Below are 56,718 nucleotides of genomic sequence, written 5' to 3'. Positions count from 1 at the left end.
GCCGGTGTCGCGGCGATCGCGGCGCGGCGCGACGTCGACGCCGAGCGGATCGCGTTCGTCGGCTTCAGCAGAGGCGCGGCCGTCGGCGCGCTCGCGGCCGCGCGGATCGACGGGCTCGCCGCCGAGGTCTACGTCTCCGGCGCCGCCGGTCGCGCCACCTGGCCGCACGCCTTCGACCGGCTCGGCAGCGCCGACCGCGACCGCGCGCAGCAGCTGATCGCGCGCTTCGATCCGGCGCGCGCGCTGGCCTCGACGCCGGCGCGCCCGCGGCTCGTGCAGTACGGCACCGCCGACGAGGTTGTCCCGCGGCAGGCGCTGAGGGCCTTCGCCGCCGCGCTGCCGCAGCCGAAGCGGGTGACGGTGGTCAGCGCCGGCAGGCACGCGCTCGGCGTCGCCGAGCTGTACGCCCGGCTGCAGTGGCTCGATCGCGAGCTGCGCGTCGCCGGCCCGCCGGTGCAGGGAGCGCCGGTGCTGCGACGGCGGTAGCGCCCGCTCCCCCTCTCGCGGCTAAGAGGTGACACCGTCGAGCCACGCCTCGACCGTCGCCGCGTCGCCGTCGTCGTCGCGCAGGCCGATGTAGCGATCGGGGCGCACCGCCAGCACGGTGACGCCGGTGACGCCGAGCTGCGCGGCGACCGCGTGGTCCAGTGTGCCGGCTCCGCCGCCCGCGCGCACGCTGAAGCCGACGACCGCGTCGACGGCTGGCCGCGGTCGCGCGGCCAGCCGTGTGACCAGCTCCCCGACACGGCCGGGATCGGCATCCGGACCGCCGAGGACGATCAGCGTCAGACCCCGCTGGTGGGTCAGTTCATGCAGCGGCAACGGTTCGCCGTCGAGCGGCTTGACCGGCACCGTGTCCGGAAGCCGTCTGCCCGGCGCCAGCGCCGCTCCTTCCCCCGCGACGATCCGCGAACGCGGATACTGCCGGTCGATCTCGGCGGCCGAGGCCGCCTCGTGATGCGCGCTGTCGGGATCGCCGAACGTCTCGCGGATCGACGCGTCGCGCTCGGCACGGTCGGCCGCGGCGGTCAGCGCGTGCGCGACCTCGACGTCAGCGCCGGAGGCGACGATGCGCTCGGCGACCGGCCGCCGCTCGGACTCGTAGGTGTCGAGCAGGCCGGCGCCGGCCTCGCCGCGGCAGACGAGCGCGAGTTTCCAGCCGAGGTTGAAGGCGTCCTGGAGGCCGGTGTTCATCCCGTGGCCCTCCGCCGGGGTGCAGGCGTGCGCGGCGTCGCCGGCGAGCAGCAGGCGCCCGGAGCGATAGCGGGCGGCGACGCGCGAGTGGCAGCGGAACCGCACCGGGTGCTCGATCGCGGTGAACGTGACGCCTGGCTTGTAGCGCCGCACCAGCTCCTGCGCCTCCGCGACGAGGTCGCTCGCGTCGGAGGTCGGCCGCATGTAGACCCGCCAGCGCCGCCCGGGCAGCGGCGTGAGGATCACCGGCGGCGTGTCGAGGAGCGGGAAGACGACGTCGTGGTCGTCATCCCACCCCTCGGCGGTCGCGTCGAAGACCGCCCATTGCACGTCGATGTCGGCGCCCGGGAACGGGATCCCGGCCGCCTCGCGGACGACGCTGTGGATCCCGTCGCAGCCGACGACCCAGCGCGCGAGCACCTCGCGGCGCTCGTCGCCGGACTCCAGCGTCGCCGTCACCGCGTCGTCCGCCGCCGAAAGCCCGACCAGCCGCGTCGCGCGCGTGACAGCACCGCCCCGAGCGTGGAGGAAATCGGTCAGGACCGCCTCGGTGACCTCCTCGGAGATCCCGATGTCGAAGCCGTAACGGCTTCCGCTCGCGCCGAAGTCCAGCTCGCCGAGCACGTCGCCGTCGGAGTGGAAGCGCGCCGCGCGGGTTCGCACGCCCTCGGCGAGCAGCCGCCGCTCGATCCCGAGCGCCTCGAGGATCTCCATCGAGCGCGCGTGAACGACCGTCGCGCGATCCCAGCCGCGCGGCGCGTCGAGCGCGTCGACGAGCAGGCACGGCACGTCCCGCCGCTGCAGCTCCGCCGCCAGCAGCAGCCCCGTCGGTCCTGCCCCGACGACCAGCACGTCGACGTTCTCCACGCTCATCGGCGAGAGGCTACGCGACGGCGGACGCCTCAGCGCGTCACCAGCTCGCCGCCCCGTGCCGGTCGACGAACGTGCCGGTCGGGCCGTCGGGGCCGACCTGGGCCATCTGCACGATCGCGTCGGTGCCCTGCTCGACGGTCTGGGGGCCGCTGTGGCCGTTGAGGTCGGTCGCCGTGTAGCCGGGGTCGACGGCGTTGACGCGGAAGCCCGGGAGCGCCTTCGCGTACTGCGTCGTGATCATGTTGACCGCCGACTTCGACGCGGTGTAGCCGAGCGTCACGACCCTCGACTCGATCCGCTCCGGGTCGCTGGTGGCGTCGAACGAGCCGAGGCCGCTGGAGACGTTGACGATCACGGGCGCGGCCGAGCGCTCCAGCAGCGGCAGGAAGGCGCGCGTGACGCGCACGATCCCGATCACGTTGGTCGCGAGCACGACCTCCACGTCGTCGCCGCTCTCCTCGCGCGGTCCGCGCCCGGGGCCGGCGATCCCGGCGTTGTTGACGAGCACGTCGAGGCCGCCGTGCGCGGCGACCTCCTCCGCCGCGGCGGCGACGCTCGCCTCGTCGGTGACGTCGAGCGCGACGAAGCGCGCGCCGAGCTGGTCGGCCGCCTCGCGGCCGCGGCCGGGGTCGCGGGCGCCGATCCAGACGTCGTGGCCGGCGGCGATCAGCCGGCGGGCGGCTTCGCGGCCGAGGCCCTTGTTGGCTCCGGTGATGAGTGTGGTTGGCATGCGATCCAGCTTGCGACGGCGACGCCGCTTTCATAAGTGGTCTCCGCTGCCTAGGACTCGCAGGGCGACGATCGCCGATGCGCGAGCGGGCATGATCATGGTCATGACGACGCGCACCGACGACGAGCTGGCCGGCTGCCTGCGCTCGTGGCGCGACCGGCTGCGGCCGGCCGACGCCGGTCTGCCCGCCGGTGGCCGGCGGCGCGCGAGCGGCCTGCGCCGCGAGGAGGTCGCGGCGCTCGCCGGGCTGTCGGTCGACTACCTCGCGCGACTGGAGCAGGGCCGCGCCAGCAGCCCGTCGCCGTCGGTGCTGGCGCCGCTGGCGCGCGCGCTGCGGCTCAGTGACGCCGAGCGCGACCACCTCTACCGCGCCGCCGGTCACGTGCCGCCGGGATCGGGCCGCGTCGACCGGCACATCACGCCGGGCGTCCAGCGCGTGCTCGACCGCCTCGCGGACGTGCCGGTGCTGGTGATCGACGCGGCCTGGCAGGTCGTCGCGATCAACGCGATGGGCGCCGCGCTGCTCGGCGACTTCAGCGGCGAGGCGGCGGGCGGCGCGCGCGAGAACAACATCGCGTGGCGGCAGTTCGCCGGCCTGCCGTCGCGGGTCGCCCACGACGCGGCCGGCAGCGCCGCCTTCGAGCGCGAGATCGTCGGCGACCTGCGCGACGCGCGCGGCCGCTTCCCCGACGACGAGCGCCTGCGCGAGCTGATCGAGCAGCTGCGCGCCTCCGTCCCCCGCTTCGCCGAGCTGTGGGAGCGGCGCGAGGTGCGCGAGCGCAGCGGGGCGACGAAGCGGATCGTCCACCCCGTCGCCGGCCCGCTGACGCTCGACTGCGACATCCTCACGACGCGCGACAGCGACCTGCGGCTCGTCGTCTACAGCGCCGCGCCGGGCACGCCGGACGCGCAGGCGCTGGCGCTGCTCGGCGCCGTCGGGCTGCAGTCGTTCGACGGCTGACGCTGGCGGCGCGGTCGGCCCGCCGCGTGCGCCGGCCGCTACCCCCGCCCCGCCGTGCTCTCGCGCACGACCAGCTCGAACGGCGCCTCCAGCTCGCGCGCCGGCTGGTCGCCGTCGCCGTCGATGCGGGCCGTCAGCGAGTCGAGCGCGAGGCGGGCGATGCGCTCCTTGTCGGGCGCGATCGTCGTCAGCGTCGGCGTGCTGTAGCGGCCGTCCTCGACGTCGTCGAAGCCGACGATCGCGACGTCCTCGGGAACGCGCAGACCGCGCGAGAGCGCGACCCGCAGCGCGCCGAGCGCGACGAGGTCGTTGAAGGCGAAGACGGCGTCCGGCGGCTGCTCCAGGTCCAGCAGCTGCTCCATCGCGCGCGCCCCGTGCTCGCGGTGAAAGCGCGGGACGGGCACGATCAGCCGCTGGTCGGGCGCGATCCCGGCCTCCTGCAGCGCGGTCACGAAGCCGCGCGTGCGCAGTTGCGCGGTCTCGCCGTGCTCATAGGGCTGATCGCCGATTGCGGCGATGCGGCGGCGACCGAGCGCGAGCAGGTGCTCGGTCGCGGCGCGCGCGGCGGCGACGTTGTCGATCCAGACGTGGTCGACCGGGCCGCCTGAGATGTGCTCGCCGAGCAGCACGAGCGGCGTGCGGTCGCGGCGCTCGGCCAGCTCCTCGCGCGAGAGGCCGAGCGGGCTGAGGATCAGCCCGTCGAGCAGCAGCGCGCGGTCGCCGTCGAGCGCGAACCGCTCGCGCTCGGGGTCACCGTCGGTCTGGTCGATGATCACCGTCAGCGAGCGCTCGGCCGCGGCGCCGATCACGTGGCGGGCCAGCTCGGCGAAGTACGGCACGTCCAGCTCGGGCACGACGAGCGCGATGATCCCCGACGCCCCGCGGCGCAGATGACGCGCCGACAGGTTCGGCCGGTAGCCCAGCTCCTCCAGCGCCGCCTCGACCCGCGTGCGCGTCTCCGGCGTGATGTGGGCGTAGCCGTTGACGACGTTGGAGACGGTCTTGATCGAGACGCCGGCGCGCGCGGCGACGTCCTTCAAGGTCACCTTGCCGTTGCCGCGCCGGCCGGCTGCGCCTGCCCCGTCCGCCTGCTCCGCGGCAGCGCCGCTCGCTCTCTCTTCCCTCTTCACGGCGCCCACTCTACAACGATGTACAAATCTCTGCCGCAGATCTTTACAACGATGTAGAAGCTGTGTTACAACCTTGCCCGTCACCCGACCGCGGCGGCCGCCGGACGTTCCCCCAGGCCGACCCGCGTCGAACATCGAGGAGGAGACCGGATGCTCGACCACGAGAGGGTTCGCGACGACGCGAGCCCCGCTGACCCCTGCGCGCCACGCGACCTCCCCGTCGCTCCCCGCACGCGCCGCACCTTCCTGCGCGAAGCCGCCGGCTTCGGCACGCTCGCGCTCTCGAGCAGCTTCCTGACGGCCTGCGGCCTCGGCGGCGACAGCGGCGGCGAGGCGCTGACCTCGACGGTCGCCAGAGCGCAGGCGAGAGGCGAGGTCGTCATCTGGGATCGCACCGGCGACCTCTACAGAGTCTTCGACGCGCTGATCCCGTCGTTCAACGCGAAGTACCCGGACGTGAAGGTGAGACACGTCGCCGTCGACATCGCGACGAGACTGCCGCCGACGCTCGCCTCCGGCGCGGGCCTCCCCGACGGCGCCTTCCTCGACGACGTGCAGGTCCCGGGCCAGGCGCTCCACCTGACCGACGTCGGCAAGCTGCTCTCCCCCTACACCGACAGAATCGTCAGATACAAGGTCGACGTGAACACCGTCGAGGGCCGCATCGTCGGCATCCCGTGGGACCTCGACCCCGGCCTCCTCTACTACCGCGAGGACCTGCTCGACAGAGCGGGCGTCGATCCCGCCGGGATCGCCAGCTACGACGACCTGACCGAGGCGGCGCACACGCTCAGAGCGAGACTCGGCAACGACGTCAGACCGCTGCACCTCGAGCGCGACCCGTTCCTCGGCCAGCTGTGGGTCGAGATGCTCGCCAACCAGCAGGGCACGAGCATGGCCGACGCCGACGGCAGGCTGCAGCTCGAGTCCGAGCCGTACCAGCGGATCATGCAGTGGATCAAGACGATCGTCGACGAGGGCCTCGGCACGCACGCCAACTACCTCCAGCCGACCGACGTGCAGACGCTCGACAACGGCCGCCAGATCCTCGTCCCGTGGGCGATGTGGTGGATCTTCGCGCCGCAGTCGCTGCTGAGAAGAACGAGCGGCAGGTGGCGCGCGCAGGAGCTGCCGGCGTGGACGTCGGGCGGCGCCCGCAGCGGCGTGATGGGCGGCGGCTCGTTCATCATCCCGGCGAAGGCGAGATCGCCTGAGCTGGCGTGGCTCTGGTACGAGCACCTGCTGTTCGACGCGCAGGGCTACAGAACCGTCTACGGCCCCAGCCCGACCTACCCGAGAGGGCTCAACACCTCGGTCCCCTCCTACCTGCCGGCGCTCGACGGGCCGCCGCTGTTCGAGCCGGTCGCCGCGCTCGGCGACCAGGACATCTGGAAGACCGACGTCGCCGCCGCCAAGCAGGTCCCCGGCAACTACTCGATCCCGAGCTGGTGGGCCGAGGCGGTCAGATACTTCGGCGCGAACATCCAGCAGCTGATGGACGGCCGCATGGAGCCCGACGAGGTGCTCGCGGTCTCGACCGAGCAGATCCAGAAGAACCTCGTGGATCGCCGCCGCTGACGCATGTCGACCTCCGCCTCACCCGTTCGGCGCGACGCGCGCTGGGCGTACCTCTTCATCGCGCCGTTCTTCCTCGTCTTCGCGGCCTTCGGGCTCTACCCGCTCGGCTACGCGCTGCTGCTCAGCTTCACCGACTGGCACGGCGCGGGCGTCGCGAACTGGATCGGCTTCGACAACTACACCTATCTGCTCGGCAGCGGCGAGTTCTGGGCGTCGCTGGGACGCTCCGGCGTGATCTGGCTGCTCGTCGTGCCGGCGCAGGCGGTGCTGTCGCTCGTGCTGGCCGTGCTGCTGTCGCGGCCGGACCTGCGCGGTCGCGGCCTCTTCCGCACGGCCTTCATCGTGCCGTTCGTCACGCCGCTGATCGCGATGGCCGAGATCTGGATCGTCATGTACGACGAGGACTTCGGCCTCGTCAACGCGGTGCTCGGCTTCTTCGGCCTGCCGGACGTCGGCTGGCTGACGACGACGGCGTGGGCGAAGCCGACGCTCGCGCTGCTGGTGCTGTGGAAGACGACGGGCTTCGCGATCATCCTGATGCTCGCCGGCCTGCAGGCGATCGGCCGCGAGGTCTACGAGGCGGCGGAGATCGACGGCGCCGGCGCGTGGACGAAGTTCTGGCGCATCACGGTCCCGCTGATGCGGCGGACGATCGCCTTCTACGTCGTGACGATGACGCTGATCGTCTTCCAGATGTTCGCCGAGCCGTACGTCGTCACCAGAGGCGGCCCGTACAACTCGACGACGACCGCCGGCCTCTATCTCTACGACAACATCAGAAGCTCGGACTTCGGCACCGGGGCGGCGAACTCGTTCCTGCTCGTGCTGCTCGTCTTCGGCCTGTCGCTGCTGGCCGTCCGGCTCCTGCGCTCCAAGGAGGGCACCCGATGACCGCGCTGCTGGCAACCCGCGCCCGGCGCGGCGGCGTGTACGTCGCGCTCACGATCGCGGCGGCGGTGTTCGTCTTCCCGCTCGTGTGGATGCTGATGTCGTCGCTGAAGCCGGCCGACGAGATCATCACGGCGCCGTTCGCGTTCGACCCGGGCGCGATCACGTTCGACAACTTCCGCACCGCCTTCGACGAGGTTCCGCTCGTCGACGGCTTCCGCACGACCGCGATCGTGCTGCTGATCAGAGGCGGGTTGACGATGCTGTTCTGCCCGCTCGCCGGCTTCGCCTTCGCGAAGCTCGACTTCCGCGGCAGAAACGTCCTCTTCGGCTTCATCCTGCTGACGCTGATGCTGCCGACGCTGGTGCTGATCGTCCCGCTGCTGCTGGAGATGAGCGAGCTGGGCTGGGTCAACAGCTACCAGGCGCTGATCCTGCCGGGCGCGATCGACGCCTTCGCGATCTTCTGGATGCGCCAGACGATCTCGGCGATCCCCGACGAGCTGCTCGACGCCGGCCGGATCGACGGCTGCAACCCGTTCCAGCTCTTCTCACGGATCGTGCTGCCGGTGATCAAGCCGGCGCTCGCGGCGCTCGCCGTGCTGACGTTCCTCAACATCTACAACGACTTCGTCTGGCCGGTCGTCGCCGTCGGCGGCGGCGACAAGCAGACGCTGCAGGTCGTGCTCTCCGCGCTCGCGACACAGGTCAACGCGAGCCAGCTCGGCACCAACTACTGGGGCCAGCTCGTCGCGACCAGCACGCTCGCGACGCTGCCCGTGCTGCTCCTCTTCGTCGTCCTGCAGCGCCAGTTCATGCAGGGCCTCCTCGCCGGCAGCGTCAAGGGCTGACCTGCCTCCCATCCATCCGCAAGCGAAGTGACTGACTCCACCATGACGACTTCCTCCACGGCCGCGCAGCCGCGGCTCGACTACCCCCGTCCCGACTTCGACCGCTCGCAGCGCTGGGCCTCGCTCGACGGCAGCTGGCGCTTCGCCGCCGACCCCGACGACCACGGCCGCGCCGCCGGCTGGGCGAACGGCGCGGCGGCGTGGGACGGCGCCGAGACGGGCGAGATCGTCGTCCCCTCCTGCTGGGAGAGCGCCGCCTCCGGCGTCGGGCGCGAATGGCTGCCCGTCGGCTGGTACGCGCGCACGCTGCAGCGGCCGGCGTCGTGGCCGGCGCACGAGCGCACGATCGTCCGCTTCGGGGCGGTCCATCACGCCGCGTCGGTGTGGTGCGGCGGCGTCCTGGCGGGCGAGCACGTCGGCGGCTCGGTGCCGTTCGAGCTGGACGTGAGCGAGCTGCTCGGCGCGGACGGCGCGGCCGAGCTGGTCGTGCGCGTCGAGGCGCCGCTCGACAAGGGCGCGATCGCGCACGGCAAGCAGCGCAGCCGTCCGGCGGACCCGTACGACTCGTGCGCCTTCACGGCGTCGAGTGGGATCTGGCAGTCGGTCTGGCTGGAGTCACGCCCAGCGACCCACGTCGCGCACGTCGCCCTGCGGCCGGACGCGCAGCTCGGCGGCTTCGACGTGACGGTCGAGCTGGCCGGGCCGGCGCTCGCTGAGGCGACGCTGACGCTCGCGTTGTCCGGCGCCGACGACCAGGCCGCAGTGACGCTGCCGGCCGCGGGCGCGGCGCGCGTCGAGGCGCACCTGCCGATCGCGGACCCGCGCCTGTGGTCGCCGGACGATCCGCACCTCTACCGCGTCGAGGCGCGCCTCTCCAGCGTGGACGGCGAGGATCGCGTCACCGTCCACGGCGGCCTGCGGCGGATCGAGGTCGACGGCGAGCGGCTGCTGCTCAACGGCGGGCAGCTGTACGTGCGCGGCGTGCTCGACCAGGGCTACTGGCCCGACAGCGGGCTGACGCCGCCGAACGCCGAGGCGCTGCGCCGCGACCTCGAGCTGGCGCGCGCCGCCGGCTTCAACCTCGTCCGCAAGCACATCAAGCTCGAGGATCCGCGCTGGCTGCACATGGCCGACCAGATGGGAATGCTCGTGTGGGCGGAGCCGCCCTGCACGAGCCGCTGGTCGGAGGATGGCGCGGCCGCCTTCGAGGCCCAGATCGAGCCGATGGTGCGGCGTGACGGCAACCACCCTTCGATCGTGATCTGGGGCCTCTACAACGAGGAGTGGGGACTCGACTGGGACGTCGCCGGCGACCCGGCCAAGCAGGAGGCGGTCCGCCGCGCGCGGCGGCAGCTGCTTGCGTTCGACGACACGCGGCCGGTCGTCGACGACTCCGGCTGGGCGCATGTCGAGACCGACCTCGTCGACTGGCACCGTTACGAGGAGTCGGTCGCCGGCTGGCGCGCCCACGTCGCCGGCATCGCCGACGGCAGCGCGACGAGCTTCCCTGTCAACCTCGGCCCCGACCACGTGCAGGAGATGCACCTCGGCGTGCCCGGCGCCAGACTCGACGGCCTGCCGCTGCTCAACAGCGAGTTCGGCGGCGGCGAGTTCGACCCCGCCGGGCGCGGCTGGCACCTGCGCTGGCAGACGCAGGAGCTGCGCCGCCACGACCGCCTCGCGGGCTACGTCTACACGGAGCTGTGCGACGTCGAGCACGAGCTGGCCGGCGTCTACGACGAGCGGCGGCGGCTGAAGCCGGCGCTCGATTGCGACCTGCCGCAGGTGCTCGGGGCGACGACGTTGGTGATCGACCTCGACCCCCTCCGCCCCGGGCTCGACGTCGAGACCGCCGACGGCGCCGTCCGCTTCCCCGTCGCGCTCTCCCATCACGGGACGGCGGAGCTGGCGGGCGAGCTGCGCTGGGGTTGGGAAGGCGTGGACGCGGGCGCGGGCGCCGTGCCGATCGCCGCGCAGCCGTTCCGCCTCGGCGCGCCGGTCGAGGTCGCGGCGCGGCTGCCCGACGGTGTCGAGCGCGGCCGGCTGCTGCTGCGCGTGATCGACGGCGACGGGCACGAGCGCACCGGCGCCTTCGTCGACGTCGGCCGCGATGCCTGAGCCGGGTAAGGTGGCCGCCGTGAGCGGCGGCGCGAGATGACGGAGGCGAAGCGCGCGGCGCTGCGTGCGCTGCTGGAGCGACACGGCCTCGACGCGCTCGTGCTGAGCGACGCGGCGAACGTGGGCTGGTGGCTCGACGGTGTCCGCACGCACGTCGCGCAGCTCGCCGACGGCGGCGAGGCGATCGTCGTCGTGCGCCGCGACGGCGAGGAGCTGCGCACGAGCGAGAGCGAGGCCCCGCGCCTGCGCGAGGAGGCGTTCGCGCACGCACCCCACATAACGGTCCTCGGCTGGTGGGAATCGCTCATGCCGTCGTTCGATGCCGAGGAGCGCGTCGGCAGTGACCGGCCGGACGCGGTCGCCGCTGCGCAGCCCGCGCACGGAGCCGTCGCCGACCTCTCCGCCGACCTCGCCACCCTGCGCGCGCCGCTCTCGGACGCCGAGCAGGACCGTCTGCGCGCGCTCGGCGGCGACGCTGCGACCGCGCTGACGGCGGCGCTGGAGCGGGCGCGCGACGACGAAACGGAGCACGCGCTGGCCGGTCGCACCACCGGCCTGCTGCTGGAGCGCGCGATCGAGCCGCTCTGCCTGCTCGTCGCCAGCGGCGAGCGGCTGCCGCGCTTCCGCCATCCGATCCCGACGGCCGCGCCGCTCGGCGAGCGTGCGCTGGTCGTCGTCTGCGGCCGCCGCGACGGGCTGGTCGTCTCGCTGTCGCGGATCCGCGCCTTCGCGCGACCGGCGCCGCGGCAGCAGGACGCCTACCGCGCGCTGCTGGAAGTCGAAGCGGCGCTGCTGGCCGGCACGCGTGCCGGCGCCCGCCTCGGCGACGTCGCGCAGGCCGGGCGCGACGCGTACGGCGCCAACGGCCTGCCGGCCGACGAGTGGCGCCGCCATCACCAGGGCGGCCCGTGCGGCTACACGCTGCGCGACAAGCTCGCGACACCGGCCGACGACGACGTGATCGCCGCCGGCCAGGCCTTCGCCTGGAACCCGACCGGCGGCGGCTGGAAGGTCGAGGACACGGTCGTTGCGCGCACCGCTGCCTCGCCAGAGGTGATGACCGCCGACCCGGCGTGGCCGACGGTCGAGGTCGGCGGTCTCGAGCGTCCGGACGTGCTGGTCGTCTAACGCCGCGTCGCGCGCGTCGCGTCGGCCGCGCTCACACCACCACCCGCTGGATGAACGTCTGCGCCTTGGCGCCCGCGACGGTGACCGTGATCCGCACCGTCAGCGTCGCTCTTCTGCGCAGCTTCGCGAATCTGCCGCCGAGCTTGCGCGCCGGTCTGACGATGACCGACGCGTTGCCGGCGGCCTTCAGTCTGCGCGTCCCGCGCGCGAGCACGCGCGCGCCTCTCAGCTTCAGCGCGCGGCCGGTCGCTCTGTCGGCGACGACCGTCACCGAGACCGTGCACGCGGCCGAGCAGGCGTAGCTGGTCCGCACGCCGCGCTTGGCGAGTTGCGCGCGCGTCCCGGGCGCGGCCACCGTCGGTCTGACCGTTCTGACGGGCAGCGGCTCGACTCTTCTCTCGACCGGCACGGGCGGGTCGACTCTTCTCTCGATCGGGACCGGCGGGACCTCGCGCGGGCCGGGGTTGACCGGCGCCGGGCCCCAGTCGGGCTCGGTCGCGCCGGCGATCAGCAGGCGCGGCTGGCCGACGCACGTGCCGGCCTGGTCCATCGTCCAGAGGCCGTCGGGCTCGGTCCAGACGAGCGCCATGCCGTCGGGCGCCCAGCTCGGGCCGGACAGCGCCGGGACGCCCTCGAAGATGCATCTCGCGGTCGCGGTCGCGGCCGGTCTGCCGGTCAGCACGTCGCCGACGGTGTCGTAGGCGACGATCGACGGTCTGTTGCTGACCGTTCGCACGAGCGCGATGCGCGTCCCCTGGCGGTTGACCTCCGGATCGCTGAGGTCGCCCTGGTTGTCGTTGAGCCAGTTGTCCTCCAGCCCCTGCCCCTGGTCGTGCAGGTTGACGTGATGGCCATAGCCGCCGGAGGTCAGCAGCCGCGTGTTGGTGACCCACGATGGATAGCCGTTGTACAGGTTGCCGACGAGTCTGTTGCCGGCGGCGTCGACGAAGCCGGTCGTCGTGCGGGTCTGGTCCGATCCGCCGCCTTCGAAGGAGATGAACATGTAAGCGATGCGGCCGCCGTCCGGCGAGATCGCGACCTGGTCGGGCGAGCCGTCGACGAGATGCGAGTAGGTGTTCGTCAGACCCGGCGGGTCGATCTCGCGGATCACGCTGCCGTTCTGCCGCAGCAGGAAGATCGAGTTGGCGCGGCTGACCGCGATCGTGCCGTCGTCGGCCTGCGATGGCGAGCGGTAGGGCAGCCCCGCGTAGCCGTCGGTCGTGACCTGGTACTGGCCCGAGCCGTCGGGGTTCGTGAGCCAGACGTTGTGATCCTTGAGATAGGCGATCGAGTCGGCTGAGGCCGGCGCCGCGCAGGCGAGCGCGGCGACGATCGAAGCGGCTCCCGCCACCAGTGTTGAGCGCATCGCCACAACGTGCCAGCCGACGTTGGACGCGTCGTCTGTCGTCCGGTCCCACTTCCCCTCACGAACGTGAGAGCGTGGGAAGCCGTTTGCGCGAGGCACGCGAGCCCTTGTACGGTGGCGGGATGGTCGCGCGGATCCTCTGCACGGCGGTCGTGCTGCTGGCGCTCGGTGCCGCGCAGGCGGCCGCGCACGGCACGACCTTCTCGCCCGCCTCGCGCACCTACGTCTGCCGCTACGTCGACAGAACGCCGGCGCCGTGCGCGAACGCATGGCGCAGCAACCCGCAGGCGCTCTATGACTGGATGGCGCTGCTGATCTCCAACGCGAACGGCCGCCATCGCGAGCTGATCCCCGACGGGCAGCTGTGCTCGGCCGGCAGCGCGAAGTACGCGGCGTTCGACCGGCCGTCGGCGCAGTGGCCGGCGACCGGGCTGAGAGCGGGCGAGCAGACGTTCAAGTACGTGCTCAACGCCCCGCACGCGACGCTCTACTACCGCTTCTACCTCACCAAGGACGGCTTCGACCCAGCGCGCGCGCTGCGCTGGGACGACCTCGAGCTGATCCACGACTCCGGCCGTCGCCCGGCCGCGACGATGGAGAGCTTCCGCGTCAACGTGCCCGAGCGCCGCGGCCGCCACATCCTCTACGTCGTCTGGCAGCGCAGCGACAGCCCGGAGGCGTTCTACGCCTGCAGTGACGTCGTCTTCGGCGCCGCCGGGGTGCTCCCCGCGACGCCGCCGATGCCCGACGAGAGCGCCCCGCCCGCCGCGGGCGGCGGTGGTGGCGGGCACACCGGCCACGGCGGCCATGGCGGCGGCAGAGGCGGCGCGCCGCAGCCGGCGAAGCTGACCGCAAAGGGCATCTCGCTGCGGCGCACGATCGACGACGACTGGGGCTCCGGCTACTGCGCGACGGTGACCGTCACCAACCGCTCGAAGCGGGCGCGCGCGTGGAAGGGGACGCTGGCGATGCCGCATCGCGTCGACTCGATATGGGACGCCGTCTCTCACCTCCGCGGCAAGCGGCTGCACGTGCGCGGCAAGAGCTACAACCGCACGCTGCGCCCCGGCGGCGCGACGACGTTCGGCTTCTGCGCGCGCCGCTGAACCAAACGCGCGCACGGACAGTGGCGCCGCTGCCGGCGCCACCGCTCATCTGACGATCCGCAGCGCGACCTTCCGCACGACCGGCACGGTGGAGCCGTCGTTGCCGCTCTCGCATCTCATGCGCGCGACGACCCGCCATCTGCCCGGTCCGGCGTTCGCTCTGCTCGGCCGCCAGCGCCGTCTGAAGCCGCCTCTGACGCCGACGCCGACGGTGCCGATCGGGACGGCGTTCTGGGCCGATTCGAGCGTCAGTCGCACGCGCCGCTCGCAGAACTCGATCACCGGCCAGCCGCGGCCGCTGATCGTGACCACGGCGGATGCTCTGACCGTGTTCGGGCTGGCGGTCACGCTGGGGCCTCTGGCAGCGGCGGCTCCGGCGGGCGCGAGCGCCAGCACGGCGGCGGCCGCTGCGGCGGCGGTGAGCGCGGACGGCGGTGTCGGCTTCATCGGCCGATTCTCCCGCTTGCGGTGCGTCGTCGTCAAACGCGGCGGAGCGGCCGGCCGGCGCGCGGCTCCGCGGCGCGGCTCCGCGGCGCGGCCCCACGTCGCGGCGTTTCCTTCACACGCGCGCACGGGTGGCGCGGTAGCGTTCCTCCCGACCGGCACGGAGCCGGGATCGGCGACGCGCGACCGGCGAGGGATGGCGACTGTGACGAGCATCGGACGTGGACGGATCGGCGGGATCGCGGCGGCGCTGGCACTGTTGGCGGGCGGCGGCAGTGCGGCCAGCGCGCAGGCGGCCGCGCCGACGGGGCTGGTCGCCTTCTCCTCCTGCGAGGAGCTGCTCGGCTACGCGCAGGCGAACGCACCGAGAATCCCGCGCTACGACCCGTCGATGCCGGTCGCCCCGTCACTGCCGATGCCGACCACGGCACCCCCGCCGGCGAGCCCCGACATGGCGGCCGGCGGCGAGGCCCTCTCCGAGGAACCTGACTTCTCCGGCACCAACGTGCAGGAAGAGGGCGTCGACGAGCCCGACACGGTCAAGACCGACGGCCGTCGCATCTTCGCGATCGCGGAGGGTCGCTTCGTCGAGCTGGACGGCCGCTCCGACAGCCCGCGCGTGCTCGGCGGCCTGTCGCTCGAAGGCGAAGACCATCAGCTGCTGCTGCGCAGAGGCCGCGCGATCGTGATCGCGCAGGTCCACGCGTCCGGCCCGCTCGAACCGGTCCCGGCGACGATGGGACCGGCGGCGAGAGCGTCGCTCTCCCCCGCGCCGCGCATGCCCAGCCAGACGCTGCTGACCGAGCTGGACCTCGGCCTGACCGGCAGACCGCGAATCGTCCGCAATCTGCGCGTCGAGGGGATGCTGCGCGCCGCGCGGATGGTCGAGGGCGTCGTGCGGCTGGTCGTCAGCTCGACGCCGCGCGGCCTCGCCGACGAGAGCGCGCGGTCTGAGGTCGGCGACTGGGTGCCGTCCTACCGTGTGCGCAATCGCCGCACCGGGCGCAACGCGCTGCGGCCGGTCGCCGCCTGCTCGCAGATCAGCCATCCGCAGACGTACGACGGCCTCGGCCTGCTGACGGTGATGACGATCGACCTCGACCGAGGGCTGACGCCGGCCGACTCCGACAGCATCCTCGCCGACGTCGACACCGTCTACGGCACGAGCGACGCGCTCTATGTCACCAGCACCCTCCCCAGCTCGACGGAGTCGGCGACGCTCGTGCACAAGTTCGTCACCGGGGCCGACGGGCAGACGACCCACCGCGCCAGCGGCACGATCCCCGGCTCGCTGCTGAGCCAGTGGGCGCTGTCGGAGCAGGAGGGCGTGCTGCGCGCTGCCAGCACCGTCTCGGCGTGGAGCGCGGGCGCCGGCAACACGAGCGAGAGCTTCGTCACGACCTACGCGGAGCGCGACGGCAGACTGGTCGAGCTGGCGCGCGTCGGCGGGCTCGGCCGCGGCGAGCGGATCTACGCCGTCCGCTTCATCGGCGACGTCGGCTACGTCGTGACGTTCCGCCAGGTCGACCCGCTCTACACGCTCGACCTCGCCGACCCGCGCAGACCGCGCCTGCTCGGTGAGCTGAAGATCCCCGGCTACTCGGCCTACCTGCACCCGGTCGGCGAGGACCTGCTGCTCGGCGTCGGCCAGGACGCGACCGAGCAGGGGATGCGCACGGGCGCGCAGGTGTCGCTGTTCGACGTCTCGAACCTGAGCGCGCCGCGCCGGGTCGCGACGGCGCCGCTGTCGGGCTGGGCGTCTGCGGTCGAGCAGGACCATCGCGCCTTCCTCTACTGGCCGCGGACGCGCTTCGCCTTCGTCCCGACCGACGGCAGCTCGCGCGACGGCACGGCCGCCGGCGACGGCGGCGTCGGCTTCCGCATCACGCGCGCCGACGGCCTCAAGCGCGTCGGTGCCGTGCGCCACCCCGACGGGCGCCAGTACGGCGGCGGCGTCGACCGCTCGGTCGTGATGGGCAGACGGCTGCTGACGCTGTTCGACGACGGCATGCTGTCGAGCGACCTCGCGACGCTCGGCGACCCCCGCTGGGTGGCGTTCGGGTAGCTCGCTTGCGCAGTTATGCGCACTTGCGCTAGGGTGCGCGAGCTTGCGCATCTCTGCGCAGGTGCGCATCCAACTCGACGCAAGGGAGCAGCGTGACGCAGATGGTCCTGATCGCCGGCCCGTACCGCTCCGGCACCGGCGACGACCCGGCGCTGATCGCGCGGAACGAGCGCGCGATGCACGAGGTCGCGCTGGAGGTCTTCCGCCGCGGCCATCTCGCCGTCACCGGCGAAGCGCTCGCGCTGCCGCTGATCCGGCTCGAAGATCCCGAGGCGACGCCCGGAACGCCCCGCTTCGACGAGATCTTCCACCCGCTCGCGCGACGCCTCGTCGCGCGCTGTGACGCCGTGCTGCGGATCGGCGGCCCCTCGGCCGGCGCCGACGAGATGGTCGCGCTCGCGCGCGATCACGGCGCCGCCGTCCTGACTGGCCTCGACGAGCTGCCGGAGGTGCGCGGATGAGCACTGCGCAAACGAGCAGAGATGCGCATGTGCGCATTCTGGAGAGCACACTGCTGTGCGACGACTGGTCGGAGCTGCGCCGCACCCACCTGGAGCTGCGCGGCCCAGACGGCTCCTGGACCCCGCAGGTGCGCGAGACCTACGATCGCGGCAACGGCGCGACGATCCTGCTGTACGAGCCGACGGCGCTGACGGTCGTGCTGGTGCGGCAGTTCCGCTACCCCGCCTACGTCAACGGCCACCCTGACGGGATGCTGCTGGAGACACCGGCGGGGCTGCTCGACGGCGACGCCCCGGAGGTCGCGATCCGGCGCGAGGCGGAAGAGGAGACCGGCCTGCGGGTCGGCGCGGTGCGGAGGCTGTTCGAGGTCTTCATGAGCCCCGGGTCGGTGACCGAGCGGGTGGCGTTCTTCGCCGCCCCCTACTCCCCCGCCGACCGCGTCGGCGCGGGCGGCGGCGTCGCCGCTGAGGGTGAGCAGATCGAGGTCGTCGAGCTGCCGCTGGCCGAGGCGCTGCGCGCCGTCGAGCGCGGCGAGATCGTCGACGGCAAGACGATCATGCTGCTGCAGTGGGCCGATCGGGCGCTCGCCGCGCCCGCGCCCACGGCGCCCGTGCTCACCCCGGAGCCGCCACAATGCTGAAGGAGGAGCGCCACCGCCGCATCCTCGAGCTGCTGCGCAACGAGGGCCGCGTGGTCGCCTCCGAGCTGCCGCGGCGGATCGACGTCTCCGGCCACACCGTGCGGCGCGACCTCGCCGAGCTGGCCGCGGAGGGCCATCTCCAGCGTGTCCACGGCGGCGCGGTCGCGCGCTCGCCGGTCGCCGGCACCTACGCCAGCCGCGAGCGTCAGCAGGTCGCGGGCAAGGCGGCCGTCGCGCGCGCGGCGGTGACGCTGCTGCAGCCCGACGCGATCGCGATCGTCGACGGCGGCACGACGGCGCTCGCGCTCGTCGAGGCGATCCCGCTCGACCACCGCGGCACCGTCATCACGCACAGCCCACTGGTCGCCGCCGCGCTCGCGGCGCGGCCAGGCGTCGAGGTCGTGATCGCCGGCGGCACGCTCGACGCGCGTGCGATGGTCGCTGTCGGCGCCCAGACGATCCGCGCCTACGCGGCCGTCACCGCCGACGTCTGCTTCCTCGGCGTCTGGAGCGTCAGCGCCGCGACCGGCATCTCCAGCCGCTACCACGAGGAGGCGGAGGTGCGGCGCGTGATGGTCGAGCGCGCGGACACGGTCGTCGCGCTCGCCTCGGCCGACAAGCTCAACACGGTCGCGCCGTTCCAGAGCGCGCCGGCCACCGCCATCACCCATCTCGCGACCGAGTCGGCCGCGACCGTCCCGGACGAGCCGCTGCGCCCGCTGCGCGAGCTGGGGATCGAGATCGTCCGGCCGCCGCGCTGAGGCGCGCCGGCGCGCCTCAGTCGTTCAGCTCGGCCGCGAGCGCGGTCGCGACGATCGCGTCGAGCGGCAGGCCGATCCCGCTTGCCAGCTTGACCTGCGTCAGCAGCGTCGGGTTGACCTCGCCGCGCTCGATGTTGCCGATGTAGACGGCGCTCAGACCGGAGCGCGCGGCGACCTCTTCGCGCGAGAGGTCGCGCTGTTCGCGCAGGCTCCGTACCGCCCGCCCGAACCGCTCGAGGAGCGGATTGCGATGGGGGCTGTCGAGGCGGCGACGATCGAGCGTGCGCGTGCCCATATGCCGGACCGTATACCCACCTGCGCCGGCTGTCGCCGCATCAACCGCAGTTATGGAGCTTCGGGCGTCTTCGCTGATACCTGATTCCGGCGCGTCGTGATGCTCGTCGCGATCCCGCGGCCTGGGCGCGCGTGCCGCTCGCCGCGCTCCTGGCCGCTTGCGCGCGCTTGCCGCTCTTCGCGCTCTTGACGGTGATCGAACGTGTCGCCGTGGCACCGCCGCCGGCCGCTCTCAGCGTCAGCGCGATCCGCACGCCGCCGGCGCGTCTGATCGCCGCCCGCGCCGCCTTGGAGCCGAACCGCAGCGTGATCCGCTGCGTGCCGCCCTTCGCTCCGGCCCGCACCGTGACGGCCGTTCTCCCGACCGTTCTGCGCCCGGCGGTCGCGGTCGCGCTGCCGCTGCAGCCGCCCGGGCATCTGACGGTGAACGTGACGCTGCGGGCGCCGGGCGCCAGTCTCGCGTCGCCGCGATTGACGACCGGAGCGAACGGTCTCGCCGGCTGCGGAGCGACCACGACCGGCGCTCTCGGCGGCTCCGCCGGGGCCGGCGTCACCGGCGGCGTGACGGGCGCTCTCGGACCGCCGTCGATGCGCGTGAAGCGCAGCTCCTGCGTCCACTGGAAGTCGCAGATCGTCGCCGGGTTCCAGCTGATGCAGAGGCGCGTCTGCGCCGACGGGCGCGATCTCGTCGGCACGATCACCAGCTCGTGGTCGAGCGCGACCTGCGGCAGCGAGAAGGCGCTGTCGAAGTCCATGTCGCCGAGCGGCAGCCCCTCGGCGTCGTTGAGCAGCGTGTTGGCCTCGAACTCGTTGTCCGCGCTGTCGACGCATCTGGTCGTCACGTCGATGCCCCGCAGCGGCCGGAACAGCAGCATCTCCGCGGCCCCGTCGATCGGCACGGCATGCCGGTCCATGTCCCACGACGGGCTGCCCGGGTCGAGGAAGGAGTCGCCGGCGCATCTGCTCCAGGAGACTCTGCCGTCGCTGCCTCTGTCCTCGCTCGCGTAGGTCGCGCTGGCGACGAGCGCCGTCGAGCCGCCGCCGATGTAGGTCAGTCTGCCGTCGGTGAAGGTCAGCTGCGGGACGGAGATGGTCCACGAGAATCTGGCCGTCTCGTCGCGGGTGCTGATCGGTCCGGTCAGATGGGCGCTGTAGCTGCCGCTGCCGGTCGCGTCGAGCCGGAAGGTGGCGGTCTCGCCGGCGGCGCCGGCGGCCGGCGCCAGCAGCGCGAGCGTGGCGACGGCGGCCGCGAGCGCGCCGCGACGGCGCGCGCTGGGAAGGTCGGTGGAGGGCATGGGCACAGCCTCCCGCTGGCGCTCCGCCGCTCCCATCGGGTGGATCCCCGAGCGATCCCGCGACGGCCCCGGCGACCGCGCTACGACGCCCGCACAGCAGCGACGGGCGATCCCGGCGACAATGGGGGGCGATGACGATCCCCGCCTCCCCCGACGAGACCACCACCTTCGCAGATCTTTCGCTGCGCCCCGAGCTGCTCGACGCGCTCGCGAGACTCGGCTACGAGGAGCCGACGCCGATCCAGCGCGAGGCGATTCCGCCGCTGCTGACGGGTCACGACCTGCTCGGCCAGGCGGCGACGGGGACGGGCAAGACGGCGGCGTTCGCGCTGCCGATCCTCGAGCTGCTCTCGCCCGGCCGCCAGGACATCGCCCCGGCGGCGCTGGTGCTGGTGCCGACGCGCGAGCTGGCGCACCAGGTCTCGGAGGCGCTGCACCGCTACGGCAGGGCGCTGGGGGCGCGGGTGCTGCCGATCTACGGCGGGCAGCCGATCGGCCGGCAGCTCGGCGCACTCAAGCGCGGCGTCGACGTCGTCGTCGGCACGCCGGGGCGCGTGCAGGACCACATCTCGCGCAACACGCTCAATCTCGCGCAGCTCGGCATGGTCGTGCTCGACGAGGCCGACGAGATGCTCGACATGGGCTTCGCGGAGGACATCGAGGCGATCCTCGAGGTGACTCCCGACAGAGCCCAGACGGTCCTCTTCTCCGCGACGATGCCGCCGCGGATCGACCGCATCGCGCGCCAGCACCTGACCGATCCGGTGCGGATCGAGATCGCGCGCGAGACGCCGGCCGGCGGCGCGCCGCTGGTGCGCCAGCGGGCGTACGTCGTCGCGCGGGCGCACAAGCCGGCGGCGCTCGGGCGCGTGCTCGACGTCGAGTCGCCGACGGCCGCGATCGTCTTCTGCCGCACGCGCGACGAGGTCGACCAGCTGACCGAGTCGCTCAACGGCCGCGGCTACCGTGCCGAGGCGCTGCACGGCGGCATGACGCAGGAGCAGCGCGACCGCGTCATGAACCGGCTGCGGACCGGCGCCGCCGACCTGCTCGTCGCGACCGACGTCGCCGCCCGCGGCCTCGACGTCGAGCAGCTCACGCACGTCTTCAACTACGACGTGCCCTCCTCGCCGGAGTCGTACGTCCACCGCATCGGCCGTGTCGGGCGCGCCGGGCGCGAGGGCGCGGCGATCACGCTCGCCGAGCCGCGCGAGCACCGCTACCTGAAGACGATCGAGCGCGTCACGAAGCAGCGCATCCCGATCGAGAAGATCCCGACCGTCGCCGACCTGCACGCGCGGCGGATGGAGATGACGCGCGCCGCGCTCGGCGAGGCGCTGCTCGACAACGCCGAGGGCGGCACGAGCCTCGACCGCTTCCGCGTCGTCGTCGAGACGCTGACCGATGAGTTCGACGTGATGGAGGTCGCGCTCGCCGCGGTCAAGCTCGCGCACGAGGCGCTCGGCGGCGGCGAGGACGACGAGCAGGAGATCCCCGACATCCAGCCGCGCCCGTTCAAGGAGCGCGGCGCGCCCGGCGGTCCGGGACGCGGGCCGGGCGGTCCCGGGCGCGGCGGTCCGGGCGGGCCGGGCGGCAAGGGCCCGGGCGGGCGTGGACCGAGCGGCCCGACGACGCGCATCTACGTCGGTCTCGGCCGCAGGGTCGGGATGCGGCCGCAGGACCTCGTCGGCGCGATCACGGGCGAGTCGCAGCTGACCGGCCGCGAGATCGGCGCGATCGAGATCCAGGACCGCTTCTCGCTCGTCGAGGTGCCGCTGGCGGCGGCCGACAACGTGATCGCCGCGCTGCGATCGAGCACGGTCAAGGGCAAGAGAGCGACGGTCCGGCGCGAGCGCTACGAGCGCGGCACCGCGCCCGCCGAGCAGTCCGACTGAGGCTCGCCCGCCCGCGCGGCGGCAGCTCCGCCGCACGCACCCGCGCGGCGGCCTACCCCCTGTCCGCACACTGACAGCGGACAGATGTTCGGAAGTGGTCAAGTTTGCCCACTTCCGTCCGACCTCCGAGGAGAACAGGAACGCTGACGCGCCATCGGGGGCCGTCGGCGAGCGGCAGGGAGCGCCGCCACACCAGGCCCAAGGAGGACCCCTTGAAGTTGAGCGTCCGCACGAAGCTGCTTGGCGGCTTTCTCGTGCTCGCCGTGTTGATCGCCGCGGTCGGCGCGATCGGCATCTCGAAGATGAACAGCACCCGCGACGGCACCGATCGGTTCAGCGACACGACGGTGCCGGCGCTGCAGTCGATCGGCTACGCGAACGCGATGCTGCACATGTACCGCGAGAACCAGCTGCATTACGTGGCCGCGCTCTCACAGGGCAGATCCGGCGCCCACTGGGCCAGACAGGCGACGGCCAGCCTCGAGTGGATGGAGGGGATGCTCGACGGCGCGCGCAGAGCCGCGACGACCGACGAGGAGCGCACCGCGCTCACGACCTTCAGAGAGCAGTGGCAGAGATACGTCGACGACAGCGCGACGTTCAGATCGCTGGCCGACGCGGGCGACTACGGCGCCGCCTACGCCGCGATCAACGGGCCGGCGATCGACAGAACGTTCGAGATCGCCCACATGACGATCGGCGACACCAGCAGAATCATCGTCAGATTCTCCAACGAGCGTGCCGACGCCGCCAATGACTCGGTCAGCTCCGGCACGACGCTGATCTTCGTGCTGGTCGCGCTCGCGGTCGTCGCGGCGCTGCTGCTGGCGTGGCTGTTCTCGCGCTGGATCGGCGGCGCGCTGAAGCAGATGCTCACGGCCGCGCGCGGGATCGCGCAGGGCGACGTCGAGCAGAAGCTGACGATCAGATCGAGCGACGAGATCGGCCAGACGGTCGACGCCTTCCGCGAGATGGTCGCCTATCTGGAGGAGGCGTCCGGCGCCGCGCAGCGGATCGCAGCCGGCGACCTGTCGCGGGAGATCGTGCCGCGCTCCGAGCGCGACGCGCTCGGCGTCGCCTTCGCGGAGATGAACGGGACGCTGCGCGAGGCGCTCGGCGAGCAGTCGTCGCTGGAGCTGCTGATCGAGCGGATGGACGAGCTGGAGCGCGGCGACCTGACCGCGCTGGAGCAGGGCCTGGCCGCCGTCGCGCAGGGCGACCTGACGCGCGACGCGAGCGCCACCGCGGAGCCGATCGCCGTCCCCGCCGGGCAGGATGCCGGACGGCTGGCGACGATCTTCAACCGCATGCTCGCGCGGGCGCACAGCTCGGTCGACGGCTACAACGCGATGCGCGACAAGGTCGCCGGGATGGTGCGCGAGATCAACCAGGAGGCGGCGACCGTCTCCGACGCCTCGCGCCAGATGGTCACGGCCTCGACCGAGACCGGCGGCACGATCGACGAGATCGCCGGCGCCGTCGGCGAGATCTCCTCCGGCGCGCAGCGGCAGGTCGACACGCTCGGCCGCGCACGCGAGCTGACGGGCCAGGTCGTCGCGGTCACGCGCGAGTCGGCCGGCAACGCGGAGCGCACGACGGCTGCGGCCGAGCAGGCGCGCACGGTCGCCGAGGAGGGCGCGAGCGCGATCGCCGAGGCGACCGAGGCGATGCAGGCGGTGCAGCAGTCCTCCGCGGCGGTGACCGACACGATCCGCGAGCTGGGCGCGAAGTCCGACCAGATCGGCGGGATCGTCGACACGATCACGGGGATCGCGGAGCAGACGAACCTGCTCGCGTTGAACGCCGCGATCGAGGCGGCGCGCGCGGGCGAGCAGGGTCGCGGCTTCGCGGTCGTCGCCGAGGAGGTGCGCAAGCTGGCGGAGGAGTCGCAGCAGGCGGCGTCGTCGATCTCCGGCCTGATCTCGCAGATCCAGACGGAGACGGGGCGCGCGGTCGAGGTCGTCGAGAACGGCGCGGCGCGCACCCACGAGGGTGTGGCGACGGTGTCGCAGGCGCGCGAGTCGTTCCTGCGGATCGGCACGAGCGTCGACGACATGACCAACCGCGTCGGCCAGATCGCGCTGGCGGTCGAGCAGATCTCCTCGACCGCGGTCGCGATGGAGGAGAACATGGCCCAGGTGGTCGCGGTCGCCGAGCAGTCGTCGGCGTCGACCGAGCAGGTCTCGGCGTCGGTGCAGCAGACGTCGGCCGCGAGCCAGGAGCTGGCCGCCTCGGCGCACGGCCTGGCCAGCTCGGCCCAGCAGCTGGAGCGCGTCGTCGGGCAGTTCGTGCTGGCCTGAGGCCTCAGCGTCCCGCCGTCACCCCTCCGCGCTCGGCTCCCACCGGGCGCGGGTGCGCCGTCACCCCTCCCCGGAGGCGGTGGCGGCGGGGGGCGCGTGCGCGTCGCTGACGGAGCCCATCGCGGTGAGGATCTCGTCGGCAAGGCGCGCGCCTTCGTCGGAGTACTCGGGCGTGGCGCGGATCCGCATCACGACCTCCTCGCCGGCGAGCTCCTCGAGGCCGATGTCGGGGCGGTTGCGCAGCTGGACGGTGATCGCGTCCTGGAGGATCGCCTGCACCTCGGTGGGCTTGACGCTGCGGCCGAGGCGGACGCGCAGGTCGACCGAGGCCGGTTCGCGCAGCGGCACGACAGCGGCGCTGAGGACGACCGAGTTGGGGACCATGATGCGGTCCTCGCCGCGCGCGAAGGTCGTGTAGAGGAGGCCGAGCGAGCTGACGACGCCCTCGACCTCGCCGGCGAGGCCGCCAGCCTGGAGCCGCACCCTCTCGCCGACGCGGAACGGTCGCGCGCTCAGCAGCACCGTGCCGGCGATCAGGTTGCCGAGCGTCTGCTGGGCGGCGAGACCGATGACGACGGCGGTGAAGGCGCCCCCGACGGCGAGTGCCTCCGGGCGGATGCCGGCGATCCGCAGCGCGGCGACGGTGAAGATCGCGACGGTCGTGAGGCGCAGCAGGAAGCCGACGGTGCCGGCGGTGCCGGGGTCCATGCGGCGGAAGAGGTCGGGCGCGATCGCGCGGCCGACGTCGCGCGCGAACGCCCAGCCGAGGATCACGAGCGCGATCACGGTGAAGATCCGCACGGGCGTGTCCCAGCCCTTGCCGAACAGGTCGCCGCGGTAGTTGTAGAGCGCCAGCACGGCGATCAGCAGCGGCAGCAGCACGAGCGCCTGCCGCCGCGCGCGCTTCGCCGCTCTCTGCCCCAGCTGCCGCGCGAGGCCGACCTCCTCCCACGCGTGCGAGCGCGTCTGCAGCATCCGCTCCAGCGCCCGCTCGCGGCTGCCCTTGAAGCGCTTGGTCTTCGAGCCCATCAGCGGGGACGTACCCGCGCCTGCCAGCCGCGACGCGTGAGAACCGTCACGCGCGCCCCGCCCCCGCCCCGGCCTCAAGCCCCGCCCGCCTCAAGCCCCGCCGGACGCGCCGCCCCGCGGCCCCGCGCTCGCGCCCGCCCGCGTCGCGCTCAGCGGCGGCGGGCGCTCTAGAACAGCGCCTGCTGCACGGCGGCCGGCGGCGGGGCTGGCGTAACGCCGCCCGCCCCGCCTCCCCCGCCGCCGTCTTGTCCGCGCGCCGCCCAGCTGCGGCCGCCCGTCGAGGCCGACCCCTCGCCCCGCAGCGTGGTCGCCCCGTCGAACAGCGAGGACGCCCTCTCGCCGCGCAGCTCCGCCGCCCCCGGAAGCGCGCCCTGCGGCCGCTCGCGCGTGCGCAGCCGCCACGTCGGCGCGCGCCGGCCGCGCCCGCGCAGCAGCGCCGCCAGCCGAGCACGCTCCTCCCTCGGCGCGTAGGCGCCGCGCGCGTAGAGCCGCTGGTAACGCGGAACGAGGTCAGGCCGCGTCGCGCGCAGCCAGTCCATGAAGACGCCGCGCACGTCCCCGCGCAGGTGCAGGCCGATCCCGCCGATCGAGACCGCGCCGGCCTCCTCGCAGGCGTCGAGCAGCGGCTCGATCTGCCGCGGCGCGTCGTTGATCCCCGGCATCAGCGGCGCGATCAGCACGCCGGTCGGGATCCCCTGGCGGTTCAGCTCCGCGACGGCCTCGATCCGCGCCCGCGGATGGGGCGTGTGCGGCTCGGTCGCCCGCCACGCCTTCTCGTCGAGCGTCGGGATCGAGAGGCTGGCGGTGAAGTCGGTGACGGCCGCGATCTCCTTCATCAGCGGCAGGTCGCGCAGCAGCAGCGGGGACTTCGTCAGCACCGAGCAGGGGTTGCGGAAGTCTCGCATCGCCTCCCAGATCCCGGGCATCAGCTTGTAGCGCCCCTCGACCCACTGGTACGGGTCGGTGTTCGTCCCCAGCGCGACGTGCTCCCCTCTCCACCGCGGCCGCGCCAGCTCAACCCGCAGCACCTCCGGCGCGTTCACCTTCACGACGATCTCGCGCTCGAAATCGCGCCCCGGCCCGAAGTCGAGGTATCTGTGCGTCGGCCGAGCGAAGCAGTTGTGGCTCACGACACCGTTGGCGATGAAGTCGCCCGTCCCGGTCGTGATGTCGTAGAGCCGCATCGCGAGCCCGAGCGGCTCGACCGATGCCACTCGCCGCGATCCTCTCGTCTTCAGCGCCGCTCCCGCCATCGCGCGCTTGCGCATGATCGCGGGATCGGTCAGGTGGAAGAACCGCAGCCGACCTGCGAGACCGCCCCCGAGCCGGACGTTCCGCCCCCCGTTCGGGCCTCGCGGCTCGGTCACGAACTGAAAGCCGAAGCGGTTGAGCGAGCGTTCGATCCAGGCGATCAGCTCGGCATCGCTGTTGCAGATCCGCAGCACACCCTGACTGCACGAGCCCTCTGCGTCGAAGATCCCGGCGAGGAACCCTTTGCTCCACGATTCGCTCGGCTCGACCGGCCAGGCGATCAACGCCTCGATGCCCTCCACGCCCGCCCGTCGCTGTGTCCGCACCGCCAAGATGCGCGCTCGTGCGCCGACCGCCTCCGCGAAGACGAACTCGTCGGTCGCTATCCCGGCGTCGAACAGATAGCTCTGGGTGCGTTCCAGCGCCTCGCGGTCCTTCAGCGCCAAGCGGAAGCGATGAACGCGTCCAAGGGACCGTCCAGCACGCGCGTACTCGTAGGTTCCGAGGTGACCGTCGCCCCGCACCATTCCACAGACGTAGCCGTGGCGATAGTCGGCGTCCTCCATCGGACCCGCGGCGAATCCGCCGGTCCCCGCCAGCACGTCGTTCGTCGTCAGATGTGGCCGCTGGCCGGGGCCCGGCTCGTCGAGCACGTGCTTCCAGCCGCGGCCGGTGAGGAAGCGGTGGTCGGCGCTGGCAACCAGTTCAGTTCCGTCCTCGAGCGTCACGCGATAGGCCGGCTTGATGCTCGACCAGTGCGCGCGTACCTCCGTCTCGACGTAGCGGCGGTAGCGGCCGACTCTCTCGGTGCCGTAGATCCGATCGCCCACTCTCAGCGCCGCGAGCCGTCGGGTGCTGCCGTCCGCCATCAGGATCGGCGTCTCGCCGTCGAGGCAGTACACGCATGCATGGCTGCAGCCTCGATATGGGTTGATGGTCCATCTGAATGGCATCCGCGATTGCGCGGGGACGCGGTTGAGCGCCGATCTCGAATGGACCTCGTAGAAGCGCATGTCGAGCGCCTCGGGTGCGTCGAAGCGGCGCACGACGGCGTCGTCTCTGTACCCCGGCAAGCGGGTCGCCTCGTCGGCGGTGATCGTGAGGTTGTCCCAGCGCACGAACGTATGTTCGCACATGCGGCGGATGGCAACCTGCTCAGCTACGAAGCCGGATGCTCGTCCCTAGAGTGGCTCAGAGCCGGTCTTGCAGACGTGCCCAGCTGTCGCCGAAATCGGCGTAGTGCTGGCGGGACTCGTCGTACCACTCGAAGATCGCCTCGCCCAGCTCCGGCGTGGCGGCGGCACCGGGATCGTTCATCGCGTCCCGCTCGATCTCCTCGAGGTAGGCCGTGACCGCAGCGCTGTCGCACCCGTCTGCGAGCAGCTCGGCGAGTGGACGGGCGTACATGTCGTACTCGTCCTCGGTCGCCGGGAAGAAGTCGGCGACGCCGACCGGATCCCATCGCCAAAGCAACAGCTGGCGCAGCTCGCGGAAGCCGACCGCGCGCCACCACCGTTCGAACGGCTCGTCCTTGCGAATCAGTCTGCGCTCGGGACCGAAGCGGTCCCAGATCCGCTGGTCGCGCGGGCTGCGCCGCTCGCGCCTTCTAGACCGCGACACGCCCCGGCACCTCGCGCATGTCACGCACGATCTGGGCGCCGGCGGCGGAGAGCATCATCGCCTCGTCCTCGGGGCGGTTGCGGGCGGCGTAGCCGAGCACGCGCATGCCGGCGGCGCGGGCGCCGCGGACGCCGGTGACCGAGTCCTCGACGACGATGCAGGCATCCGGCTCCCAGCCGCACTCGCGCGCGGCGTGGACGAACAGGTCGGGCGCCGGCTTCGGCCGTCGCACCATCGTCGCGGAGAAGACGCGCTCGGGCGGGAAGAGATCGGCCAGGTCGGTCAGCACGAGCGTCTGCTCCATCTTCACCACGCGCGCCTGCGAGGCGATGCAGGTCTCCCACCCCAGCCGCTGGACGGCCTCGACCGTCTCGCGCGCGCCGGCGACCGGCCTCAGCTCGCGCGCGAACGCCTCCGCGCGGGCGCTGTAGAAGTCGTCGATCCAGCCGCTCGGCAGCGGACCGCCGCGACGCAGCGAGACATCGCGCTGGATCGCCTCCAGCGTGCCGCCGGCGTAGACGGTGCTGACCTCGCGCTCACTCATCTCGACGTCGACGGCGTTGATCGCGCGCGTCAGCTCGCGCATCGAGATCGGCTCGCTGTCGACGAGCACGCCGTCGCAGTCGAAGATGACGAGACCGGGAGCGGACATCGGAGAGATCGAGGCGGCGCCGGCCGGCTCAGCGCGCGGTGGCGGCGCCGAGGGCGCGCGCGACGAGTGACTCCTCGCCCGTCAGCGTCTGACTGGTCGCGCGCTCGATGTCGACGTGGACGTAGTCGCCCGGCTGCGCGAGCCCGGTGAAGTTGACGACCTTGTTGTGGCGCGAGCGGCCGCGCAGGCGCGTCGGATCCTTGCGCGAGGGACCCTCGACCAGCACCTCCATCGTGCGGCCGACGAAGCGCTGCGCGCGCTCGTGCGCGCGCCGCTGGATCACCTCGACGAGGCGGTCCATCCGCTCGACCTTGACCTCGTGCGGGACCTGGTCGGGCAGGTCGGCGGCCTCGGTGTGGCGGCGCGGCGAGTAGACGAAGGTGAAGGCGCCGTCGTAGGCGACCTCCTCGCACAGCTCCAGCGTCTGCGCGAAGTCCTCCTCGGTCTCGCCGGGGAAGCCGACGATCACGTCGGTCGTCAGCGCGACGTCCGGGACGTGCTCGCGCAGCAGCGCGACGCGGTCGAGGTAACGCTCGCGCGAGTAGGTGCGGCGCATCGCTCTCAGGATCCGCGAGGAGCCCGACTGCAGCGGCAGGTGGACGTGCTCGCACAGCGCCGGCAGCTCGGCGTGCGCGCGGATCACGTCCTCCTTCATGTCCTGCGGGTGCGGGCTGGTGTAGCGGATCCGCTCGATTCCGTCGATCGCGTCGATCGCGGTGAGCAACTCGGCGAAGCTCGCGCGCGGGAAGCCGCGTCTGGCGAGGTCGCGCCCGTAGGCGTTGACGTTCTGGCCCAGCAGCGTGACCTCGCTGACACCCTCCGACGCCATCCGCTCGACGTCGCGCACGAGCGTCTCCAACGGGCGGCCGACGTCGCGGCCGCGCGTCGACGGGACGATGCAGTAGGAGCAGGCCATGTTGCAGCCGACGGAGATCTGCACCCAGCCCTGGAACTCGCGGGCGCGCTTCTCCGGCAGGTCGCCGGCGAAGCCCTCGAACTCGAAGTAGCCCTGCGCGGACAGCGACTCGCTCGTGAGGAACTCCGCGAGCTTGTGCACCTGGCCGGGACCGAAGGCGACGTCGACGAAGGGGAACTGGCGGAAGACCTCGTCCTTGACCGACTGCGCCCAGCAGCCTCCGACGCCGATCACGACGTCCGGGCGCTCGCGCTTGCGCCGCTTCGCGTGGCCGAGGTGGGCCATGAACTTGCTGTCGGCCGCCTCGCGGATCGAGCAGGTGTTGAAGAGGATCAGGTCGGCGACGTCGGCATCGGGAGCTTCGGCGTAGCCGATCGACTCGAGCATGCCCTTCATCCGCTCCGAGTCGTGCTCGTTCATCTGACAGCCGAACGTCGTGACGTGATACCGCTTCATCGTCGCCCTAGCGTACCCCGGCACCTCATCTGGCGTATTCCACCGCGCGCGACTCGCGGATCACGGTCACCTTGATCTGGCCCGGATACTCGAGCTCTCTCTCGATCTCGCGGGCGATCGCGAACGACAGCAGCGTCGCGCCGTCGTCGTCGATCGCGCCGGGCGCGACGATCACGCGGATCTCGCGGCCCGCCTGCATCGCGTAGACCTTGTCGACGCCCTCGTGCCGGGTCGCGATCTGCTCCAGCTCGCGCAGCCGTCTGACGTACTGCTCCAGCGATTCGCCGCGGGCGCCGGGGCGGGCGCCGGAGAGCGCGTCGGCGGCCTGCACGATCACGGCCTCGACCGTCTGCGGCTCGACCTCGTTGTGGTGGGCCTCCATCGCGTGCACGACGGCGTCGGGCTCGCCGTACTTGCGCGCCAGGTCACCGCCGACGAGCGCGTGCGGCCCCTCGATCTCGTGCGAGACGGCCTTGCCGATGTCGTGCAGGAGCGCGGCGCGGCGAGCGGTCTTGGGTGAGGCGCCGAGCTCGTGCGCCATCATCGCGGCGAGGTTGGCGCACTCGACCGAGTGGGCGAGCACGTTCTGGCCGTAGCTGGTGCGGAACCGCAGGCGGCCGAGCAGCTTGATCAGCTCGGGGTCGAGCCCTTGGACCTTCGCCTCGAAGACGGCGGCCTCCCCCAGCTCCTGGACGTGCTCCTCCAGCTCCGACTTCGCCTGGTAGTACATCTCTTCGATCCGCGCCGGATGGATGCGCCCGTCCTGGAGCAGCTTCTCGAGCGTCATGCGGGCGGTCTCGCGGCGGACGCCGTCGAAGCCCGACAGCACGACCGCGTTGGGCGTGTCGTCGATGATGAAGTCGACGCCGGTGAGGTTCTCCAGCGCGCGGATGTTGCGGCCCTCGCGGCCGATGATGCGGCCCTTCATGTCGTCGGAGGCGAGCTGGACGACGGAGACGGTCGTCTCGGTCGCGTGACCGGCGGCGATCCGCTGCATCACGACGGAGAGGATGTTGCGGACGCGGCGGTCGGCGTCGCGCTTGGTCTCCTCCTCGATCTGGCGCACGAGCTTGGCTGACTCGTGGCGCACGTCGTCCTCGAGGTCCTTCAGCAGCATCTGCTTCGCCTGCGAGGCGGAGACGCCGGCGAGCCGCTCCAGCGCCTGCTCGTACTCGGCACGGCGCTCGGCCGCGGTGTCGAGGTCACGCGCGAGCACCTCGGCGCGGTCGTCGAGCGCGCGCTCGCGGCGCGCGAGGTCGGCGCGCTGGGCGTCGAGCGACTCCTCCTTGCCGAGGATCCGCTCCTCGATCCGCACGATCTCGGCGCGCCGCTCGCGCAGAGCCTCGTCCATGTCGGCGGCGACGCGAGCGTTCGCCTCCGCGGCATGGCCGCCTCTCCGCTTCGCGTTGAGCGCGGCAGCGACCATCAGGCCCACTGCCAGCACTGCTGCCGCGATCACGATTTCCATTGCCGTTCCTCTCCTCACAGCCCGGCTGGTCGGCCGGGCTGCAGCTCACTGTCCGTTTGGGTAGCGGCGGACGGGCCGTGCGAGGAGCACGGAACTGAACACCAGGTGCGGCGCCGCGGCGCCGCCCTTCAGATGCCGGTCAGGCCGGCGTTCGTGGTGCGTGTTGCATGGGCAACATGCCTGCAGACGTGCGGTGTCGGGCAGTCACGGATGAAGGGTCTGGTTCCAGGATTCAGGGGTGTTTGCGGCAGTTTCATGCCCACGTGGGGCCAGTCGTTCGCTGCCCGGGATCGTAGTACTGCGCAACAGTTGACGCAATCGCGGGCGCTGAGCTGCACGCCGTGGCGCGGCGACGCCGGCTCCGCGGGCGGCGAGCGGCGCGGCGACGCCGACTCCCACGCGCGCGGCGGCCGCGCCGCCGCGCCTCAGTCGAAGACGTCGCCGCCGCGCGCGTGGGCGCGGACGACGTCCCACGCCAGCTCGGAGTCGTAGCCCTTGCGCGCGAGCACGCCGATCGCGCGCTTCAGCTCGCGGGGGTCGTTCTCCAGCGCCGGGAAACGTCGCCGCACCAGCGCCATCGCCGCCTCCCGCTCGTCGTCGCGGCCGCGCGCGCCGACTGCCTCGCGGACGATCCCGATCGGCACGCCGAGCGCCAGCAGCCGCCGTTCGATGCGGTCAGCGCCCCACTCCTCCAGCAGCCGCTTGTCCTCGGAGAACTCGCGCGCGAAGCGGACGTCGTTCAGATAGTCCTGCTCGCGCAGGCTCGTCAGCGCCTGCTCGATCGTCTCGGGCTCGACCCGCTTGCCTTCCAGGTACCGGCGCATCTCGACCTCGGTCCGCGCCCGCGGACCGAGGTAGCGAAAGGCCATGTCGAGCGCGTTCTGGAGTCGTAGCGCCGGGTCGAGCGCGCGCTCCTTCGTGCGCGTGTCGCGCTCGACCGGCGCGCCCAGGTCGGCCGCCTCGACCTGCTCGGCCGCCTCTGAGCCAGTTCGCTGCACGAGGTCAGGCCGCGGCGGGCTCGGCCTCCGGCGTCTTCTCGTCGTGCTCGATCGGAGCGACGAGGTCGCGATCGAAGCCGAGCGCCGCGTAGATCTTGTCCTCGATCTGCTGCGCGATCTCGGGGTGCTCCTTCAGGTACCCCTTCGCGTTGTTGCGACCCTGGCCGAGCCGCTCACCCTCGTAGGAGAAGAACGAGCCCGACTTCGTGACGATGTTGTGCTCGATGCCGTAGTCGATCAGGCAGCCCTCGGTCGAGATGCCGTGGCCGAACTCGATGTCGAACTCGGCCTGCTTGAACGGCGGCGCGACCTTGTTCTTGACGACCTTGACGCGGACGCGGTTGCCGACCGCCTCGGTGCCGTCCTTGAGCGTCTCGATGCGGCGGATGTCGAGCCGCTGGGACGAGTAGAACTTCAGCGCGCGACCGCCCGGCTGCGTCTCGGGCGAGCCGAACATGACGCCGACCTTCTCGCGGATCTGGTTCGTGAAGAGGCACATCGTCTGCGTGCGGTTCAGGTTCGCCGTCAGCTTGCGCATCGCCTGCGACATCATGCGCGCCTGCACGCCGACGGTCTGGTCGCCCATCTGGCCCTCGAGCTCGGCGCGCGGCGTCAGCGCGGCGACGGAGTCGACGGCCACCATGTCGACGGCGCCGGAGCGCACGAGCATGTCGGCGACTTCGAGCGCCTGCTCGCCGTAGTCGGGCTGCGAGACGAGCAGCTCGTCGATGTTGACGCCGATTCTCTGCGCGTAGAGCGGGTCCATCGCGTGCTCGGCGTCGATGAAGGCGCAGACGCCGCCGAGTCTCTGCGCCTCGGCGATGATGTGGTAGACGAGCGTCGTCTTACCGGATGACTCCGGGCCGAAGACCTCGACGATGCGTCCGCGCGGGACGCCGCCGATGCCGAGCGCCAGGTCGAGCGAGAGCGCGCCGGTGGGGATCGCGTTGACTCTCACGCGAGCGCCCGGGTCACCCATCCGCATGACGGTGCCCTTGCCGAACTGGCGCTCGATCTGTGTCAGCGCCCCTTGCAGGGCGGCGTCGCGGGCCTTCGCGGCCTTGTCCTGCTCGCTCATTACTGGAAGCTCCTTGGTCACGTCGTGAGTCAATGAAAGTACGCCCTGCGTCGGACGGAATACGAACACATGATCGTGTCGCCCGTTCAGGCTAGGCGCTGCGGCAGCGGAAGCGCTACGCGAGTCTGCGCAGAGACTGCGCCGATTCAGCGCAGGTCGGCGCGCGCGAGCGGCTCGTAGCGCGCCCCGCCGCCGCCGAGGTGCGAGCGGTAGAGCGTCACGGCGGCGCCGTCGAAGGCCAGCGACGGCACGCCCGGCAGCGGCGCCGCGGCCAGCTCGCGCGCCGCGCGCTCGTTGCCGCGGGCGCGCACGCGGGCGACCGTCACGTGCGGCAGGAAGGGCCGCGCCTCGGGCTCGAACCAGCCGCCGGCGGTCAGCGCGCCCGCGACGCGCGCCTGCAGCCGCGCCAGCGCGCCGCCGGCATCCACCAGCTCGACCGCGAGCACGCGCGCAGCGCGACGTGGAAGCCAGAGCGCGTCAGCGAGCGCGAGGCCGGGCACTGGCCCCGGCTCGCCGGCGAGCCCGCCCGGCGCGTCGCCGCCGGCGGACGCCACCACGGCTGCACCGATCGCCCCGGCTTCTGCCGCGTCGACCTGGCCGAGGAAGCAGAGCGTGACGTGCAGCGCATCGGACGCGACCGGGCGCAGGAGACGCGGTTCGGCAGCGAGCAACGGCGCACGCCAGCGGACCAGCGCACCGCGCACCTCCTCGGGCAGATCGAGCGCGGCGAACAGCCGGATGCGCTCGCCGGCCACGGCCTCAGGCGGCGTCGGAACCTGCGCCGGGCGCCGCCTCGCCGGGCGGTGGCGCGTCTGCCTCGATCAGCAGGCGCCGCAGCATGTGCAGCGCGACCGTCGTGGTGCGGTCGCGGATGTCGGCGCGGTTGCCGGGCAGCGACAGCCTGCGCGTCAGGCGCGGCCCGTCGCGCAGCGCGACGCTCACCCACACCAGTCCGACCGGCTTCTCCGGCGTCCCGCCGCCCGGGCCCGCGACCCCGGTGATGCCGACCCCCACGTCGCTCCCCAAGCGCGCGATCGCTCCGTCGGCGAGCGCCTCCGCCACCTCGGATGAGACCGCCCCCACCCGCTCCAGCAGCTCAGAGGAGACGCCCGCGAGCGCGACCTTCGCCGCGTTGGAGTAGACGACGAGCCCGCCGAGCACGTACGCCGAGGAGCCGGCGCGGTCGGTCAGGCGGCCGGCCAGCAGCCCGCCGGTGCACGACTCGGCCGTCGCGACGGTGCGGGCCGGACGCGCGCCGGCTGCGTCCCCCACCCCGCCGGCGCCGGCCTCGCCGAGCAGCAGCGACGCGACCTGCGCGTCGATCGTCGCGCCGTCGGTCGAGAACAGCAGCGGGCCGTGGCGGCGCGCCACGTACGCCTCGAACGCCGCATAGGCAGCGGCGTCCGTCGGCGCGTAGCGCGTCGCGATCTCGATCTCGCCGCGCCGCAGGCAGGTCGTGATCTCCAGCGGGTCGAGCGCCAGGCCATCGCGCTCGGCGACCAGCAGCGTCTCGGCGATCTCCGACTCCGGGATCCCGAACAGGCGCATGATCCGCCACTCGAACGTGCCGGCGCCGACGACGGCGGCCTGGAAGGCGCCGGTCTCCAACGCGGCTCGCCACATCGGCTGCAGCTCGCGCGGCGGCCCGGGGAGCACGAGCACCGTCGGACCGGCGCCGTCCCCAGCCGCAGGCGGCACGACCAGCCCCGGCGCGGTCCCGACCGGTTCCAGCACGGTCGCGCCCGCGGGCACGAGCGCCTGCTTGCGGTTGGAGCGCAGGACGGCCTCGCGGTCGAGGTCGGGCCAGCGCGACAGCAGCGGTCTCAAGATCTCGGCGATCCGCCCGAACAGCGCCTCGTCGAGCTCCAGCGGCCGCTCCTGGAAGCGTGCGACGACCTCGCCGGTGAGGTCGTCGGCGGTCGGGCCGAGGCCGCCGCTCGTGACGATCAGCGCCACGCTCTCTGCCGCGAGGAAGCGCAGCGCGGCGAGCAGGTCCTCGGGCCGGTCGCCGACGACGACGATGTGCGAGGCGTCGACGCCGATCTCGCGCAGCCGCTCCGACAGCCACGGGCCGTTGCTGTCTCTGATGATCCCGTTGAGGACCTCGGTCCCCGTCACGACGATGCCGGCGCGAACGCTCACCGCAGCACGTCCGCGCTCACGTGCACGTCGGCAGCTGGTCGCCGGAGATCGGCGCCGCGCCTCTCGTGGTGACCTCGAAGCCGATCGCCTCCGACGACGCCGGAACCTCGACCGCTCTGCCGTTCGCTCTCATCGTCACCTGGCTGTTGCCGAGCGTGATCCGCAGCGATCTCGCTCTCAGCAGCGGCACCGCCTGGCCGGCGGTGAACGTGGCGCCGGCGATCAGCACTCTGTCGTCCTGGTCGACGGCGCAGACGTAGACGTCGCCGGTCGGGGTCAGGCGCACGCCGGCGAGCGTCGGCGCGGCCGGCGTGACTCTTCTCTGCGCCGTTCTTCTGCGCTGGCCGCCTCTTCTCGTCGTCGAGGTCGTCTGCGCCTGCGTCGAGGTCGTGTCGGTGCCGCCGTCGTCGTCGCCGCCGCGCGTGCCGAGCACGTAGAGTGCGCCGACCAGCACGACGAGCAGGCCGAGCGTTATCGCCCAACGCGGCACGCCGCCACCGCCGCCGCCCCCGCGCACGCCGCCGCGTCCGCTCGAACCGCGACCGCCGCGGCGGTCACGCGCCGCGAGCCCGGGGCTGCTGACGGCCCTCAGCTCGCTCTCGCTCGGGCGCTCGTAGCGGAGCTTGTACTCCTCCACCAGCGAGCGCGCGTCGACGCCGATGAACTCGGCGTACGTGCGGATGAAGCTCTTCGCGAACGTGGAGCCGGGCAGCAGCTGCCACTCCTCGTTCTCGATCGCACGCAGGTACTTGGCGCGGATCTTGGTCGCCTGCTCGACCTCGGTGATGTCGATCCTGGCACGCATGCGCGCCTCGCGAAGAGTGGGGCCGATCTCAGGCATTCGCTGCGAAGGCTATCGACCGAGCGGTCAAAGGCGTGGCGAAATTCCTGCAAGCGCCGGGGCCGGCGGACCGGCGCTCACGAGAGCGTGGGATCGTCGTCCGGTGCGCCGCTTCCCGGTGTGGGCAGCGGGATCTGGTCGCCGGCCCGTTCGCCGGGCGGCGGACCGGCTCTCTCGGCCAGCGCGACGAGGATCCGCGGCACGTCGGACTCGGTGATCAGCACCTGGCGCGGCTTTGATCCCTCGTAGCCCGAGATGATCCCGCGCCGCTCCAGCATGTCGATCAGGCGGCCGGCGCGCGTGTAGCCGAGCCGCAGGCGGCGCTGCAGCATCGAGGTCGACGCGGTCCCCATCTGCGCGACGAGGCTGATCGCCTCCTCCAGCAGCGGGTCCTCGTCCGGGTCGAAGCCGTCGTCGGCGGCCGACTCCTCGGGCGCGTCCTCGTCCTCGACCTCTTCGAGCAGATCGTCGCGCAGCTCGGGCTCGCCCTGCCTGCGCCACGCCTCCGTCAGCTCGGCGATCTGGTCCTCGTCGATGTAGGCGCCCTGGATCCGCTGCAGCTTGGAGGAGCCGACCGGCGAGAACAGCATGTCGCCCTGGCCCAGCAGCGACTCGGCGCCGTTCTGGTCGAGGATCACGCGCGAGTCGGTCTGGGACGACACGGCGAAGGCGATCCGCGACGGGACGTTGGCCTTGATCATGCCCGTGATCACGTCGACGCGCGGCGACTGCGTCGCCAGCACGAGGTGGATGCCGACGGCGCGGGCCTTCTGCGCCAGGCGGATGATCGAGTCCTCGACGTCGGCCGGGGCGACCATCATCAGGTCGGCCAGCTCGTCGATCACGCAGAGGATGTACGGCAGCCGCGACTCGCCGCGCTCCTCGCGCCGTCTGTTCAGCTCCGGCAGCGAGCGGGTGCGGGCGAGCGACATGATCCCGTAGCGCTCCTCCATCTCCTTGACGAGGTTCTGGAGCGCGTTGGCGGCCTTGCGCGGGCTCGTGATGACCGGCGTCAGCAGGTGCGGGATCGACTCGTAGTGGTTCAGCTCGACCTGCTTGGGGTCGACGAGCACGAGCTTGACCTCGTGCGGGTCGGCGTGCAGCAGGATGCTCGACAGCATCGCGTTGACGCAGCCGGACTTGCCGGCCCCGGTCGTGCCGGCGACGAGCAGGTGAGGCATCTTCGCGAGGTCGACGCCGATCGCACGGCCGGCGACGTCCTTGCCGAGCCAGACGGTCAGCGGCGACCAGTCGGCCGGCGGCTCCTGGAAGACGTCGCCGAGGTGGACGATCCGGCGCTTGGCGTTGGGGACCTCGACGCCGACCGCCTGCTTGCCGGGGATCGGCGCGAGGATGCGCACGTCGGTCGCGGCGAGCGCGTACGCGAGGTCGTCCTTGAGGTTGGCGACTCTGCCGACTCTCGTGCCCGGCGCCAGCCGCAGCTCGTAGCGCGTGATGTGCGGGCCGGAGGTCATGCCGACGACCTTCGAGTCGATTCTGAAGTGCTCGAGCGCCTCGACCAGCTGCGCGGCGATCACCTCCTGACCGGCGGTGTCGGGCCGCGTCTGCTCGGCCGTCGACCTCGTCAGGGAGCGGCTGTCGGGCAGGTGCCAGACGAAGTCGGCCGAGTCGGTGATCGAGGCGCGATAGCGGCCCTGCGGCGTCAGGTCGGCCGGATCGACCGAAGGGAGATCGTCCCCGCCCGCCCCCGTGGTCACACCCGGTTCGTCCGGCTCCTCCAGCTCCAGCTCCGGTATCTCGTCCTCGTCAGCCTCCGCCGCGACGGCGGGGAAGTCGTCGGTGACGGGCGCGTCGGCGTCGTCGTCCTCGTCGTCGAAGGCGAGCGGCGCGACGGGCGGCTCCTGCGCGTCCTCATCGTCGCTGGGCAGCGCGTAGGCGGCCGGCGCGAGCGAGTCGTCGTCGCCGAACAGGTCGGGGTAGCGCTCGGCGCCGTCGAGCGATGGCGCCTCGACGTGCGTCGCGCGCACGACCAGTCTCGCCGGCTCCAGCTCCGGCGGCACGAGCAGCTGAGGGATCCCCTCGTCATCGGTCGCGACGACGGCGTCGTCGTCGGCCGGCACGATCGTTCTGCGTCTGCGCGCTCTTGGCGCGCGCGTCGGAGCCGGCGGCTCCTCCTCCTCGTAACGGGCGCGGGTCGGCGCCAGCGTCGCGGCACGACGGCTGGTCTCGGCCGCCTGTCTCAGCACGCTGGCGATCGTGACGCCGCTCAGCAGCACGAGGGCGGCGAGGAAGAGGAAGATCGCGATGATGTGGGCGCCGACGTTCGAGAAGAGCGTCGAGGCGACCCAGTAGAGCGACTCGCCGATCGCGCCGCCGCGCTCCTTCAGCACGTCGCCGTCCCACAGGTCGCCGCCGGGACGGCCGCCGCCGCCGAGCCCGAACGTGCCGGCCGCGAGCGACAGCTCGACGGCGCCGAAGAGGCACCAGACTCCAGCCCTCAGCGGTCTCACGCTCGGAATCAACGTGCGCGCGATCACAAGCAGCCCGCCGGCCACCAGCGCCGCCGGCGCGGCGTAGGCGACGCGGCCGAACAGCAGCAGCAGGCCGTCGCGCAGCGCATCGCCGACCTGTCCGCCGGCCGAGCCGGCGTACATCACGAACGCGAGGAAGATCCCGAGCGCTCCGAGGCCGAGGCCGAGCAGGTCGACCTGGTGCGGTGCGAGCTGTGGCAGCCCGAGTCCGGGAGCGGTGGAGCGGCGCGCGCGAGCGCGCGAGCGGGATCTCGTCGATCTCGCGGGTCTACGGCGGCTGGTTCTGGCCATTCGGGGATTCGTTCGACATCGGGCGCATAACCCCTCCTGGGCATAACGACTCGCTAAAAGCCGCCCCATTGCACGCCTTTCCCCTTTAGGATCGACGGTCATGAGCGACTACGCCCGCCCCGCCCGCGTGCTCGTCGTCGAGGACGACGACGAGATCGCCCAGGTCCTCCAGCGCTCGCTGCGCATGGAGGGCTACGACGTGCGCACCGCCGGGGACGGCGTCAGCGCGCTCGACGAGGCGCATTCCTTCCTGCCCGACCTCGTGATCCTCGACCTCGGGCTGCCGAAGCTCGACGGCATCGACGTCGCCAAGACGCTGCGCGAAGGCGACGACGTGCCGATCCTCATGCTCACCGCGCGCGACGCGTTGGAATCGCGCGTCGAGGGTCTCGACGCCGGCGCCGACGACTACCTCGTCAAGCCGTTCGAGCGCCAGGAGCTGTTGGCGCGGCTGCGCGCGCTGCTGCGCCGGCGCCCGCCGCGCGGCTCCGCGCCGCTGACGGTCGGCGACCTGCGCCTGAACCCGGACACGCACGAGGTCCACCGCGCCGAGCGGTCGATCGAGCTGACGCAGCGCGAGTTCGAGCTGCTGGAATACCTGATGCGCAACGAGCGGATCGTGATCTCGCGCCAGCGCCTGCTGGACGAGGTGTGGGGCTACGACCCGTTCTCGACGACGAACACGATCGAGGTGTTCGTCTCCAACCTGCGACGGAAGCTGGAAGCGGACGGTGAGCCTCGACTCCTCCATACGATCCGCGGCGCGGGCTACGTCCTCCGCGTACCGTAGGGTCCCGACCCGCTGGCGGCTCGCCGGCGGGTCCGCGGCGTTGACGTTCGTGATCCTCTGCGGCTTCGCGATCATCGTCGGCTTCCTCACGACGCGCCAGATCGGCATCCAGTTCAACGACTCGGTGCGCAAGTCGGCCGACTACCTGCAGGGGCGGGCGAGAATCACCTTCGACCCGAACACGGGGGCGCCCGACTGCGGGCGCCTCGGCGACCTCGCCAGCGGCGAGAGCGCGAAGGTGCGTGTCTACTACTTCGACGGCACGTTGATGTGCAACAACGGCGGCGCGCTCGACAGCCGCCCCCGGATCGAGCCGAAGGGCTCGTTCCCGCGTGACGAGGACGGCTACCGCGTCGAGGCGCGTCAGGTTCCCGTCAGCCCGACGGGCTACGCCTACATCCTCTACGCGCGTCCCTTCTCCGCGACGAAGGCGACGATCGCGAAAGTCCGCTTCTTCCTCGTCTTCGGCGTGCTCGGCGGCGCCGCGCTGGCGCTCGCCGCCGGCCTGCTGGTCGCGCGTCGCGCGATGGCGCCGATCGCGGAGCTGACCGCGACGGCGCGTGAGATCGGCCGCACGCGCGACCCCTCCCGTCACATGCCTCAGCAGGAGGCCGACGACGAGGTCGGTGAGCTGGCCGCGACGCTGGAGGAGATGCTGCAGGCGCTCGACCGCGCCCAGAGCGAGACGGAGGCGACGCTGGAGCGCCAGCGCCGCTTCGTCGCCGACGCCTCGCACGAGCTGCGCACGCCGCTGACCTCGGTGCTCGCCAACCTCGAGCTGCTGGAGGAGACGCTCCACGGCGACCAGCGCGACGCCGCCGCCTCGGCCCTGCGCTCCTCGCGCCGGATGCGGCGCCTGGTCGCCGACCTGCTGCTGTTGGCGCGCGCCGACGCCGGCCGCGTCGTCCCCCACCGCCCGACCGATCTCGCGCAGACGCTCGTCGAGGTCGCGGCGGAGCTGGAGCCGCTGGCGCAGAGCGCCGACCACGAGCTGTCGGTCGACACCGGGCCGGGCGAGGTGCTCGTCTCCGGCGAGCGCGACGAGCTGCACCGGCTGGCGCTCAACCTGATCGAGAACTCGCTGCGCCACACGCCGCCCGGCACCAACGTCCACGCCGCGCTCGCGCACGTCGAGGACGAGGTGATCCTCGTCGTGCAGGACGACGGGCCCGGGATCGCGCCGGAGCTGCGCGAGCGGCTGTTCGAGCGGTTCGTGCGCGGCAGCGGCGACGGCGGCCCGAGCGGCTCCGGCCTCGGCCTCTCGATCGTGCGCGCCGTCGCGCGCTCGCACGGCGGCGACGTGACGGTCGACGAGACGCCCGGCGGCGGCGCCCGCTTCACGGTGCGGCTGCCGGCGCTCAAGCAGCCGGCAGTCGCCTAGAAGCGGTCGCTCAGACCTCTACGACGACTGGCAAGACCATCGGCCGGCGCTTCAGCTTGTCGTAGACGAAGGCGGCGAGGTCGTCGTGGAGCTGCTGCTGCAGCAGGTCGACCTCGCGCACTCTGTCTCTCGCGGCCTGCGCGAGCGAGTCCTCGATCGCGCCGCGGATCTCCTCGATCAGCTCGTCGGCCTCGGCGACGAACGGCACGCCGCGGAAGATCACCTCGGGCGGCACGACCGACTGGCCGTCCTGCTCGGAGATCGTCGCGACGACGATGAAGATGCCGTCGGCCGACAGCATTCTGCGGTCGCGCAGCGCGACGTCGGCCGGATCGCCGATGTCGACGCCGTCGACGAAGATCATTCCCGACTGGACCTTGTCGCCCCAGCGGGCGCCGCGCTCGCTGATCTCCAGCGGCAGACCGTTCTCGCCCTGGAAGATCGCGTCGCTGTCGATCCCGACCGACTCGGCCAGCTGCGCGTGCAGGTGGATCCGCTTGAAGTCGCCGTGCATCGGCATCACGTATCTCGGCCGCGTCAGGTTGAGCATCAGCTTCATCTCCTCCTGATAGCCGTGGCCGGAGGCGTGCACAGGAGCGTCGGCGGTCGTGATCACGTCGCAGCCGATGTGGTAGAGCCGGTCGATCGTCTCGTTGACGGCGCGCTCGTTGCCGGGGATCGGCGTCGCCGAGAAGACGACGGTGTCGCCCTGGCGCAGCTTCACCTGGCGGTGGTCGTTGTGCGCCATCCGGCGCAGCGCCGACAGCGGCTCGCCCTGGGAGCCGGTCGAGATGATCACGACCCGCTCGTCGGGGAAGTCGTCGATCTCGCGCGGCTGGATCAGCATCCCCTCGGGGACCTCGATGTGGCCGAGCGAACGCCCGATGTTGACGTTCTTGCGCATCGAGCGGCCGACGAGCGCGACCTTGCGGCCGAGCGCGGCGGCGGCGTCGACGACCTGCTGGACGCGGTGGATGTTCGACGCGAAGCTGGTCACGACGATGCGGCCGTCACAGCGGCTGAAGACCTCTTCGAGGTGCGGGCCGACTCTCGACTCCGACGGCGAATAGCCCGGGCGGTCGGCGTTCGTCGAGTCGCCGCACAGCAGCAGCACGCCTTCTCTGCCGAGCTCCGCCAGACGCGCCATGTCGGCCGGGCGGCCGTCGACGGGCGTCTGGTCGAACTTGTAGTCGCCCGTTATCAGCACCGTCCCGACGTCGGTCGTGATCGCGACCGCGTTGGAGTCCGGGATCGAGTGCGTCATGTGGATCAGCTCGATGTCGAACGGACCGGCCTCGATCGTCTCGCCGTCCGGCACGTCCTCCAGCACGACGTCTCTGATGCGGTGCTCGTCGAGCTTGGAGCGCGCCATCGCCATCGCCAGCGGCCCACCGTAGACCGGCGGCGGGTTGTCGAGCCCCAGCTCACGCAGCACCCACGGGAGCGCGCCGAGATGGTCCTCGTGGCCGTGCGTGATGACGATCGCCTCGATGTCCTCGACGCGGCCTCTCAGGTAGGAGAAGTCGGGCAGGACGAGGTCGATGCCCATCTGCTCGGCGGTCGGGAAGCGCAGGCCGGTGTCGACGACGATGATGCGGTCGTCGTACTCGACGACCGTCATGTTCTTGCCGATCTCTCCCAGGCCGCCGAGCGGCAGGACGCGAAGCGTTCCGGAGCTCACGCGGAGGCCGTCGCCAGCAGCCCGTGGGACTCGAGCGCCCTGCGCACGATCGCCAACTCGTGCTCGTCGGCCTCGACCAGCGGCAGCCGCAGGCCCCCGACGGCGTGGCCGAGCAGGTTCAGCGCGGCCTTGACCGGAATCGGGTTGGTCGTCGCGCCCATCGCCGCGTAGACGTCCTGCAACGAGGCGTCGATCGTGCGGCGGTTGTCGGGCTCGTCGACCATCCGGCGCATCTGCTCGCCGACGACGTGGCTGGCGACGAGGATGCCGCCGGCGCCGCCGAGGTCGAGCACGTCGGCGAGCATGTCGTCGTTGCCGGCGTACAGCTCGAGGCCGTCGACCGGCGCGAGGTTGTCCGGGTTGGCCTGCTTGACCGCGGTCACGTTGTCGATCTGCGCCAGCTCGGCGAGCAGGTCGTTGGGCATGTCGGTGCCCGTGCGCGCGGGGATGTTGTAGAGCACGATCGGCTTGTCGGTCGCCTTCGCGACCTCCTCGAAGTGCCGCACGATCCCGCGCCGGTTGGGGCGGTTGTAGTACGGCGTCACGTGCAGCAGCGCGTCGGCGCCCAGCTCGGTCGCCTTCTCGGTCAGATGGACCGCGTGACGCGTGTCGTTGGAGCCGACGCCGGCGACGACGGTCGCGCGGCCCTTCAGCTCGGCGACGACCAGCTCGATGACGCGCAGATGCTCCACGTCGGTGAGCGTGGTGGCCTCCCCCGTCGTGCCGCAGACGACGAGGCCGTCCGACCCGTGCGCGACGAGGTGGTTCGCGAGGCGAACGGTGCCGTCCTCGTCGACGCGCAGCTGCGCGTCGAACGGAGTCACCATCGCAGTGAGAATTGCTCCCAGCCCTGACATTCGCCGATCATTATCGCAAGGAGGGCGACAGGACGCCCCGCCGTCCTCGCGACACCCGGCCGCGCGGGGTCGCCGCCGCGCCGCCAACGGTCAGCGGCGCAGTGCGTCGGTGAAGCGGCGCGGGACGCGAGGGCTGCCGATCCGCCCCTCCTCCCACAGCGAGATCACGACCAGCTCGCCGCCGTCGCGGTCGCGGCGGCAGACGAAGACGAGGTCACGGTCGACGAGGTCGCGCACGTAGACGGAGCCGCGTGCGCCGCTGGCACCGGCGGGCGGCTGGTCGCTCCAGCGCCCGGCCGCCCAGGCGCGGCTGACGCGCCCGGAGATCTCCGGTCTGGGGTCGAGCGCGCCGCTGCGCGCGGCGACGCGCTGGCGGAAGCGCTCGACGGCATGGTCGGTGACGGCGACGAGGATGCTCACGCCGCTGACGGTAGCGCGCTACTCCGTCGCGCCGACGACCCGCTCGACGGCGACGCCGGTCGCGCGCTCGATGCGGCCGGGAACGTCGAGCGCCAGCCAGCGCGAGCGGCCGAGCGGCAGCGTGCTGAGCACGACCTCGTCGTACTCGCGCGGATCCCACGCCGCCGCGACGGCGTCGACCGGGTCGGCCTCGCCGAGCTGGCCGGCGACGTCGAGGCCGCGGGAGCGCAGCTGCTCGACGGCGCGCAGCAGCCGCAGCGGCGCGTCGGGATCGGCGCCGGGCAGCAGCAGCGTGAACTCGGCAGGGCCGCGCGCCGCGCGCGCCTCCAAGGCGCTGCGCAGCGTCGGCGAGACCGCCGTGCGGCCGGCTACGACCAGGATGTGTCGGGTGTGCTCGCGCAGCGTCGACCCCTCCGGTGCCCAGCGTACCGGGAACCGGAGGATAGCGTCGGCGGCGTGCCTAGAGCAGGTGCTCGAGCCCGACGAGCGGGCTCTGCTCGATCGCGGCGACTCTGCGCACGGCGAGCAGCACGCCCGGCATGAACGAGACGCGGTCGACCGTGTCGTGGCGGATCGTCAGCGTCTGCCCGAGGTCGCCGAGGATGACCTCCTGGTTGGCGACCATGCCCGGCAGGCGGACGGAGTGGATCGGCGGCGCCGTCCCCCCCGTCGCGGCCGCCATCAGCTCGGCCGTGCGCGCCGCCGTGCCGCTAGGCGCGTCGAGCTTTCTGTCGTGGTGCAGCTCGATGATCTCGGCCTTCGCCATGTGTCTGGCGGCCTCGGCGGCGAACTTCATCATCAGCACGGCGCCGATCGCGAAGTTCGGGGCGTAGAAGACGTTCGCGCCCGTCGCCTCGCGCAGCGGCGCGATGTCGAAGCCCGTCGTCCCGATCACGACGTGGACGCCGGCGGCGACGCATTCGAGCGCGTTCGCCAGCGCCGTGTCGGGGCGCGTGAAGTCGACGACGACGTCGGCCTCGCCGAGCACGTCGGCGAGGCTCGTGCCGAGCGCCGGGTCGGCGCGCCCGGTCAGGACCATGTCGTCGGCGCCCTCGACGGCGTCGCAGACGGTCGACCCCATGCGGCCGGCGGCGCCGGCGACAGCGACTCTGATCACTTCTCTAGGCCCCCACTGGTTGCGGTGCGAGCGGACCGAGCGCCGCTCTGAAGAGGTCCTCGTCCGGCCCGATGCCGCCGGTCGAGAGCTTGGCGGGGTCGAACAGCTCGCTCGCCATCTCGGCGAGGTCGTCGAGCGAGACCGCATCGATCCGCGCGACGATCTCGTCGAGCGACAGCAGCGGCATCCCGCTCAGCACGGCCGACCCGAGCCGGTTCATGCGTGACCCGGTCGACTCCAGCGACAGCACGACGCGGCCCTTCAGGTTCTCCTTCGCCCGCAACAGCTCGTCGGCTGTCCCCGGCTCGCGCTGCAGCCGCTCCAGCTCTCTCGCGACGACTTCCAGCGCGGGCGCGAGGTTGTCGCTGCGCGTGCCGACGTAGAGGCCGATCTGCCCCGTGTCGGAGAACTGGCCGGTGAAGGAGTAGACCGAGTACGCCAGGCCGCGCTTCTCGCGCACCTCCTGGAAGAGGCGCGAGGAAGAGGTCCCGCCGAAGAGCGTGTCGAGCACGCGCAGCGCGTAGCGACGGTCGTCGTCGCGCGGGATCCCCGGGCCGCCGAGGCAGACGTGGTACTGCTCGGTGTCCTTGCGCTCGAACAGCACCCGCGGAGTCAGCACGCTCGGCGCCGGCTGCGGCGTCGGCGCGTCGGCGCTGCGGCCGCCGTTGGGCACGCGCGTGCGCGCCAGCTCGACGAGCGCCTCATGGTCGACCGCGCCGGCCGCCGCGATCACGACGTTGGAGGCGACATAGCGGCTGTCGTGGAAGGCGCGGATGCCGTCGACCGGCGTTCTCGCGACGACCTCGGACGAGCCGATGATCGAACGGCCGAGCGGGTGGTCGCCGAAGACGGCCTCGCCGAGCACGTCGAAGACCTTGTCCTGCGGGTCGTCCTCGTACATCGCGATCTCTTCGAGGATCACCTCGCGCTCGCTGTCGATGTCGTCGAAGCGCGGTCTGAAGACCATGTCGCTCATGACGTCGAAGGCAAGGTCGAAGTGCTCGTCGATCACGCGCGAGTAGACGGAGGTCGTCTCCTTGCCCGTGCCGGCGTTCAGCTCCGCCCCCATGCCGTCGAAGATCTGGTCGATCTCGAGCGACTCGTATCTGGCCGTGCCCTTGAAGAGCAGGTGCTCGATCAGGTGCGAGAGGCCCGCTTGCGCGTCATCCTCGCCCCGCGAGCCGGTCCCGATCCAGTAGCCCAGCGAGACGGACCGGACGGAGGGCATGCCCTCCGTCACGATCCGAACGCCGGATTCCAGCTCGGTGATTCTGTGGTCAGCCACGGTCCGGATCGCGGTCACGGCCGCCGCGGCCGCCACGGCCACCGCGATCGTCGCGCCCGCGTCCGCCGCGGTCACCGCCGCCGCGACGCGCGCCGCGGTCGGAGCGCTCGCGCGGACCGCGGTCGCCGCCGCCACCGCCGTTGCCGGCGCTGGCCGCCGCCGCGGTGATCTCCTCGACGCTCTTGCCCGCGACGTCGGGATCGTCGGCGAGACGCAGGCCGATGCGGCCGCGCTCACGGTCGACCTCGAAGACGCGCACCTGGATCTCGTCGCCCTTGTTGAGGACGTCCTCGACCGTGTCGACGCGTCTGCCGGGCGAGATGTTCGAGATGTGCAGGAGGCCGTCGGTGCCCTTCGCCAGCTCGACGAAGGCGCCGAAGGTCGTCGTCTTGACGACTCTGCCGTTGAAGGAGTCGCCGATCTCGACTTCCTTGGTCATCGTGCGGATGCGCTCGGCGAGCGCGTCGCCCTGCTCGCCGTTCTGCGCGTAGACGAGCACCTGGCCCTCGTCGTTGACGTCGATCTGGGCGCTGAACTCCTCGGACAGGCCGCGGATCGTCTCGCCGCCCTTGCCGATCAGCAGGCCGATCTTGTCGGGGTCGATCTGGACGGTCGCGATCCGCGGCGCCCACTTCGACAGCTCCTCACGCGGCTCCGACAGCGCCTCGGCCATCTTGCCGAGGATGAAGGTGCGGCCTTCCTTCGCCTGGGCGAGCGCGTCGCGCAGGATGTCGAAGGTCACGCCCGTGATCTTGATGTCCATCTGGAGGGCGGTGATGCCCTCCGAGGTGCCGGCGACCTTGAAGTCCATGTCACCGAGGTGGTCCTCGATGCCGGCGATGTCGGAGAGCACGATGTAGTCGTCGCCCTCCTTGATCAGACCCATCGCGATGCCGGCGACCGGGCGCTTGAGCGGCACGCCCGCGTCCATCAGCGACAGCGAGGAGCCGCAGACCGACGCCATCGACGAGGAGCCGTTGGACTCGAGGATGTCTGACACGACGCGAACCGTGTAGGGGAACTCCTCCAGCGACGGGATCATCGGCACGAGCGCACGCTCGGCGAGCGCGCCGTGGCCGATGTCGCGGCGCTTGGGGCCGCGCATGAAGCCAGCTTCGCCGACCGAGAAGGGCGGGAAGTTGTAGTGGTGGAAGTAGTACTTTCTGGTTTCCAGACCGAGCGTGTCGAGGCGCATCTCCTCGCGCGTCGTGCCCAACGCCGCCGTCGACAGCGCCTGCGTCTGGCCGCGCGTGAAGAGCGCGGAGCCGTGCGTGCGCGGCGTGACGCCGACCTCGATCGTGATCGGACGGATCTCGTCCGCTCTGCGGCCGTCCGGACGCTTCTTCTTGACGGCGATCCGCTCGCGGATCAGCGACTTCTCGAGCTTGTCGAAGGCAAGCTGCACCTTCTGACGCGTCTCGGCGTCGTCCTCGTCGGCGGCGTATCTCGCGAACACCTCGGCCTCGACGGCCTTGGTCGCGTCCTGACGCTCGAGCTTGTCGACGACGGCGGTCGCTCTGTCGAGCTTTCTGCCGTGCGATCTCGTGAGCTGTCTCAGCAGTCTCTCGTCGACCTGCGGGACCTCGACCTCGGTCTTCGCCTTGCCGGCCTTTCTGGCCAGTTGCCACTGCAGTCTGCAGAGCTTCTTGATCGCGTCGTGGGCGATGTCGAGCGCGTCGAGGATCTCGGCCTCGGGGATCTCGTTGGCGCCCGCCTCGACCATCAGGATGGCCTCTTCGGTGCCCGCAACGATCAGGTCGAGATCAGTGTTCTCGAGCAGGTCCTCTTCGTTGGGGTTGACGACGAAGTTGCCGTCGACCTTGCCGATCCGGACCGCGCCGACGGGCGTCGGGAACGGGATGTCGGAGATCATCAGCGCCGCGGAGGCGCCGTTCATCGCGAGGATGTCGTACGAGTGCTCGTGGTCGACCGAGAGCGTCAGCGTGACGAGCTGCGTCTCACGGCGCCAGCCCTTCGGGAACAGCGGGCGGATCGGACGGTCGACCATGCGGGCGACGAGCGTCGCCTTCTCGCCGGCGCGACCTTCGCGCTTGAAGAACGAGCCGGGGATCTTGCCCGCGGCGTACATGCGCTCTTCGACGTCAACCGTGAGGGGAAGGAAGTCGACGTCGCGGAGGTTGCCCGCGGTCGCCGTCGACAGGACCATCGTGTCGCCCGAGCGGACGACGACTGCGCCAGAGGCCTGCTTGGCCATGCGACCTGTCTCGAACGAGATCTCCTTACCGGCGATCTCGACGGAAAGCCGCGTAACGGCGTCAGACATATGTGTGTTTTCCCTTCTGCTCCGCCGTTCGGTAGGCGGAGAGCTTGCGCTTTTTCTTTACGGAACTCACCCATCGTAGCGATCCCCTCGCAAAACGCCTGCGTAACTCGGATATGACCGTCCATCTCCTGACGCGCGAGCAGACGCTTCCCGGCTCCCCTGACACCGTCTTTCCCTTCTTCGGCGCCGCGCGCAACCTCGAGGCGATCACGCCGGCCTGGCTCGGCTTCCGCGTGCTGACGCCGGAGCCGATCGAGATGGGCGCGGGAACGCTGATCGACTACCGCCTGCGCCTGCACGGGATTCCGTTGCGCTGGCGCACCCGGATCGAGACATGGGAGCCCGGCCGGCGCTTCGTCGACGCGCAGGTGAGCGGCCCCTACGCGCTCTGGCACCACACGCACGAGTTCGCCGAGGATCCCGCCAGGCCCGGCTGGACGACGATGCGCGACACCGTCCGCTACGCGCTGCCGCTCGGCCCGCTCGGCGAGCTGGCGCACCGGCTCCTGGTCAGACGCGACCTCGACCGCATCTTCGACCACCGCGCGACGGCGGTCGCCGCTCAGCTGAGCCGTGCGAGCAGCTCGTCGCTCGGCAGCCCCGGATAGGGAACGCCTGAGAGGAACAGCGTCGGCGTCGTCACGACGCCGGCACGCACGCCGCTGGAGAAGTCGCGCCTGACGCGCGCGATCGTCGCGTCCGAGCGGCGGTCGGCGTCGAACCGCTCGACGTCGAGGCCGAGTCGCTCGGCGCGGGCCCACAGGTGCGGGTCCTCGAGCCGGCCCTGGTCGGCGAACAGCGCCGCGTGCATCTCCCAGAAGCGGCCCTGCAGCGCCGCCGCCTCGGCGGCGCAGGCGGCCGCCCAGGCGCGCGGGTGCTTGGACTTGACAGGAAAGTGGCGAAAGACCCGCCGCGCACCGTGCTCACGCAGACGCGCTTCGAGCACCGCGCAGTAGGGGCACTCGTAGTCGGCGTAGACGATCGCCAGCGGCTTGGCGTCCGGCCCGTCGAGATGGTCGTCGGGCTGCGGCGGCGGCAAAGGCGCGCTGCCGAGCGATTCGGTCATCGGCGCCTCACGGCGCGCCCGCTCAGGCCGCGAGGCCGTCGAAGATCAGGTTGGCGCCCGGCAGGTCGCCCGGGGAGGGTGCCTGGTAGCTCCAGGTGATCGTGCCGTCGGGGCCGACGATCACCAGAGCGCGCTGCGGGAAGCCGCCCTCGTGCAGGACGCCGAAGGCCGCGCAGGTCGCGCCCTTCGGCTCGAAGTCCGACAGCTGCTCGATCGTGACGCCGAGCTTCTCCTTGAACGCTCTCTGCGTCCAGGAGGAGTCGCAGGAGACGCCGTAGAGCGTCGCCCCCTGCGCGGTGAACTGGTCCAGAACCTCTTCGTAGAGGTTGAGCTGGTCCGTGCAGACCGGGCTGAACGCGAACGGGTAGAAGACCAGGACGGTCGTTCTGCCCTTGAGGTCGTCCTGGGTGAACGCCTCGCCGTCCTCGCGCTGGAGCTTGAACTCCGGCGCGGGCGTGCCCGGCTGCAGGACGCTCACTTGCGCAGACCGAGCTCTCTCACGAGCGCGCGGTACCCGTTGAGGTCCTTGCGCTGGAGATAGTTGAGGAAACGGCGGCGACGGCCGACGAGCATGAGCAGGCCGCGCCGAGAGTGGTGGTCCTTCTTGTGGGTGCGCAGATGCTCGGTGAGGTCGTTGATGCGCTCGGTCAGCATCGCGATCTGGACTTCGGCCGCGCCGGTGTCCTTCTCGTCTCTGCCGAACTTCGCGATCAGCTCTTGCTTGCGCTCGCTGGAAAGGGTCGTCATCGGCCGGGCATCGTAGCAGGATCGCCTGCACAGACCCCGCGCGCCGCGGCGACGTCGAGGTGCATCTGCTCGATCAGCGCCTCCGCCGAGTCGAACCGCTGCTCGCCGCGGAGGCGGCGCAGGAACTCGACGGTGAGGCGGCGTCCGTAGAGGTCGCCGTCGAAGTCGAGCACGAACGCCTCGATCAGCAGCCCGAGGCCGGTCTCGAAGGTCGGGCGCACGCCGACGTTGGTCGCCGCGCAGCGCGTGCCCTCCTCCCCCTCCCACGACACGCGCGTCGCGTAGACGCCGTTGCCGGGGCAGACGAGCTCCGGGTCGGGGACGAGGTTGGCGGTCGGGAAGCCGAGCTCGCGGCCGCGCTTCTCGCCGTGCTCGACCGTGCCGGTTATGCGGAAGGGGGCGCCCAGCAGCGCCGCGGCGCGTTCGACCTCGCCGGCCTGCACCAAGCCGCGCACATGCGAGGACGAGACGATCTCGCCGTCGGCCTCCACGAGCGGCACGACGCGCGCCTCGAAACGCCCGTCGGCGCGCAGCAGCGACGTGTCGCCGGCAGCGCCGTGCCCGAAGCGGAAGTTGTCGCCGACGGCGACGTGCGTGGCGCCCAGCGTGCCGACGAGCACGTCGTCGACGAACTCCTGCGCGCTCTGGTGCGCGAATGCCGCGTCGAACGGGACGACGACCAGCTCCTGTACGCCCAGACGCGCGACCAGCTCGGCCTTCACGTCGAGGCTGGTGAGCAGCTTCGGCGCCATCTCGGGCCGCACGACCGCGAGCGGGTGCGGTTCGAACGTCAGGACCGTGTCGCTTCCCGCGATGACAGCGCGGTGACCGAGGTGAACGCCGTCGAACTCTCCGACGGCGACGCGCCGGGGCCGCGGCGCGACGTCGGGCAGCCAGGTGATCTGCATGCGCCGGAAGAGTAGTCAAGCATCCGCCGCGGGGCGCCTCCCGTGCCACCTACGCGCTGGGCACCCCCCAGCACGGCGCGGCTGTGAGAAGGCTGGGAGCTAGCCTCGGAGACCGACGACCGGCTTCAGCAGCGGCGCGCCGTCCTCGCCGAGGCGCGGCTCGGCGATCGCGATCAGGCCGTGCTCGTCGGTCAGGCGGGTGAAGCCCTCTTCCGCTCCTGTGGCGGGCACCGCGACGCCGTGGCCGGCCCTGCGGGCCTCCTCGTCGTCCAGTTGCCGCTCCGGCAGGAAGGCGAGCACATCCCCGAGCGGCACGATCCGCTCCGGATCGGCGTCGGCGACGTCGAAGGGGCCGATCGCGGTGCGGCGCAGCTGCTCGCAGTAGGCGTCGCCGAGGTCGGCGACGAGGCTGCGCACGTACGTGCCGGAGGAGCAGCGGATCGCGAAGCCGCGGCGGGCGCCGTCGTGCCACTGCTCGCTGAACTCGTGCACCATCACCTCGCGCTCGGGCAGCTCGACGTGCTCGCCGCGGCGGGCCTTCGCGTAGGCGCGCTCGCCGTCGACTCTGAGCGCCGAGTAGGCCGGCGGGCGCTGGCGCACCAGCCCGGTCGGCAGCGTCAGCTCCCCTTCCGGCACGACGCCGGTCTCTGTGACCTCGCCGTCGCTGTCGCCGGTCGTCGAGGTCGCGCCGAAGCGGGCGATCGTCTCGTAGCGCTTCTCCAGCCCCATCAGGAATCGCTGCGCGCGGGTGCCGCGGCCGGTCAGCACGAGCAGCAGGCCGGTCGCGAACGGGTCGAGCGTGCCGGCGTGGCCGACTCTCGTCTTGCGCGGCAGCTCGCGCCGCACGCGGTAGACGATGTCGTGCGAGGTCACCCCCGCGGGCTTGTCGTAGAGGATCACGCCATCCACAGGCGTGAGGGGTCTCGCCCCGGTGCTCATCGCGCTGGCTTGCCCTCGTCGCGCCTGGCGGCGTCCTCGATCCTCGAAAGGCTGGCGCCTTCCTTCGGATCTGCGTCCTTGCCAGCCACGACGATCGCTGCGCCAGTCAGAGCTGCCTGGCGACCTCGTCGCGCAGGAACGCGACGAGTTCCTCCCACGGCAGGTCGGTCGAGAACCCGGCCGCCTGGCGGTGGCCGCCGCCGCCCTGCATGCGGGCGATCGCGGAGACGTCGACGCGGTGGTCGCTGGCGCGCAGCGAGACCTTTCTGAGGCCCTCCTGGCCGGGCCCGAGGCGGTCGCGCACGAGCGCGGCGACTGCCGTCCCCTCGACCGAGCGGAGGTGGTCGATGACGCCCTCGGAGTAGTTCTCCTCGGCGCCGGTCGCGCGGTAGTCCTCGACCGTCAGTCTCGTCGCCGTCAGGCGGCCGCCGTCGTAACGCTCGACCTGCGCGAGGCCGCGCGCCAGCAGCGCCAGCTTCGCGTAGGGAATCCCCTCGTAGATGCGGCGATAGATGTCGTGCACGTCGACGCCGGCGTCGATCAGCTCGGCGGCCATCACGTGGGCGCGCGTGCCGGTGTTCTCGTACATGAACTTGCCGGTGTCGGTGACGAGGCCGACGTACAGCGCCTCAGCGATCGAGGTGGTCGCCTCGACCTCAAGTCCCCGCATCAGGTCCCAGACGATCTCGGCCGTGCACGACGCCTCCGGGACGACGTGGTTGACCGTCCCGAAGTGGGTGTTGTCGTGGTGGTGGTCGACGTTGAGGATGTGCGCGCCCTCGAACTTCAGGGCGTCGGCCGGATTGCGGTCGATGTTGCCGCAGTCGAGGAAGACGATCGTGCGCTCCTCGATGTCGGCCGGCGGGACCGAGACGAGGCCGTCGAGGGAGAAGAAGCGGTACTCGTACGGCAGCGGGAACTCGTCGGCGTCCATGAACATGATCGAGTCCTTGCCGGCCGCGACGAGGATCTGGTGCATCGCGACGAGCGAGCCGAGCGCGTCGCCGTCCGGGTGCTCGTGCGTGCCGAGCAGGAACTTCTCCGCGCCGCGGATCTCGTCGAGCACCTGCGAGCGCGTCGCGCGCTTGCCGTTGGTGCCGGCGCTCGTCACGCGTCTTCCTCGTGCTGCGAGTCGTCCATCCGAGCGGCGTCGCCGGCGACCTCGTCGCGCTCGGCCGGCGGCAGGTCTCTCAGCAGCTCGTTGATCCGCAGCCCTCTGTCGACGGAGTCGTCGTAGGCGAAGGTGATCTCCGGCGTGTACTTCATCCGCACCGCCGCGGCGACCTTGCGCTGCAGGAAGCCCTGCGCCGAGCGCAGCCCTTCCAGCCCCGCCGCGCGGGCCTCCTCGTCGCCGAGGATGCTCACGTAGACGCGAGCGTGTCGGAGGTCTGAGCTTGTTCTCACGGCTGTCACGGTGACGAACCCGACGCGCGGATCCTTCAGTTCCTGCGTGATCGCGTCGCTCAAGACGGCACGCACCGCCTCGTCGACACGTCGGATTCGACTTCCGCTCATCCTATCCCTCCACGCAGGTCCTCGACCGAGGCGACGTGGCGCTCGACGCTCACGCCCTGTGGCAGCTGGTCGTCGAGCCAGTTCTGCACTCTGTCGGCCGCCGCGTCGAGGACCGGCAGCGAGCCGCCGGTCAGCGCCACGGTCAGCTCAGCTCGCTGCCACAGGTCTTGATGGCCGGTCTCCGAGACCGCGCAGCCGAGGCGCTGGTGGAGCTGCGCCTTCAACGACGACAGCTCCTTGCGCTTCGACTTCAGGCTCCCGGCCTCCGGGAAATGCACGTCGATCACCAGCACGGCGACGAAGCCGCCTGCCATCTCAGGCCAGCTCGCGCTCGACCTTGCGCGTCGTGTACGCCTCGAGCACGTCGCCTTCCTTGACGTCGGCGAAGTCTCTCAGCACGATGCCGCACTCGAACCCGGCCGCGACCTCTCTGACGTCCTCGTTGAAGCGCTTCAGCGACGCGATCTCGCCGTCGTAGACGACCGTGCCGTCACGCACCAGGCGCACTCTCGCGCCGCGCGTGACTCTGCCGTCGGTGACGTAGGAACCGGCGATGACGCCGATTCTCGAGGCGCGGAAGATCGCGCGGACCTCGATCGTGGCGATCTGGTCCTCGACCTCCTCCGGCTCCAGCATGCCCTCCATCGCCGCGCGCAGCTCCTCGATCGCGCGGTAGATGACGGCGTAGGAGCGGATCTCGACGCCCTCGCGGTCGGCGACGCGCGCCGCGTCACCGATCGGACGGACGTTGAAGGCGAGCACGACGCCGTCGGAGGCCGCCGCGAGCATCACGTCGGACTCGTTGACGCCGCCGACGCCGCGGTGCACGACGTTGACGGAGATCTCGTCCTGCGGCAGCTTCGCGATCTCGTCCTCGATCGCCTCGAGCGAACCGGCCACGTCGGCCTTCAGCACGAGGTTGAGCTCCTGCAGCTCGCTCTTGAAGATGTCCTCGAGCGTGATGCGCTTGCCGGAGCGACGGGCGCGCGCCTCGGTCTTGAGGCGGTTCGCGCGCTCGCCGGCGAGCTGACGGGCCTTGCGGTCGTTCTCGACGACGCGCACCAGCTCGCCCGCCTCCGGGACGGAGTCGAAGCCGAGGATCTCGACCGGCTCACCTGGCAGCGCTCTCTTGACGCGCTGGCCGAGGAAGTCGTTCATCGCGCGGACCTTGCCCCAGTGCGGGCCGGCGAACAGCGCGTCGCCGACGTGCAGCGTGCCGCGCTGGATCAGCACGGTCGCCACGGCGCCGCGGCCCGGGTCGAGCTTCGACTCGATCACGATGCCCGACGCCTCGGCGTTCGGGTTCGCGCGCAGCTCCTCGACCTCGGACATCACGAGGATCGTGTCGAGCAGGTTGTCGAGGCCTCTCTTCGTCTTCGCGGAGACGTCGACGAACTCGGTCTCGCCGCCCCACTCGACCGGCTGCAGGCCCAGCTGCGTCATCTCGGTGCGGACGCGGTCGGGCTGCGCGCCCTCCTTGTCGATCTTGTTGACGGCGACGAGGATCGGCACTCTCGCGGCCTTCGCGTGGTCGACCGCCTCCTGCGTCTGCGGCTTCACGCCGTCGTCGGCCGCCACCACGATCACCGCGATGTCGGTCGCCTTCGCGCCGCGGGCACGCATGGCGGTGAACGCCTCGTGGCCCGGGGTGTCGAGGAAGGTGACCTCTCTGTCGGAGTGGTGCACCTGGTAGGCGCCGATGTGCTGGGTGATGCCGCCGGCCTCGCCCGCGGTCACCTCGGTGTCGCGGATCGCGTCGAGCAGCGACGTCTTGCCGTGGTCGACGTGACCCATGATCGTGACGACCGGGGCGCGCTCGACGAGCTCCTCGTCGGAGTCGTCGTAGACCGGCTCGGCGTCGACGTCGTCGGCCGCGTGGACGACCTCGGCCGTGCGGTCGAACTCGCTCGCGAGCATCTCGATCGCGTCGTCGGAGAGCGTCTGCGTCAGCGTCGCCATCTCGCCGAGCTGCATCAGCTTCTTGATGATCTCGGGGACCGGGATGTCGAGGTACTCGGCGACGTCTCTGACGGTCGCGCCGGAGGCGATTCTGACGTGCGCGGGACCGGTCGAGACTCTCGTCTCCAGCGGAGCCGGCTCTTCGTACGTGCCGCGACGGCGACGGCCACGGCGCTGACGGCGCGGCGGCTGGTTCTGCGGGCCGCCGCCCGGCGTGCGGCGCGAGGCCTGCGAGTCGATCACGACGCGACGGCGACCGCCGCCGGCACCGGGCGCGCCGGTGCCGAGCGAGTCGCGCGTCGGGCGCTGTCTCGGCTCGTTCGGGTTGGGGGCGTCGCTGCGCTGCGGGCCGTCACCGGGACGCTGGCCGCCGCGCGGACCGCCGGGGCCGCCCGGGCCGCCGGGACGCTGACCGCCGCGGGGGCCGCCAGGTCCGCCGGGACCGCCGGGACGCTG

General features: G+C 72.0%; 52 protein-coding genes (1 of these 52 only partly in view). 17 read left to right on the top strand and 35 right to left on the bottom strand.

What is annotated here, in order from left to right; translation table 11 throughout:
- On the top strand, positions 1-486 hold the 3' portion of the coding sequence (locus R7226_RS13825; protein WP_318597754.1) for an alpha/beta hydrolase family protein. Its footprint begins 420 nt before the window's first position; only the last 486 of its 906 coding nucleotides appear in the window; the start codon falls outside the window, past its left edge; it ends in the stop codon at positions 484-486.
- 21 nt (positions 487-507) lie between these two features.
- Here R7226_RS13825 and R7226_RS13820 read toward each other — a convergent pair whose 3' ends face one another.
- Both R7226_RS13820 and R7226_RS13815 read right to left on the bottom strand, forming a co-directional pair.
- Positions 508-2,067 carry an FAD-dependent monooxygenase gene (locus R7226_RS13820; RefSeq protein WP_318597753.1) on the bottom strand — a complete coding sequence of 520 codons (1,560 nt, stop codon included), beginning with the start codon at positions 2,065-2,067 and terminating at the stop codon, positions 508-510.
- A gap of 37 nt (positions 2,068-2,104) precedes the next feature.
- A complete protein-coding gene (locus R7226_RS13815; protein ID WP_318597752.1) occupies positions 2,105-2,797 on the bottom strand; it encodes an SDR family NAD(P)-dependent oxidoreductase in 693 nt (230 codons plus the stop codon).
- A gap of 103 nt (positions 2,798-2,900) precedes the next feature.
- On the opposite strand from R7226_RS13815, the gene R7226_RS13810 reads away from it, so the two are divergent.
- Complete coding sequence (locus R7226_RS13810) at positions 2,901-3,758, top strand: helix-turn-helix transcriptional regulator (RefSeq protein ID WP_318597751.1); 858 nt, start codon at positions 2,901-2,903, stop codon at positions 3,756-3,758.
- Between the two features lie 38 nt (positions 3,759-3,796).
- Here R7226_RS13810 and R7226_RS13805 read toward each other — a convergent pair whose 3' ends face one another.
- A complete protein-coding gene (locus tag R7226_RS13805) occupies positions 3,797-4,804 on the bottom strand; it encodes a LacI family DNA-binding transcriptional regulator (protein WP_404827838.1) in 1,008 nt (335 codons plus the stop codon).
- 234 nt (positions 4,805-5,038) lie between these two features.
- Here R7226_RS13805 and R7226_RS13800 point away from each other — a divergent pair, with 234 nt between their 5' ends.
- From R7226_RS13800 to R7226_RS13780, 5 genes are read left to right on the top strand one after another with little or no spacing between them, the layout of a single operon-like run.
- Complete coding sequence (locus R7226_RS13800; protein WP_318597749.1) at positions 5,039-6,466, top strand: ABC transporter substrate-binding protein; 1,428 nt, start codon at positions 5,039-5,041, stop codon at positions 6,464-6,466.
- A gap of 3 nt (positions 6,467-6,469) precedes the next feature.
- Positions 6,470-7,357: a carbohydrate ABC transporter permease gene (locus R7226_RS13795; RefSeq protein ID WP_318597748.1), complete on the top strand. Its 888-nt coding sequence runs from the start codon at positions 6,470-6,472 to the stop codon at positions 7,355-7,357.
- A complete protein-coding gene (locus tag R7226_RS13790) occupies positions 7,354-8,205 on the top strand; it encodes a carbohydrate ABC transporter permease (protein ID WP_318597747.1) in 852 nt (283 codons plus the stop codon). Before R7226_RS13795 ends, R7226_RS13790 begins: the two co-directional genes overlap by 4 nt.
- A 42-nt stretch (positions 8,206-8,247) precedes the next feature.
- Positions 8,248-10,323, top strand: coding sequence for a sugar-binding domain-containing protein (locus tag R7226_RS13785; protein ID WP_318597746.1), 2,076 nt, complete (start codon positions 8,248-8,250; stop codon positions 10,321-10,323).
- Positions 10,324-10,359: 36 nt separating this feature from the next.
- Positions 10,360-11,451: a M24 family metallopeptidase gene (locus R7226_RS13780; protein ID WP_318597745.1), complete on the top strand. Its 1,092-nt coding sequence runs from the start codon at positions 10,360-10,362 to the stop codon at positions 11,449-11,451.
- 31 nt (positions 11,452-11,482) lie between these two features.
- Here R7226_RS13780 and R7226_RS13775 read toward each other — a convergent pair whose 3' ends face one another.
- Entirely contained in the window at positions 11,483-12,817 is a 1,335-nt protein-coding gene (locus R7226_RS13775) for a TolB-like translocation protein (RefSeq protein ID WP_318597744.1), read from the bottom strand.
- A 122-nt stretch (positions 12,818-12,939) separates the two neighbouring features.
- On the opposite strand from R7226_RS13775, the gene R7226_RS13770 reads away from it, so the two are divergent.
- Entirely contained in the window at positions 12,940-13,923 is a 984-nt protein-coding gene (locus R7226_RS13770; protein WP_318597743.1) for a lytic polysaccharide monooxygenase, read from the top strand.
- Positions 13,924-13,968: 45 nt separating this feature from the next.
- Here R7226_RS13770 and R7226_RS13765 read toward each other — a convergent pair whose 3' ends face one another.
- On the bottom strand, positions 13,969-14,370 hold the full coding sequence (locus R7226_RS13765; RefSeq protein ID WP_318597742.1) for a hypothetical protein: 402 nt from the start codon (positions 14,368-14,370) through the stop codon (positions 13,969-13,971).
- A 202-nt stretch (positions 14,371-14,572) separates the two neighbouring features.
- On the opposite strand from R7226_RS13765, the gene R7226_RS13760 reads away from it, so the two are divergent.
- From R7226_RS13760 to R7226_RS13745, 4 genes are all read left to right on the top strand, one after another.
- Positions 14,573-16,432, top strand: coding sequence for a beta-propeller domain-containing protein (locus tag R7226_RS13760; protein WP_318597741.1), 1,860 nt, complete (start codon positions 14,573-14,575; stop codon positions 16,430-16,432).
- Positions 16,433-16,533: 101 nt separating this feature from the next.
- Positions 16,534-16,893, top strand: coding sequence for a DUF4406 domain-containing protein (locus R7226_RS13755; protein ID WP_404827837.1), 360 nt, complete (start codon positions 16,534-16,536; stop codon positions 16,891-16,893).
- The gene (locus R7226_RS13750) at positions 16,890-17,534 is read left to right on the top strand and encodes an NUDIX domain-containing protein (protein ID WP_318597739.1); all 645 of its coding nucleotides are present in this window, start codon (positions 16,890-16,892) and stop codon (positions 17,532-17,534) included. The genes R7226_RS13755 and R7226_RS13750 overlap by 4 nt, the downstream gene beginning before the upstream one ends.
- On the top strand, positions 17,528-18,295 hold the full coding sequence (locus R7226_RS13745) for a DeoR/GlpR family DNA-binding transcription regulator (RefSeq protein ID WP_318597738.1): 768 nt from the start codon (positions 17,528-17,530) through the stop codon (positions 18,293-18,295). Before R7226_RS13750 ends, R7226_RS13745 begins: the two co-directional genes overlap by 7 nt.
- 16 nt (positions 18,296-18,311) lie before the next feature.
- Here the strand turns inward: R7226_RS13745 and R7226_RS13740 are convergent, their stop codons facing one another.
- Together R7226_RS13740 and R7226_RS13735 are read right to left on the bottom strand one after the other, a co-directional pair.
- The gene (locus R7226_RS13740; protein WP_318597737.1) at positions 18,312-18,590 is read right to left on the bottom strand and encodes a helix-turn-helix domain-containing protein; all 279 of its coding nucleotides are present in this window, start codon (positions 18,588-18,590) and stop codon (positions 18,312-18,314) included.
- A 40-nt stretch (positions 18,591-18,630) separates the two neighbouring features.
- Entirely contained in the window at positions 18,631-19,884 is a 1,254-nt protein-coding gene (locus tag R7226_RS13735) for a hypothetical protein (RefSeq protein ID WP_318597736.1), read from the bottom strand.
- Between the two features lie 131 nt (positions 19,885-20,015).
- On the opposite strand from R7226_RS13735, the gene R7226_RS13730 reads away from it, so the two are divergent.
- Together R7226_RS13730 and R7226_RS13725 are read left to right on the top strand one after the other, a co-directional pair.
- A complete protein-coding gene (locus R7226_RS13730; protein ID WP_318597735.1) occupies positions 20,016-21,779 on the top strand; it encodes a DEAD/DEAH box helicase in 1,764 nt (587 codons plus the stop codon).
- A 212-nt stretch (positions 21,780-21,991) separates the two neighbouring features.
- A complete protein-coding gene (locus R7226_RS13725; protein ID WP_318597734.1) occupies positions 21,992-24,079 on the top strand; it encodes a HAMP domain-containing methyl-accepting chemotaxis protein in 2,088 nt (695 codons plus the stop codon).
- Between the two features lie 60 nt (positions 24,080-24,139).
- Here the strand turns inward: R7226_RS13725 and R7226_RS13720 are convergent, their stop codons facing one another.
- The 12 genes from R7226_RS13720 to R7226_RS13665 form a co-directional block, all read right to left on the bottom strand.
- Positions 24,140-25,108, bottom strand: a complete 969-nt coding sequence (locus R7226_RS13720) for a mechanosensitive ion channel family protein (protein ID WP_318597733.1) — start codon at positions 25,106-25,108, stop codon at positions 24,140-24,142.
- A gap of 167 nt (positions 25,109-25,275) precedes the next feature.
- Entirely contained in the window at positions 25,276-27,495 is a 2,220-nt protein-coding gene (locus R7226_RS13715) for an LAGLIDADG family homing endonuclease (RefSeq protein ID WP_318597732.1), read from the bottom strand.
- A 55-nt stretch (positions 27,496-27,550) separates the two neighbouring features.
- Positions 27,551-27,979 carry a hypothetical protein gene (locus R7226_RS13710; protein WP_318597731.1) on the bottom strand — a complete coding sequence of 143 codons (429 nt, stop codon included), beginning with the start codon at positions 27,977-27,979 and terminating at the stop codon, positions 27,551-27,553.
- Positions 27,966-28,631 (bottom strand): HAD family hydrolase, encoded by a 666-nt coding sequence (locus R7226_RS13705; protein ID WP_318597730.1) that lies wholly within the window; start codon positions 28,629-28,631, stop codon positions 27,966-27,968. The genes R7226_RS13710 and R7226_RS13705 overlap by 14 nt, the downstream gene beginning before the upstream one ends.
- A 28-nt stretch (positions 28,632-28,659) precedes the next feature.
- The gene (gene miaB, locus R7226_RS13700; RefSeq protein WP_318597729.1) at positions 28,660-30,003 is read right to left on the bottom strand and encodes a tRNA (N6-isopentenyl adenosine(37)-C2)-methylthiotransferase MiaB; all 1,344 of its coding nucleotides are present in this window, start codon (positions 30,001-30,003) and stop codon (positions 28,660-28,662) included.
- A gap of 25 nt (positions 30,004-30,028) precedes the next feature.
- Positions 30,029-31,471, bottom strand: coding sequence for a ribonuclease Y (gene rny, locus R7226_RS13695; RefSeq protein WP_318597728.1), 1,443 nt, complete (start codon positions 31,469-31,471; stop codon positions 30,029-30,031).
- A gap of 425 nt (positions 31,472-31,896) precedes the next feature.
- Positions 31,897-32,469 carry a regulatory protein RecX gene (locus tag R7226_RS13690; RefSeq protein ID WP_318597727.1) on the bottom strand — a complete coding sequence of 191 codons (573 nt, stop codon included), beginning with the start codon at positions 32,467-32,469 and terminating at the stop codon, positions 31,897-31,899.
- Positions 32,470-32,473: 4 nt separating this feature from the next.
- A complete protein-coding gene (recA, locus tag R7226_RS13685) occupies positions 32,474-33,547 on the bottom strand; it encodes a recombinase RecA (protein WP_318597726.1) in 1,074 nt (357 codons plus the stop codon).
- A gap of 146 nt (positions 33,548-33,693) precedes the next feature.
- On the bottom strand, positions 33,694-34,302 hold the full coding sequence (thpR, locus tag R7226_RS13680; protein WP_318597725.1) for an RNA 2',3'-cyclic phosphodiesterase: 609 nt from the start codon (positions 34,300-34,302) through the stop codon (positions 33,694-33,696).
- A 4-nt stretch (positions 34,303-34,306) separates the two neighbouring features.
- Complete coding sequence (locus tag R7226_RS13675; RefSeq protein WP_318597724.1) at positions 34,307-35,689, bottom strand: competence/damage-inducible protein A; 1,383 nt, start codon at positions 35,687-35,689, stop codon at positions 34,307-34,309.
- Positions 35,690-35,705: 16 nt separating this feature from the next.
- A complete protein-coding gene (locus R7226_RS13670; RefSeq protein WP_318597723.1) occupies positions 35,706-36,530 on the bottom strand; it encodes a helix-turn-helix domain-containing protein in 825 nt (274 codons plus the stop codon).
- A 77-nt stretch (positions 36,531-36,607) separates the two neighbouring features.
- Positions 36,608-39,313, bottom strand: a complete 2,706-nt coding sequence (locus R7226_RS13665) for a DNA translocase FtsK (RefSeq protein WP_318597722.1) — start codon at positions 39,311-39,313, stop codon at positions 36,608-36,610.
- 100 nt (positions 39,314-39,413) lie between these two features.
- Here R7226_RS13665 and R7226_RS13660 point away from each other — a divergent pair, with 100 nt between their 5' ends.
- Positions 39,414-40,103 (top strand): response regulator transcription factor, encoded by a 690-nt coding sequence (locus R7226_RS13660; RefSeq protein WP_304720742.1) that lies wholly within the window; start codon positions 39,414-39,416, stop codon positions 40,101-40,103.
- Positions 40,104-40,152: 49 nt separating this feature from the next.
- On the top strand, positions 40,153-41,484 hold the full coding sequence (locus tag R7226_RS13655; RefSeq protein ID WP_318597758.1) for a sensor histidine kinase: 1,332 nt from the start codon (positions 40,153-40,155) through the stop codon (positions 41,482-41,484).
- Positions 41,485-41,494: 10 nt separating this feature from the next.
- Here R7226_RS13655 and R7226_RS13650 read toward each other — a convergent pair whose 3' ends face one another.
- The 7 genes from R7226_RS13650 to R7226_RS13620 all read right to left on the bottom strand — a co-directional run bounded on the left by R7226_RS13650 (position 41,495) and on the right by R7226_RS13620 (position 49,128).
- Positions 41,495-43,165, bottom strand: a complete 1,671-nt coding sequence (locus R7226_RS13650) for a ribonuclease J (RefSeq protein WP_318597721.1) — start codon at positions 43,163-43,165, stop codon at positions 41,495-41,497.
- A complete protein-coding gene (gene dapA / locus R7226_RS13645) occupies positions 43,162-43,992 on the bottom strand; it encodes a 4-hydroxy-tetrahydrodipicolinate synthase (protein ID WP_404827835.1) in 831 nt (276 codons plus the stop codon). Before dapA ends, R7226_RS13650 begins: the two co-directional genes overlap by 4 nt.
- A 120-nt stretch (positions 43,993-44,112) precedes the next feature.
- Positions 44,113-44,442, bottom strand: a complete 330-nt coding sequence (locus R7226_RS13640; RefSeq protein WP_318597719.1) for a hypothetical protein — start codon at positions 44,440-44,442, stop codon at positions 44,113-44,115.
- Between the two features lie 18 nt (positions 44,443-44,460).
- On the bottom strand, positions 44,461-44,772 hold the full coding sequence (locus tag R7226_RS13635) for a hypothetical protein (RefSeq protein ID WP_318597718.1): 312 nt from the start codon (positions 44,770-44,772) through the stop codon (positions 44,461-44,463).
- 130 nt (positions 44,773-44,902) lie between these two features.
- Positions 44,903-45,559 (bottom strand): 4-hydroxy-tetrahydrodipicolinate reductase, encoded by a 657-nt coding sequence (locus R7226_RS13630; RefSeq protein ID WP_318597717.1) that lies wholly within the window; start codon positions 45,557-45,559, stop codon positions 44,903-44,905.
- 4 nt (positions 45,560-45,563) lie between these two features.
- Positions 45,564-46,799 carry a M16 family metallopeptidase gene (locus R7226_RS13625; RefSeq protein ID WP_318597757.1) on the bottom strand — a complete coding sequence of 412 codons (1,236 nt, stop codon included), beginning with the start codon at positions 46,797-46,799 and terminating at the stop codon, positions 45,564-45,566.
- A 37-nt stretch (positions 46,800-46,836) separates the two neighbouring features.
- Positions 46,837-49,128 carry a polyribonucleotide nucleotidyltransferase gene (locus R7226_RS13620; RefSeq protein WP_318597716.1) on the bottom strand — a complete coding sequence of 764 codons (2,292 nt, stop codon included), beginning with the start codon at positions 49,126-49,128 and terminating at the stop codon, positions 46,837-46,839.
- A gap of 113 nt (positions 49,129-49,241) precedes the next feature.
- Here R7226_RS13620 and R7226_RS13615 point away from each other — a divergent pair, with 113 nt between their 5' ends.
- Positions 49,242-49,736 carry an SRPBCC family protein gene (locus R7226_RS13615; RefSeq protein WP_318597715.1) on the top strand — a complete coding sequence of 165 codons (495 nt, stop codon included), beginning with the start codon at positions 49,242-49,244 and terminating at the stop codon, positions 49,734-49,736.
- On the opposite strand, the gene R7226_RS13610 is transcribed toward R7226_RS13615, so the two are convergent.
- The 9 genes from R7226_RS13610 to infB all read right to left on the bottom strand — a co-directional run.
- Positions 49,691-50,194: a DsbA family protein gene (locus R7226_RS13610; RefSeq protein ID WP_318597714.1), complete on the bottom strand. Its 504-nt coding sequence runs from the start codon at positions 50,192-50,194 to the stop codon at positions 49,691-49,693. The genes R7226_RS13615 and R7226_RS13610 overlap by 46 nt on opposite strands.
- Positions 50,195-50,216: 22 nt before the next feature.
- The gene (locus tag R7226_RS13605; protein WP_318597713.1) at positions 50,217-50,672 is read right to left on the bottom strand and encodes a redoxin domain-containing protein; all 456 of its coding nucleotides are present in this window, start codon (positions 50,670-50,672) and stop codon (positions 50,217-50,219) included.
- Positions 50,669-50,941, bottom strand: coding sequence for a 30S ribosomal protein S15 (gene rpsO, locus R7226_RS13600; protein WP_318597712.1), 273 nt, complete (start codon positions 50,939-50,941; stop codon positions 50,669-50,671). The genes R7226_RS13605 and rpsO overlap by 4 nt, the downstream gene beginning before the upstream one ends.
- Positions 50,938-51,849: a bifunctional riboflavin kinase/FAD synthetase gene (locus R7226_RS13595; protein WP_318597711.1), complete on the bottom strand. Its 912-nt coding sequence runs from the start codon at positions 51,847-51,849 to the stop codon at positions 50,938-50,940. The genes rpsO and R7226_RS13595 overlap by 4 nt, the downstream gene beginning before the upstream one ends.
- A gap of 99 nt (positions 51,850-51,948) precedes the next feature.
- Positions 51,949-52,788: a tRNA pseudouridine(55) synthase TruB gene (truB, locus tag R7226_RS13590; RefSeq protein WP_318597710.1), complete on the bottom strand. Its 840-nt coding sequence runs from the start codon at positions 52,786-52,788 to the stop codon at positions 51,949-51,951.
- A 106-nt stretch (positions 52,789-52,894) separates the two neighbouring features.
- The gene (locus R7226_RS13585) at positions 52,895-53,899 is read right to left on the bottom strand and encodes a DHH family phosphoesterase (protein ID WP_318597709.1); all 1,005 of its coding nucleotides are present in this window, start codon (positions 53,897-53,899) and stop codon (positions 52,895-52,897) included.
- Positions 53,896-54,303, bottom strand: coding sequence for a 30S ribosome-binding factor RbfA (rbfA, locus tag R7226_RS13580; RefSeq protein ID WP_318597708.1), 408 nt, complete (start codon positions 54,301-54,303; stop codon positions 53,896-53,898). Before rbfA ends, R7226_RS13585 begins: the two co-directional genes overlap by 4 nt.
- Positions 54,300-54,617 carry a DUF503 domain-containing protein gene (locus tag R7226_RS13575; RefSeq protein WP_318597707.1) on the bottom strand — a complete coding sequence of 106 codons (318 nt, stop codon included), beginning with the start codon at positions 54,615-54,617 and terminating at the stop codon, positions 54,300-54,302. Before R7226_RS13575 ends, rbfA begins: the two co-directional genes overlap by 4 nt.
- Before the next feature lies 1 nt (position 54,618).
- A partial coding sequence (infB, locus tag R7226_RS13570; protein ID WP_318597706.1) for a translation initiation factor IF-2 occupies positions 54,619-56,718 on the bottom strand: 2,100 nt, incomplete at its 5' end.

This window comes from Conexibacter stalactiti, assembly GCF_033542075.1.
Lineage (GTDB): Bacteria > Actinomycetota > Thermoleophilia > Solirubrobacterales > Solirubrobacteraceae > Conexibacter > Conexibacter stalactiti.
The sequence above is the reverse complement of the archived record's forward strand: the minus strand, read 5'-3'. Positions and strand labels throughout refer to the sequence as shown.

What these genes read in the sequence shown, in the direction of transcription:
- R7226_RS13820 (WP_318597753.1), bottom strand. Translation starts at nt 2,067, where the DNA reads ATGAGCGTGGAGAACGTCGACGTGCTGGTCGTCGGGGCAGGACCGACG.
- R7226_RS13815 (WP_318597752.1), bottom strand. Translation starts at nt 2,797, where the DNA reads ATGCCAACCACACTCATCACCGGAGCCAACAAGGGCCTCGGCCGCGAA.
- R7226_RS13810 (WP_318597751.1), top strand. Translation starts at nt 2,901, where the DNA reads ATGACGACGCGCACCGACGACGAGCTGGCCGGCTGCCTGCGCTCGTGG.
- R7226_RS13800 (WP_318597749.1), top strand. Translation starts at nt 5,039, where the DNA reads ATGCTCGACCACGAGAGGGTTCGCGACGACGCGAGCCCCGCTGACCCC.
- R7226_RS13795 (WP_318597748.1), top strand. Translation starts at nt 6,470, where the DNA reads ATGTCGACCTCCGCCTCACCCGTTCGGCGCGACGCGCGCTGGGCGTAC.
- R7226_RS13790 (WP_318597747.1), top strand. Translation starts at nt 7,354, where the DNA reads ATGACCGCGCTGCTGGCAACCCGCGCCCGGCGCGGCGGCGTGTACGTC.
- R7226_RS13785 (WP_318597746.1), top strand. Translation starts at nt 8,248, where the DNA reads ATGACGACTTCCTCCACGGCCGCGCAGCCGCGGCTCGACTACCCCCGT.
- R7226_RS13780 (WP_318597745.1), top strand. Translation starts at nt 10,360, where the DNA reads ATGACGGAGGCGAAGCGCGCGGCGCTGCGTGCGCTGCTGGAGCGACAC.
- R7226_RS13775 (WP_318597744.1), bottom strand. Translation starts at nt 12,817, where the DNA reads ATGCGCTCAACACTGGTGGCGGGAGCCGCTTCGATCGTCGCCGCGCTC.
- R7226_RS13770 (WP_318597743.1), top strand. Translation starts at nt 12,940, where the DNA reads ATGGTCGCGCGGATCCTCTGCACGGCGGTCGTGCTGCTGGCGCTCGGT.
- R7226_RS13765 (WP_318597742.1), bottom strand. Translation starts at nt 14,370, where the DNA reads ATGAAGCCGACACCGCCGTCCGCGCTCACCGCCGCCGCAGCGGCCGCC.
- R7226_RS13755 (WP_404827837.1), top strand. Translation starts at nt 16,534, where the DNA reads ATGGTCCTGATCGCCGGCCCGTACCGCTCCGGCACCGGCGACGACCCG.
- R7226_RS13750 (WP_318597739.1), top strand. Translation starts at nt 16,890, where the DNA reads ATGAGCACTGCGCAAACGAGCAGAGATGCGCATGTGCGCATTCTGGAG.
- R7226_RS13745 (WP_318597738.1), top strand. Translation starts at nt 17,528, where the DNA reads ATGCTGAAGGAGGAGCGCCACCGCCGCATCCTCGAGCTGCTGCGCAAC.
- R7226_RS13740 (WP_318597737.1), bottom strand. Translation starts at nt 18,590, where the DNA reads ATGGGCACGCGCACGCTCGATCGTCGCCGCCTCGACAGCCCCCATCGC.
- R7226_RS13735 (WP_318597736.1), bottom strand. Translation starts at nt 19,884, where the DNA reads ATGCCCTCCACCGACCTTCCCAGCGCGCGCCGTCGCGGCGCGCTCGCG.
- R7226_RS13730 (WP_318597735.1), top strand. Translation starts at nt 20,016, where the DNA reads ATGACGATCCCCGCCTCCCCCGACGAGACCACCACCTTCGCAGATCTT.
- R7226_RS13720 (WP_318597733.1), bottom strand. Translation starts at nt 25,108, where the DNA reads ATGGGCTCGAAGACCAAGCGCTTCAAGGGCAGCCGCGAGCGGGCGCTG.
- R7226_RS13715 (WP_318597732.1), bottom strand. Translation starts at nt 27,495, where the DNA reads ATGTGCGAACATACGTTCGTGCGCTGGGACAACCTCACGATCACCGCC.
- R7226_RS13705 (WP_318597730.1), bottom strand. Translation starts at nt 28,631, where the DNA reads ATGTCCGCTCCCGGTCTCGTCATCTTCGACTGCGACGGCGTGCTCGTC.
- miaB (WP_318597729.1), bottom strand. Translation starts at nt 30,003, where the DNA reads ATGAAGCGGTATCACGTCACGACGTTCGGCTGTCAGATGAACGAGCAC.
- rny (WP_318597728.1), bottom strand. Translation starts at nt 31,471, where the DNA reads ATGGAAATCGTGATCGCGGCAGCAGTGCTGGCAGTGGGCCTGATGGTC.
- recA (WP_318597726.1), bottom strand. Translation starts at nt 33,547, where the DNA reads ATGAGCGAGCAGGACAAGGCCGCGAAGGCCCGCGACGCCGCCCTGCAA.
- R7226_RS13670 (WP_318597723.1), bottom strand. Translation starts at nt 36,530, where the DNA reads ATGCCTGAGATCGGCCCCACTCTTCGCGAGGCGCGCATGCGTGCCAGG.
- R7226_RS13665 (WP_318597722.1), bottom strand. Translation starts at nt 39,313, where the DNA reads ATGGCCAGAACCAGCCGCCGTAGACCCGCGAGATCGACGAGATCCCGC.
- R7226_RS13660 (WP_304720742.1), top strand. Translation starts at nt 39,414, where the DNA reads ATGAGCGACTACGCCCGCCCCGCCCGCGTGCTCGTCGTCGAGGACGAC.
- dapA (WP_404827835.1), bottom strand. Translation starts at nt 43,992, where the DNA reads ATGGTGACTCCGTTCGACGCGCAGCTGCGCGTCGACGAGGACGGCACC.
- R7226_RS13620 (WP_318597716.1), bottom strand. Translation starts at nt 49,128, where the DNA reads ATGTCTGACGCCGTTACGCGGCTTTCCGTCGAGATCGCCGGTAAGGAG.
- R7226_RS13615 (WP_318597715.1), top strand. Translation starts at nt 49,242, where the DNA reads ATGACCGTCCATCTCCTGACGCGCGAGCAGACGCTTCCCGGCTCCCCT.
- R7226_RS13610 (WP_318597714.1), bottom strand. Translation starts at nt 50,194, where the DNA reads ATGACCGAATCGCTCGGCAGCGCGCCTTTGCCGCCGCCGCAGCCCGAC.
- rpsO (WP_318597712.1), bottom strand. Translation starts at nt 50,941, where the DNA reads ATGACGACCCTTTCCAGCGAGCGCAAGCAAGAGCTGATCGCGAAGTTC.
- R7226_RS13595 (WP_318597711.1), bottom strand. Translation starts at nt 51,849, where the DNA reads ATGCAGATCACCTGGCTGCCCGACGTCGCGCCGCGGCCCCGGCGCGTC.
- truB (WP_318597710.1), bottom strand. Translation starts at nt 52,788, where the DNA reads ATGAGCACCGGGGCGAGACCCCTCACGCCTGTGGATGGCGTGATCCTC.
- rbfA (WP_318597708.1), bottom strand. Translation starts at nt 54,303, where the DNA reads ATGAGCGGAAGTCGAATCCGACGTGTCGACGAGGCGGTGCGTGCCGTC.
- R7226_RS13575 (WP_318597707.1), bottom strand. Translation starts at nt 54,617, where the DNA reads ATGGCAGGCGGCTTCGTCGCCGTGCTGGTGATCGACGTGCATTTCCCG.